Source organism: Stenotrophomonas sp. YJH_SMC_37 (assembly GCF_059370035.1).
In genome coordinates this window covers 443,706-499,348 of record NZ_JCAFTG010000001.1, presented here as the reverse complement: position 1 = coordinate 499,348, position 55,643 = coordinate 443,706, and the positions used below count along the sequence as shown (strand labels likewise).

Annotated in this window: 52 protein-coding genes and 1 pseudogene (2 of these 53 cut by a window edge); 22 read left to right on the top strand and 31 right to left on the bottom strand. The window is 67.4% G+C overall.

Features of this window, described 5'->3' with window-relative positions; translation table 11 throughout:
- The 6 genes from rimM to AC5P8J_RS02395 form a co-directional block, all read left to right on the top strand.
- Window positions 1–225: the 3' portion of a ribosome maturation factor RimM gene (rimM, locus tag AC5P8J_RS02420; protein WP_019659264.1), read on the top strand. 288 nt of this gene lie to the left of the window's left edge; the window shows 225 of its 513 coding nt (coding positions 289–513); its start codon lies off the left edge, out of view; it ends in the stop codon at window positions 223–225.
- Window positions 226–233: 8 nt separating this feature from the next.
- Window positions 234–992, top strand: coding sequence for a tRNA (guanosine(37)-N1)-methyltransferase TrmD (trmD, locus tag AC5P8J_RS02415; protein WP_021202471.1), 759 nt, complete (start codon window positions 234–236; stop codon window positions 990–992).
- A gap of 154 nt (window positions 993–1,146) precedes the next feature.
- Window positions 1,147–1,548, top strand: a complete 402-nt coding sequence (gene rplS, locus AC5P8J_RS02410; protein WP_005408597.1) for a 50S ribosomal protein L19 — start codon at window positions 1,147–1,149, stop codon at window positions 1,546–1,548.
- Between the two features lie 82 nt (window positions 1,549–1,630).
- Window positions 1,631–2,011, top strand: coding sequence for a DUF6404 family protein (locus AC5P8J_RS02405; protein WP_111102355.1), 381 nt, complete (start codon window positions 1,631–1,633; stop codon window positions 2,009–2,011).
- Window positions 2,012–2,089: 78 nt separating this feature from the next.
- Window positions 2,090–2,524, top strand: coding sequence for a DUF1801 domain-containing protein (locus tag AC5P8J_RS02400; protein ID WP_478436257.1), 435 nt, complete (start codon window positions 2,090–2,092; stop codon window positions 2,522–2,524).
- Between the two features lie 38 nt (window positions 2,525–2,562).
- A complete protein-coding gene (locus AC5P8J_RS02395; protein ID WP_019659260.1) occupies window positions 2,563–2,973 on the top strand; it encodes a DUF1801 domain-containing protein in 411 nt (136 codons plus the stop codon).
- Window positions 2,974–3,064: 91 nt separating this feature from the next.
- On the opposite strand, the pseudogene AC5P8J_RS02390 reads toward AC5P8J_RS02395, so the two are convergent.
- Window positions 3,065–4,513 (bottom strand): annotated as a pseudogene (locus AC5P8J_RS02390) (MATE family efflux transporter); the annotation flags it as partial.
- A 62-nt stretch (window positions 4,514–4,575) separates the two neighbouring features.
- Here AC5P8J_RS02390 and AC5P8J_RS02385 point away from each other — a divergent pair.
- Together AC5P8J_RS02385 and AC5P8J_RS02380 are read left to right on the top strand one after the other, a co-directional pair.
- The gene (locus AC5P8J_RS02385; RefSeq protein ID WP_111099003.1) at window positions 4,576–4,815 is read left to right on the top strand and encodes a hypothetical protein; all 240 of its coding nucleotides are present in this window, start codon (window positions 4,576–4,578) and stop codon (window positions 4,813–4,815) included.
- Window positions 4,816–4,824: 9 nt separating this feature from the next.
- Entirely contained in the window at window positions 4,825–5,232 is a 408-nt protein-coding gene (locus AC5P8J_RS02380) for an RNA-binding S4 domain-containing protein (RefSeq protein ID WP_021202477.1), read from the top strand.
- A gap of 35 nt (window positions 5,233–5,267) precedes the next feature.
- Here AC5P8J_RS02380 and AC5P8J_RS02375 read toward each other — a convergent pair whose 3' ends face one another.
- From AC5P8J_RS02375 to AC5P8J_RS02360, 4 genes are all read right to left on the bottom strand, one after another.
- On the bottom strand, window positions 5,268–5,870 hold the full coding sequence (locus tag AC5P8J_RS02375; protein ID WP_058983293.1) for a DUF937 domain-containing protein: 603 nt from the start codon (window positions 5,868–5,870) through the stop codon (window positions 5,268–5,270).
- 108 nt (window positions 5,871–5,978) lie between these two features.
- A complete protein-coding gene (locus AC5P8J_RS02370) occupies window positions 5,979–7,622 on the bottom strand; it encodes a catalase (RefSeq protein ID WP_021202479.1) in 1,644 nt (547 codons plus the stop codon).
- Between the two features lie 191 nt (window positions 7,623–7,813).
- On the bottom strand, window positions 7,814–10,405 hold the full coding sequence (gene mutS, locus AC5P8J_RS02365; protein WP_021202480.1) for a DNA mismatch repair protein MutS: 2,592 nt from the start codon (window positions 10,403–10,405) through the stop codon (window positions 7,814–7,816).
- 134 nt (window positions 10,406–10,539) lie between these two features.
- Window positions 10,540–10,932, bottom strand: coding sequence for a barstar family protein (locus AC5P8J_RS02360; protein WP_111099002.1), 393 nt, complete (start codon window positions 10,930–10,932; stop codon window positions 10,540–10,542).
- A gap of 627 nt (window positions 10,933–11,559) precedes the next feature.
- Here AC5P8J_RS02360 and AC5P8J_RS02355 point away from each other — a divergent pair.
- The 3 genes from AC5P8J_RS02355 to AC5P8J_RS02345 all read left to right on the top strand — a co-directional run bounded on the left by AC5P8J_RS02355 (window position 11,560) and on the right by AC5P8J_RS02345 (window position 15,835).
- A complete protein-coding gene (locus tag AC5P8J_RS02355) occupies window positions 11,560–13,782 on the top strand; it encodes a methyl-accepting chemotaxis protein (protein WP_478436548.1) in 2,223 nt (740 codons plus the stop codon).
- A gap of 166 nt (window positions 13,783–13,948) precedes the next feature.
- The gene (locus tag AC5P8J_RS02350) at window positions 13,949–14,317 is read left to right on the top strand and encodes a glycine zipper 2TM domain-containing protein (protein WP_014646414.1); all 369 of its coding nucleotides are present in this window, start codon (window positions 13,949–13,951) and stop codon (window positions 14,315–14,317) included.
- A 225-nt stretch (window positions 14,318–14,542) separates the two neighbouring features.
- Window positions 14,543–15,835: a hypothetical protein gene (locus AC5P8J_RS02345; RefSeq protein ID WP_026346934.1), complete on the top strand. Its 1,293-nt coding sequence runs from the start codon at window positions 14,543–14,545 to the stop codon at window positions 15,833–15,835.
- Window positions 15,836–15,886: 51 nt separating this feature from the next.
- Here AC5P8J_RS02345 and AC5P8J_RS02340 read toward each other — a convergent pair whose 3' ends face one another.
- From AC5P8J_RS02340 to AC5P8J_RS02320, 5 genes are all read right to left on the bottom strand, one after another.
- Window positions 15,887–17,008 (bottom strand): ABC transporter permease, encoded by a 1,122-nt coding sequence (locus AC5P8J_RS02340; RefSeq protein WP_495216590.1) that lies wholly within the window; start codon window positions 17,006–17,008, stop codon window positions 15,887–15,889.
- Entirely contained in the window at window positions 17,005–18,192 is a 1,188-nt protein-coding gene (locus tag AC5P8J_RS02335) for an ABC transporter permease (RefSeq protein WP_021202483.1), read from the bottom strand. The genes AC5P8J_RS02340 and AC5P8J_RS02335 overlap by 4 nt, the downstream gene beginning before the upstream one ends.
- Window positions 18,177–19,190 (bottom strand): HlyD family secretion protein, encoded by a 1,014-nt coding sequence (locus AC5P8J_RS02330; RefSeq protein WP_019659205.1) that lies wholly within the window; start codon window positions 19,188–19,190, stop codon window positions 18,177–18,179. The genes AC5P8J_RS02335 and AC5P8J_RS02330 overlap by 16 nt, the downstream gene beginning before the upstream one ends.
- On the bottom strand, window positions 19,183–20,589 hold the full coding sequence (locus AC5P8J_RS02325; RefSeq protein ID WP_457894540.1) for a TolC family protein: 1,407 nt from the start codon (window positions 20,587–20,589) through the stop codon (window positions 19,183–19,185). The genes AC5P8J_RS02330 and AC5P8J_RS02325 overlap by 8 nt, the downstream gene beginning before the upstream one ends.
- A gap of 78 nt (window positions 20,590–20,667) precedes the next feature.
- On the bottom strand, window positions 20,668–21,561 hold the full coding sequence (locus AC5P8J_RS02320; protein ID WP_021202486.1) for a LysR family transcriptional regulator ArgP: 894 nt from the start codon (window positions 21,559–21,561) through the stop codon (window positions 20,668–20,670).
- Between the two features lie 106 nt (window positions 21,562–21,667).
- Here AC5P8J_RS02320 and AC5P8J_RS02315 point away from each other — a divergent pair, with 106 nt between their 5' ends.
- Window positions 21,668–22,282: a LysE/ArgO family amino acid transporter gene (locus AC5P8J_RS02315; protein ID WP_111098998.1), complete on the top strand. Its 615-nt coding sequence runs from the start codon at window positions 21,668–21,670 to the stop codon at window positions 22,280–22,282.
- Here AC5P8J_RS02315 and map read toward each other — a convergent pair.
- The 15 genes from map to AC5P8J_RS02240 all read right to left on the bottom strand — a co-directional run bounded on the left by map (window position 22,279) and on the right by AC5P8J_RS02240 (window position 34,903).
- Complete coding sequence (gene map / locus AC5P8J_RS02310; RefSeq protein WP_031269556.1) at window positions 22,279–23,061, bottom strand: type I methionyl aminopeptidase; 783 nt, start codon at window positions 23,059–23,061, stop codon at window positions 22,279–22,281. The two genes, AC5P8J_RS02315 and map, sit on opposite strands and share 4 nt — an antisense overlap.
- Window positions 23,062–23,071: 10 nt before the next feature.
- The gene (locus tag AC5P8J_RS02305) at window positions 23,072–23,284 is read right to left on the bottom strand and encodes a ParD-like family protein (protein ID WP_019659200.1); all 213 of its coding nucleotides are present in this window, start codon (window positions 23,282–23,284) and stop codon (window positions 23,072–23,074) included.
- A gap of 68 nt (window positions 23,285–23,352) precedes the next feature.
- A complete protein-coding gene (locus AC5P8J_RS02300) occupies window positions 23,353–23,712 on the bottom strand; it encodes a bleomycin resistance protein (RefSeq protein ID WP_021202489.1) in 360 nt (119 codons plus the stop codon).
- Between the two features lie 141 nt (window positions 23,713–23,853).
- On the bottom strand, window positions 23,854–24,738 hold the full coding sequence (locus AC5P8J_RS02295; protein ID WP_021202490.1) for an arginase family protein: 885 nt from the start codon (window positions 24,736–24,738) through the stop codon (window positions 23,854–23,856).
- A 3-nt stretch (window positions 24,739–24,741) separates the two neighbouring features.
- Complete coding sequence (locus AC5P8J_RS02290; RefSeq protein WP_111102347.1) at window positions 24,742–25,806, bottom strand: GNAT family N-acetyltransferase; 1,065 nt, start codon at window positions 25,804–25,806, stop codon at window positions 24,742–24,744.
- A gap of 29 nt (window positions 25,807–25,835) precedes the next feature.
- Window positions 25,836–27,236: an aspartate aminotransferase family protein gene (locus AC5P8J_RS02285; RefSeq protein ID WP_021202492.1), complete on the bottom strand. Its 1,401-nt coding sequence runs from the start codon at window positions 27,234–27,236 to the stop codon at window positions 25,836–25,838.
- Between the two features lie 48 nt (window positions 27,237–27,284).
- Entirely contained in the window at window positions 27,285–28,001 is a 717-nt protein-coding gene (locus tag AC5P8J_RS02280) for an MtnX-like HAD-IB family phosphatase (protein ID WP_021202493.1), read from the bottom strand.
- 174 nt (window positions 28,002–28,175) lie between these two features.
- Window positions 28,176–29,378 (bottom strand): DegT/DnrJ/EryC1/StrS family aminotransferase, encoded by a 1,203-nt coding sequence (locus AC5P8J_RS02275; RefSeq protein WP_111098993.1) that lies wholly within the window; start codon window positions 29,376–29,378, stop codon window positions 28,176–28,178.
- A 10-nt stretch (window positions 29,379–29,388) separates the two neighbouring features.
- Window positions 29,389–29,787 carry a DMT family transporter gene (locus tag AC5P8J_RS02270; RefSeq protein ID WP_019659193.1) on the bottom strand — a complete coding sequence of 133 codons (399 nt, stop codon included), beginning with the start codon at window positions 29,785–29,787 and terminating at the stop codon, window positions 29,389–29,391.
- Entirely contained in the window at window positions 29,784–30,143 is a 360-nt protein-coding gene (locus AC5P8J_RS02265) for an EamA family transporter (RefSeq protein ID WP_033834507.1), read from the bottom strand. The genes AC5P8J_RS02270 and AC5P8J_RS02265 overlap by 4 nt, the downstream gene beginning before the upstream one ends.
- A 1-nt stretch (window position 30,144) precedes the next feature.
- Window positions 30,145–30,981 (bottom strand): alpha/beta hydrolase, encoded by an 837-nt coding sequence (locus AC5P8J_RS02260; RefSeq protein WP_478436288.1) that lies wholly within the window; start codon window positions 30,979–30,981, stop codon window positions 30,145–30,147.
- Window positions 30,982–31,060: 79 nt separating this feature from the next.
- The gene (locus AC5P8J_RS02255; protein ID WP_227851941.1) at window positions 31,061–32,440 is read right to left on the bottom strand and encodes a sensor histidine kinase; all 1,380 of its coding nucleotides are present in this window, start codon (window positions 32,438–32,440) and stop codon (window positions 31,061–31,063) included.
- Window positions 32,437–33,120 carry a response regulator gene (locus AC5P8J_RS02250; RefSeq protein WP_019659189.1) on the bottom strand — a complete coding sequence of 228 codons (684 nt, stop codon included), beginning with the start codon at window positions 33,118–33,120 and terminating at the stop codon, window positions 32,437–32,439. The genes AC5P8J_RS02255 and AC5P8J_RS02250 overlap by 4 nt, the downstream gene beginning before the upstream one ends.
- 132 nt (window positions 33,121–33,252) lie before the next feature.
- Window positions 33,253–34,380, bottom strand: a complete 1,128-nt coding sequence (locus AC5P8J_RS02245) for a metallophosphoesterase (protein ID WP_494540047.1) — start codon at window positions 34,378–34,380, stop codon at window positions 33,253–33,255.
- 73 nt (window positions 34,381–34,453) lie between these two features.
- Window positions 34,454–34,903 carry a winged helix-turn-helix transcriptional regulator gene (locus AC5P8J_RS02240; RefSeq protein WP_495216589.1) on the bottom strand — a complete coding sequence of 150 codons (450 nt, stop codon included), beginning with the start codon at window positions 34,901–34,903 and terminating at the stop codon, window positions 34,454–34,456.
- An 89-nt stretch (window positions 34,904–34,992) separates the two neighbouring features.
- Between AC5P8J_RS02240 and AC5P8J_RS02235 the strand changes: the two genes are divergently transcribed.
- Window positions 34,993–36,174, top strand: coding sequence for an MFS transporter (locus AC5P8J_RS02235; RefSeq protein WP_495216588.1), 1,182 nt, complete (start codon window positions 34,993–34,995; stop codon window positions 36,172–36,174).
- 111 nt (window positions 36,175–36,285) lie between these two features.
- Here the strand turns inward: AC5P8J_RS02235 and AC5P8J_RS02230 are convergent, their stop codons facing one another.
- Window positions 36,286–37,701: a GGDEF domain-containing protein gene (locus AC5P8J_RS02230; RefSeq protein WP_021202500.1), complete on the bottom strand. Its 1,416-nt coding sequence runs from the start codon at window positions 37,699–37,701 to the stop codon at window positions 36,286–36,288.
- Window positions 37,702–37,986: 285 nt separating this feature from the next.
- Here AC5P8J_RS02230 and AC5P8J_RS02225 point away from each other — a divergent pair, with 285 nt between their 5' ends.
- Both AC5P8J_RS02225 and AC5P8J_RS02220 read left to right on the top strand, forming a co-directional pair.
- Window positions 37,987–40,236, top strand: coding sequence for a TonB-dependent siderophore receptor (locus AC5P8J_RS02225; protein WP_495216587.1), 2,250 nt, complete (start codon window positions 37,987–37,989; stop codon window positions 40,234–40,236).
- 140 nt (window positions 40,237–40,376) lie between these two features.
- Entirely contained in the window at window positions 40,377–41,357 is a 981-nt protein-coding gene (locus AC5P8J_RS02220; protein ID WP_494540051.1) for a cation diffusion facilitator family transporter, read from the top strand.
- 38 nt (window positions 41,358–41,395) lie between these two features.
- On the opposite strand, the gene nfi is transcribed toward AC5P8J_RS02220, so the two are convergent.
- On the bottom strand, window positions 41,396–42,070 hold the full coding sequence (gene nfi / locus AC5P8J_RS02215) for a deoxyribonuclease V (RefSeq protein ID WP_494540052.1): 675 nt from the start codon (window positions 42,068–42,070) through the stop codon (window positions 41,396–41,398).
- A 94-nt stretch (window positions 42,071–42,164) separates the two neighbouring features.
- Here nfi and gpmA point away from each other — a divergent pair, with 94 nt between their 5' ends.
- Together gpmA and AC5P8J_RS02205 are read left to right on the top strand one after the other, a co-directional pair.
- The gene (gpmA, locus tag AC5P8J_RS02210) at window positions 42,165–42,914 is read left to right on the top strand and encodes a 2,3-diphosphoglycerate-dependent phosphoglycerate mutase (RefSeq protein ID WP_494540053.1); all 750 of its coding nucleotides are present in this window, start codon (window positions 42,165–42,167) and stop codon (window positions 42,912–42,914) included.
- Between the two features lie 209 nt (window positions 42,915–43,123).
- Entirely contained in the window at window positions 43,124–45,217 is a 2,094-nt protein-coding gene (locus AC5P8J_RS02205) for a M13 family metallopeptidase (RefSeq protein ID WP_206621997.1), read from the top strand.
- Window positions 45,218–45,416: 199 nt separating this feature from the next.
- Here the strand turns inward: AC5P8J_RS02205 and AC5P8J_RS02200 are convergent, their stop codons facing one another.
- From AC5P8J_RS02200 to AC5P8J_RS02185, 4 genes are all read right to left on the bottom strand, one after another.
- Window positions 45,417–46,034 (bottom strand): HD-GYP domain-containing protein, encoded by a 618-nt coding sequence (locus tag AC5P8J_RS02200; protein WP_495216586.1) that lies wholly within the window; start codon window positions 46,032–46,034, stop codon window positions 45,417–45,419.
- 46 nt (window positions 46,035–46,080) lie between these two features.
- Window positions 46,081–49,545, bottom strand: a complete 3,465-nt coding sequence (mfd, locus tag AC5P8J_RS02195) for a transcription-repair coupling factor (RefSeq protein WP_021202506.1) — start codon at window positions 49,543–49,545, stop codon at window positions 46,081–46,083.
- 127 nt (window positions 49,546–49,672) lie between these two features.
- Window positions 49,673–50,218: a GNAT family N-acetyltransferase gene (locus tag AC5P8J_RS02190; RefSeq protein WP_019659177.1), complete on the bottom strand. Its 546-nt coding sequence runs from the start codon at window positions 50,216–50,218 to the stop codon at window positions 49,673–49,675.
- A 95-nt stretch (window positions 50,219–50,313) separates the two neighbouring features.
- A complete protein-coding gene (locus AC5P8J_RS02185; protein ID WP_021202507.1) occupies window positions 50,314–51,171 on the bottom strand; it encodes a 23S rRNA (adenine(2030)-N(6))-methyltransferase RlmJ in 858 nt (285 codons plus the stop codon).
- A 35-nt stretch (window positions 51,172–51,206) separates the two neighbouring features.
- On the opposite strand from AC5P8J_RS02185, the gene creB reads away from it, so the two are divergent.
- The 5 genes from creB to AC5P8J_RS02160 all read left to right on the top strand — a co-directional run.
- Window positions 51,207–51,932, top strand: a complete 726-nt coding sequence (gene creB / locus AC5P8J_RS02180; RefSeq protein WP_019659175.1) for a two-component system response regulator CreB — start codon at window positions 51,207–51,209, stop codon at window positions 51,930–51,932.
- Between the two features lie 3 nt (window positions 51,933–51,935).
- Window positions 51,936–53,396, top strand: a complete 1,461-nt coding sequence (gene creC, locus AC5P8J_RS02175; RefSeq protein WP_494540055.1) for a two-component system sensor histidine kinase CreC — start codon at window positions 51,936–51,938, stop codon at window positions 53,394–53,396.
- 81 nt (window positions 53,397–53,477) lie between these two features.
- A complete protein-coding gene (gene creD / locus AC5P8J_RS02170) occupies window positions 53,478–54,797 on the top strand; it encodes a cell envelope integrity protein CreD (RefSeq protein WP_019659173.1) in 1,320 nt (439 codons plus the stop codon).
- 10 nt (window positions 54,798–54,807) lie between these two features.
- A complete protein-coding gene (locus AC5P8J_RS02165) occupies window positions 54,808–55,218 on the top strand; it encodes a hypothetical protein (protein ID WP_111101987.1) in 411 nt (136 codons plus the stop codon).
- Window positions 55,219–55,342: 124 nt separating this feature from the next.
- Window positions 55,343–55,643: the beginning of a M28 family metallopeptidase gene (locus AC5P8J_RS02160; RefSeq protein ID WP_188250087.1), read on the top strand. Its footprint extends 1,292 nt past the window's final position; 301 of the gene's 1,593 nt are visible here — the first part of the coding sequence; the start codon lies at window positions 55,343–55,345; its stop codon lies off the right edge, out of view.

The window sequence follows — 55,643 nt, the reverse complement described above, 5'->3', positions numbered from 1 at the left end:
AAGCCCGATGAGTACTACTGGGTGGACCTGGAAGGCCTGGACGTGACGACCACCGAGGGCGTCGCCCTGGGCCAGGTCTCGCACCTGTTCAGCACCGGCGCCAATGATGTGGTGGTGGTCCGTGGTGACCGCGAGCGGATGATCCCGTTCGTGCTGCCGGACTTCGTCAAATCGGTCGATTTCGAGGCCAATCTGGTCGTGGTCGACTGGGATCCCGAGTTCTGAGCAGACGCATGCGTTTCGACGTCATCACCCTGTTCCCCGAGTTCCTCGCCCAGTCCGCTGGATTGGGCGTGGTCGGGCGCGCGCGGGAGAAGGGGCTGTTCAGCCTGCATGGCTGGAACCCCCGTGATTACGCCGAAGGCAACTATCGCCGGGTGGACGACCGTCCGTTCGGCGGTGGCCCGGGCATGGTGATGCTGATCGAGCCGCTGCAGGCCTGCCTGCAGGCGATCCGCGATGCCGATCCAACCCCGGCGCGGGTGATCTACCTCAGCCCGCAGGGCGCGCGGTTGACCCAGGCCAAGGTGCGGGAGCTGGCGGCGCTGCCGCGCATGGTCCTGCTCTGTGGCCGCTACGAGGGCATTGACGAGCGTTTCCTGGAGGCCAATGTCGACGAGGAAATCTCCCTCGGCGACTACGTGCTGTCCGGGGGCGAGCTGGGCGCGGCGGTGATCATCGACGCCGTGGCCCGCCTGCAGGAGGGGGCCCTCAACGATGCGGAGTCGGCGGCGCAGGACAGCTTCGAGGGCGACCTCGGCCTGCTCGACTGCCCGCATTACAGCCAGCCGGCCCAGCACCCGCTGGGAGACGTGCCGGAGGTGCTGCGCTCGGGCAACCACGCAGCCATCGCCGCCTGGCGCCGCCAGCAGTCGCTGCTCCGGACTGCCCAGCGACGCCCGGACCTGCTGGATGAACAGGCGCTGGGCAAGGCCGACCGCAAACTGCTGGACCAGGCCCGCCAGGCCCGGAAACCCAAGGCCAGCCCCTAGCGCAGGGCTGGCTTTATCGGCTATCATGGCCAATTCCCGCCAGCCCCGGTTGGCGCGCGCAGTACCCAAAACAAACGTGCAGCACAGTCCGGTGACTGCATGAGCCCACGTTGTCGATACGACACGCCCACCCGAACAAGAATCGGTGTAACCCATGAGCAAGCTGAACAAGTCCATCGTCGCGGAATTCGAATCCGCCCAGATCACCCGTGAACTGCCGAAGTTCAGCCAGGGCGACACCGTTGTCGTCAACGTGAAGGTGAAGGAAGGCAGCCGCGAGCGCGTGCAGGCCTACGAAGGCGTCGTCATCGCCACCAAGAACGCCGGCCTGAACTCCTCGTTCACCGTGCGCAAGATCTCGCACGGCTACGGCGTCGAGCGCGTTTTCCAGACCCACAGCGCCATCATCGACTCGGTCGAAGTGAAGCGTCGTGGTAAGGTCCGCGCCGGCAAGCTGTACTACCTGCGTGGCCTGGAAGGCAAGGCTGCCCGCATCAAGGAAGACCTGGCTGCCGCTGCTGCCGCCAAGGCTGCCCGTCTGGCCGAGAAGGCCTGATAAACAACTTCGGTTGTTGCCGCGACGGCCACCTTCGGGTGGCCGTTTGCGTTTCCGGCATTGCATCGGCCACGATCGGGTGATGAATGACGTCAATCCGCACTATCCCGTCGTGATCCAATCGGCGCTGCGCTTTCTTGATGACAAGGGGCTGGCACGCGCGCAGTCGGCGCCGCTGTTGCATCGGCTGCTGTGGCGCGCAGGCATCGCACTGCCGCCCCCGATCCTGGCTGGTTTCGGTACCAATGCGCTGGTGCAGGGCCTGCTGTTCGGGCTGTTCTGGACCGCGCTGATGTGGCTGATGCTCTGGCAGGGCAGCGAGCGCCCGCTGGTGCTGTTGCTGGTGGCAGGCCTGTCGGCCGGAGCGCTGTTCGGCCTTGTGATGGCGGTGCTGATGCGCTCGCTGCGCCGCCGCCGCCAGCTGCCGGAGTGGCGCCGGTTCCGCGCGCGGCAGGCGGACTGAGCCGATGGCGCACTGCGCCGTGACGCCCGGCACAGGCCGCGCTAGGCTGCAGCGTCATTCCGATGGTCGTACCGTGCGATGCCTGCCAAGCGAACCGCACCCACCGCTGTGCCCGCGCTGCTCACCGGTGGCAACCCGCAGATCGCCAAGGGCGAGGGCGATGCTCCGGTGCAGGCGTACATCGCCGCAATGCCGGATTGGAAACGTCCGATCGGCGCACGGCTGGATGCCCTGATCGAACGGGCCGTACCCGGGGTGCGCAAGGCGGTGAAGTGGAACTCGCCGATGTATGCGGTGGCTGCGGGCGCAGGCTGGTTTCTCAGCTTCCATTGCTTCACGCGCTACATCAAGGTGGCCTTTTTCCGCGGCGCGGCCTTGACGCCGGTGCCACCGGAGCCCTCCAGGAGCGCCGACACGCGCTACCTGCACATCCACGAATCCGGCCTGTTGGATGAAGCGCAGTTCCTGGACTGGGTGCGCCAGGCCGCTGCGCTGCCCGGCGAGCGCATGTAAGCCCGGCATTCCGTTTCCCTTCCCGACGAGAGTCCCTGATGGCCACGCATGCTCCCAACCCTGACGATGCCGGAACACCGGCGGCCGAACTGATCGATGCACGCATCGCCGCGCTGGGGGACTGGCGCGGCGAAACGCTGGCACGCGTGCGTGCATTGATCCATGAAGCGCTGCCGGACGTGCAGGAAGCCTGGAAGTGGCGCGGTACACCGGTGTGGGAGCACAACGGCATCCTGTGCACCGGCGAAACCTACAAGCAGGCAGTGAAACTGACCTTCGCCAACGGTGCCGCGCTGGCGGACCCGAAGGGCCTGTTCAACGCCAGCCTGGAGGGCAACACGCGGCGTGCGATCGACATCCATGAAGGTGCGATGCCCGATTCCGCGGCGTTGAAGGCACTGCTGCGCGCGGCGGCGGCGTTCAATGCGGCGAAGAAGAAGAAGCGCTGACCGTCTTCTGTAGCGCCGAGCCCATGCTCGGCTGACAGGCCTGTGCGGACCAACGGTCCGCACCCACCTCACCGTGGCGGGCTGACTCCAGCGCGGCATCCGGGTCGGCCACCGGCGACGGCGGACAGGCCGGAATCTCCGACGGCGTGGCCAGTTCCTCAGCGTGCGAAGGCTTGCCGATCATCTTCGCCTTGCGCCAGCCGCCCCAGCGGTAATACGCCAGCGACAGCAGCATGGACACGAACGAGCTGACCGGGAAGCTCCACCAGATCGCGTCGGCGCCCCAGTACGGTTGCAGCAGTTCGGCAAACGGCACGCGCACGCCCCACAGCGAGCCGGCCAGGATCAGCAGCGGCGGAATCACCGCGCCGGTGGAGCGCACTACGCCGGAGATCACGAAGCTGACGCCGAAGAACAGGAACGAGCCGATCACTACGTGGTTGAGGTGGCGCGCGATGTCCAGTGCCTGGCTGGCCGGTGGCAGGAACAGCGCCAGCAGCTGGCGATCGAACACCACCAGCGGCAGGATCAGCGCGCCGGTCAGCAGGAAATTGAACAGCACGCCCTGGCGTGCGGTGCCGCGTACGCGGTCCCAGCGCTGCGCACCGACGTTCTGCGCCGCCATCGAAGAGCACGCCGCGCCGATCGCCATCGCCGGCATCTGCAGGTAGTTCCACAGCTGCAGGGACGCGCCGTAGCCCGCGGCGGTGTCGGTGCCGTACTGGTTGACCATGGTCATCAGCAGGATCACCGACAGCGAGATCAGCACCATCTGCAGGCCCATCGGTACGCCCTTGATCACCAGCGCCTTGAGGATGGTCAGGTCGAGCCTGAACAGGCGCATGTCGGCGCGGCCCAGCCACAGGGTGTGGCGCTTGTGCCGCATGTACAACAGCAGGCCGGCCAGCGACAGCGTCTGCGCGATCAGCGTGGCCCACGCCGAGCCGGCGATGCCGAGCGCGGGGAGCGGCCCCATGCCGAAGATCAGCACCGGGTTCAGCACGATGTCCAAGGCCACCGACACCAACAGGAAACGGAACGGCGTACGCGAATCACCGGCGCCGCGCAGCGCCGCGGTAAGGAAGGCGAACGCGTACAGCGTCGGCATCGCCAGGAAGATGATCTGCAGGTAGGCCTCGGCCAACGGCAGCGAGGCGGCCGGCGTGCCCATCGCCGCCAGCAGCGGGTGGGCCATGAACCAGCCGGCGATGGCGATGATCACCGACAGGCCGATGAAGAAGGTGGCACTGGTGCCGACCACGCGCCGCGCCTGCATGATGTCGCGCGCGCCGATCGCCTGTCCGATCAGGATGGTCGAGGCCATGCCGAAGCCGAACACCGAGCCGATCAGGAAAAACATGATGTTGTTGGCGTTCGCGGTGGCGGTCAACGCCGCCTCGCCGAGGAATCGCCCGACCCAGACCGCGTTCACCGACCCGTTCAGCGACTGCGCGATGTTGCCGGCCAGGATCGGCAGCGAAAACAACAGGAGATTGCGCCCGATCGGGCCGGAGGTCAGGTCAAGGGGCGCTTTGGCCATGGAGTGGTGATCGAATCCCGGGAGGCGCACACTAGCACCAAGCCGGTTTGCGGGATGTGGCAATGCATCAACGACTGCAGGTGAAGCGGAGCGTGGCGCTGGCCTTGATCGGCGCCGCCCTGGCCGCATGTTCGACGGGTGACCGGCTGGGCGATACCCAGGTGCGGCCGACCGACCGCCCCGAGTGCCTGGTCGGCAGCCAGCGCCAGGATCTGTCTGCTGGCGTACCCACGTTGATCGGCGGCAGCGGCTGCCGCTCCGACCCCGACAACCCGCGTCCCCTGAACAAGCGAACGGAGTAGTCCCTGCCGATGACCGAGCTTTCCCCGCTGTCGCCCAGTGTCCGCCTGGACATCTGGCTGTGGGCGGCCCGTTTCTTCAAGACCCGCAGCCTGGCCAAGCAGGCGATCGAAACCGGCAAGGTCAGCGTGGCCGGGCAGCGCCCGAAATCCTCACGCGCGGTGCGCGTCGGCGAGCACTTGCAGGTCAACCGTGGTGAGGAGCATTTCGAGATCCAGGTGCTGGGCCTGAGCGACCAGCGCGGGCCGGCGCCGGCGGCGCAGCAGCTGTATGCCGAGAGCGAGGCCTCCAAGGCGCGCCGTGCCGAACAGCGTGCGCTGCGCATCGCCGCACGCGATGGTTTCCAGCCGCCGGAGCACAAGCCGGACAAGCGCGCACGCCGGTTGATCCGCGCGCTGGGTGATATCGACGCGTTGTAGGCGTGCGCCGGGTCATTGCCCGGCGCACACAAGCCTCAGCGTTTGCCGCCCAGCAGGCTGCCGCCGATCTTCAGCAGGTCGCCGACACCGAGCTGGCCGTCACCGTCCTGGTCCAGCACGCTGCCGAGCAGGCCGCCGGCGATGCCACCCTGCTGCTGCACCTGCTGTTTTTCCTGGCCGAGGGCCTGGCTGAGCGCGCCTGCATCGGCTTGTCCGCCGCCGAGGCGCTGGGCGAGGAAGGCCATCACGATCGGTGCCAGGATCTGCAGCAGCTGGCTGGTGCGGCCGCTGTCGAGCTGGGTGGCCTGGGCCAGGCCGGTTTCCACCTTCTGCTGGCTGCCGCCGAAGATGTGGCCGAGGATGCCGGCGCCGTCGCTGGCGGCACCACCGCCACCTCCGCCCAGCACTGAACCGAGCACACTGCCCAGGTCCAGCCCACTGTGGTTGTTCTGCAGTGCGCCGAGCAGCGCCTGCGCGCCCTGCGGCTGCGAGGCGTTGTTGCCCAGGGCGCCCATCAGCACCGGCAGTGCGGCACTGATCGCACCGGAGGCCTGGGTGTCGCTGATGCCGAGCTGCTGCGACACCTGCTGCAGCGGGGCGCCCTGCAGTTTGGCGAGAAGTTCATCGGTCAGGCTCATCTGCGGAATCCTTGATTGGGGTTGGGCGTGCAGAAGGTACGACGCGGACCGTTAAAACGGCGACGCCGCCCCACACGGAGGCGGCGTGCCGTACACGGGGCAGGGCGATCAGAGCTCGATGTCTTCGGCGCCCGGGGTGGCAGTGGGGAAGTCCGCTTCCGGCTGCGCCGGCTTGAACGGATCCGACGGCTGGCTGGCCAGCGCCTTCAGCGCCGCAGCGACGCCGGCACCGTAGGCCGGGTCGGCCTTGCTGCAGTTGTCGATGTGGCGCTGCTTGATGAAGTCCGGCGCATCGCCCAGGGCGCGGGCGGTGTTGGCGAACAGGCGGTCCTTCTGTGCCTGGTTGTAGCTGCGGAACAGCGCACCGGGCTGGCTGAAGTAGTCGGCGTCGTCCTCACGGAAGTTCCAGAAGTCGGCGTCGCCCCGGATCTTCATCGGCGGTTCGCGATACTGCGGCTGCTCCTGCCACTGGCCGTAGCTGTTGGGCTCGTAGTGCGGCAGGCCGCCGTAGTTGCCGTCCACGCGCATCGCACCGTCGCGGTGGTTGCTGTGCACCGGACAGCGCGCGGCGTTGACCGGAATCTGGTGATGGTTCACGCCCAGCCGGTAGCGCTGCGCATCGGAGTAGGCGAACAGGCGCGCCTGCAGCATCTTGTCCGGCGACGGGCCGATGCCCGGCACCAGGTTGCTCGGCGCAAACGCCGACTGCTCCACGTCCTGGTACCAGTTGACCGGGTTGCGGTTCAGTTCGAACTGGCCCACTTCGATCAGCGGGTAATCGCTCTTCGGCCACACCTTGGTCAGGTCGAACGGATGGATGCGGTAGGTTTCCGCTTCCAGCTCCGGCATGACCTGGATGAACAGCTTCCACTTCGGGAAGTCGCCCTTCTCGATCGCGGCGAACAGGTCGCGGCCGTGGCTTTCGCGGTCATGGCCGACCAGGATCTGCGCCTGTGCGTCGGTCAGCGATTCGATGCCCTGCTGGCTGACGAAGTGGAACTTGACCCAGAAGCGTTCGCTGTCGGCGTTGGTGAAGCTGTAGGTATGCGAGCCGAAACCGTGCATGTGGCGGAAGCTGCGCGGGATGCCGCGGTCGCTCATCACCACGGTCACCTGCAGCAGGGCCTCGGGCAGCAGCGTCCAGAAATCCCAGTTGTTGCGCGCGCTGCGCAGGTTGGTATGCGGGTCGCGCTTCACGGCCTTGTTGAGGTCGGCGAACTTGCGCGGGTCGCGCAGGAAGAACACCGGCGTGTTGTTGCCGACCAGGTCCCAGTTGCCTTCTTCGGTGTAGAACTTCAGTGCGAAGCCGCGGATGTCACGCTCGGCGTCGGCGGCACCACGCTCGCCGGCCACCGTGGTGAAGCGCGCGAACATCTCGGTCTGCTTGCCCACCTTCTCGAACAGCTTGGCGCGCGTGTACCGGGTGATGTCGTGGGTGACGGTGAAGGTACCGAACGCGCCCGAGCCCTTGGCGTGCATGCGGCGCTCGGGAATGATCTCGCGGTTGAGGTTGGCCAGCTTTTCCAGCAGCCACACGTCTTCCATCAGCAGCGGGCCGCGCGGGCCAGCGGTCCTGCTGTTCTGGTTGTCCACCACCGGTGCGCCGAAGGCCGTGGTCATCGGCGTGACCGGATCGTCGCCGTGCTTCTGCTTCGGCGTGGTGCTCAGTTCACGCTGCTGCTGGGCGCCTTCTGCCGGCGACGGAGCGGTGTGATACGGGCACTTGGGACTGGTGTTATCGGACTGGCTCATGGCTGGCTCCTGCGGGTGAAGACGGGGGTGGAACATCTTCACTCGACTTTAGCTAGGGCCAGATGAAATGAATAATCGAATGATCCGTTCAGGCCGATAGTTTCTGTCAATTAAAACGTGAAGTAGGATTTGCAGAGCCTTTCGGACGGCCGCCCGCGCCGTGGCGGGAGCCGGAGCCGGGCGCGGCAGTCCTAGAGCAGCGCCTTCAGGCGGTACAACGCCTCCAGTGCCTGCTTCGGGGTCAGCTCATCGGGGTCGATGGCCGCCAGCGCTTCCTGTGCCTTGTTCGATGGCGCGGCGAACAGCCCGAACTGCTGCGGGGCATCCAGCGCCTGCGGCGCCAGTTCGGCGGCATGGCTCTCCCCGCCGCGCTGCTCCAGTTCGGCCAGGCGACGCCGTGCCTGGGCCACGGTGGCGCGCGGCAGGCCGGCCAGTGCCGCCACCTGCAGGCCGAAACTGCGGTTGGCCGGGCCATCCTTGACCGCGTGCATGAACACCAGCGCCTCGCCGTGCTCGACCGCATCCAGGTGCACGTTGGCGATGCCGCTGCGGCCGCCTTCGTACTGTTCGTCGGCCAGCGCGGTCAGCTCGAAATAGTGGGTGGCGAACAGCGTGTAGCAGCGGTTCTGATAGGCCAGGTGACGGGCCACCGCATCGGCCAGCGCCAGGCCGTCGTAGGTGGACGTGCCGCGGCCGATCTCGTCCATCAGCACCAGCGAATGGGCGGTGGCGTGATGCAGGATGTAGCTGGTCTCGGCCATCTCGACCATGAAGGTCGACTGTCCGCGGGCGAGGTCGTCACCGGCGCCGATGCGGGTCAGGATGCGGTCGATCGGGCCGATCACCGCACGGCTGGCCGGCACGAAGCTGCCGATGTGGGCCAGCAGCACGATCAGCGCGTTCTGCCGCATGTAGGTCGATTTACCGCCCATGTTCGGGCCGGTGATGACCAGCATGCGACGGTCCGGATGCAGGTCCAGGTCGTTCGGTTCGAACGGCTGCTCGCGCACCGCTTCGACCACCGGGTGGCGGCCACGCTCGATCTTCAGGCACGGTGCCGTTTCCAGTTCCGGCCGCGACCAGTCCAGTGCCTGCGCGCGCTCGGCGAAGGCGGCCAGCACGTCCAGTTCGCTCAGCGCAGCGGCACACTGCTTCAACGGTTCCAGCTGTTCGCCGAGGGTATCCAGCAGCTGCTCGTACAGGTACTTCTCGCGAGACAGCGAACGGTCGCGCGCGGACAGCACCTTGTCTTCGAACGCCTTCAGCTCTTCGGTGATGTAGCGCTCGGCATTGGTCAGTGTCTGGCGGCGGGTGTAGTGCACCGGCGCGCGGTCGGACTGGCCCTTGCTGATCTCGATGTAGTAGCCGTGCACGCGGTTGTAGCCCACCTTCAGGGTGGGAATGCCGCTGCTTTCGCGTTCGCGCTGTTCCAGGTCCACCAGGAACTGGTCGGCGTGGGTGGACAGGCGGCGCAGCTCGTCCAGCTCCTCATCGAAGCCGTCAGCCAGCACGCCGCCGTCGCTCAGTTTCAGCGGCGGCATTTCGGCGATGGCACTGGCCAGCAGCTGCGCGCACGCATCGTGTTCACCAAGTGCGGCATGCAGGGCCTGCAGGCGCGGTGAGTCCAGCGGTGCCAGCACCTCGCGCACGGCCGGCAGCAGCCCCAGGCCGTCGCGCAGCGTGGAGAAGTCGCGCGGGCGCGCCGAGCGCAGCGCAACGCGGGTGAGGATGCGTTCCAGGTCGCCCAGGCGGCGGAACTGCTCGCGGATGTCGGCGTCCGCGCCGCGATCGATCAGGGTTTCCACCGCATGGTGGCGCTGCACCAGCACCTCGCGCAGGCGCAGCGGACGATGCAGCCAGCGGCGCAGCAGGCGCCCGCCCATCGGCGTGACCGTACTGTCGAGCACGCCCAGCAGGGTGCTGCGGGTATCCCCGTCCACGCGCGTATCCAGCTCCAGGTGGCGGCGGGTGGCGGCGTTCATCGCGATCGCCTCGCCGGCGGTTTCCATCGCGATCGAGGTCAGGTGCGGCAGGCGCTGCTTCTGGGTCTCCTCGACATAGCCGAGCAGGGCGCCCGCGGCTGCGGTCGCGCGCGGCTTGTCATCGATGCCGAAGCCGCTCAGGTCATGCAGCTTGAAAAACGCCAGCAGCTGGCGGCGGCCGCTGTCGGCGTCGAACAGCCACGGTGCGCGGCGGCGCACCCCGGTGCGCTGGCGCAGGAACTCCGGCCAGTTCTCCTCGTCCGGCACCAGCAGCTCGGCCGGTTCCAGACGGGCCAGTTCGGCTTCCAGAGCGTCGTCGGTTTCCACTTCGTTGACCAGGAAGCGGCCGCCGGCCAGGTCGGCCCAGGCCAGGCCATAGCCCTGCTTGCTGCGCGACAGGGCCATCAGCAGGGTGTCGCGGCGCTCATCCAGCAGCGCCTCGTCGGTGACCGTGCCGGGGGTGACGATACGCACCACCTTGCGCTCGACCAAGCCCTTGGCCAGCGCGGGATCGCCGATCTGCTCGCAGATCGCCACCGACTCGCCCAGCGCCACCAGCCGTGCCAGGTAGCCTTCGTACGCGTGCACCGGCACGCCGGCCATCGGGATCGGTGCGCCACCGGAACTGCCACGCTGGGTCAGGGTGATGTCGAGCAGGCGCGCGGCCTTGCGCGCGTCGTCGTAGAACAGCTCGTAGAAATCGCCCATGCGGAAGAACAGCAGCAGGTCCGGATACTCGGACTTGGCTGCGAAGAACTGCTTCATCAACGGGGTATGTTCGGCGGACTTGTCTTTGGACATGGGACTCGTGAATCGGGGCGTCCGGCCGCGCCGGAGGGCGGCGGCAGCGGAGCCGGTACAGGGCCGTCCATGGTAACTGCTGGGGCGCAGGGCTGCCGCCACTGGTGGCGGGCCGGTGCGGCACGAAAAAGGGTTCAGGCCGGGACCAGGGTGATCTGCCGATGGCTGTCGAAGATCTGCATGACGATCTCGAAGTAGGTCGGGCCCTCGCCCTGTCGCACCGCCTGCAGCCGGCGGGCGATCGCCCGCGCGTTGAAGCTGCCTGGTGCGTCCAGCTTGGCCTGCAGCCACTGGCAGGTCGCCTCCACGCCCAGCGCCGCACGGCTGTGGGCGATATCGCGCCAGATCAGCGTGGCCTGCGCGTGGCCAGCCAGTGCGCCATAGCCGCCATGCAGCAGGTCGTCCAGTGCGTCCAGGCTCGGCCCGAGCTGCCATGCCTCGCCGGCCATGAACACGCGGTTGATCTCCGTGTAAAGGCTGGCGATGTCATCGATGGCGGCGCCTTCAATCTGCAGGACGAGGGTCATGCGCCGACTGTAGCGTGGTCCGCGCTGTTGTTGATGGCCCAGCACGAGAGAGCTTTGCGCGGTCGCTCCGGGCTGAATGCCATATGGCATCGCGGTGCGCCTTTGCCACAGGTCACGACGGGCGTCGAAGGATGCGTAGAGGGCCAGCGACGATGCGAATCATTGCACTGGCAACGTGGTGGCTTGCTCTGCAGTGGGCGGACGCCACGCCGCCATGCATCTTCTGCATCGGTCATGGATGCCAGGGACTACTCCGGAGAAACACCGATACTGAGCGCGAGTTCATGAGGCTCTCCCGAGAAAGTATCGAACGTTCTTTCCCAGGCCAGAGGCGGAAGGAAGCGTGGCACATGCCTCTGGTGGCTTCTTCGCAGCCCAAGTTAATGCTGGCTACTCGTTCTCCATGCGCCGTCACCGGCTCGCAAAATGAATAACCCGCATTCAGGTCGAATATTGGGTGGTCCGATGCACGTTTGCAATGCGCGGCTGCAGGAATTTGCCGGTGCGCGGTTTTCACAACAGCCCGCACATTTCAGGATATCTGGATCGATACAATAATATCGGCCCATAAAGTTTCCCCTGCCTGCGCCGCCATCGACCGTACGGCCATTGATCAAGGGAATTGAGATGCTCGCCTTACGCAACCTCCGAGTGGGATCCCGGCTGGGCGCCGGGTTTGGTTTGCTGCTGCTGTTCATCGTCGCCATCGTCGGCCTGGCGTTGTACGGAAATCACCTGAAGTCCACCCAGTTCGAGAAAGTGGTGGACGTCAACATGGTGAAAATGCGGTTGTTGAACGAGATGCTGGATACCAACAATGCGGTGCTGATGCAGCGCCGGCTGATGGTGATCAAGCGCGGTGAGGATTTCGACAGGGATTATCGGAAGGCGCAGGAGCTGTCGCAGGCTTACGACGCCATATGGGCCAAGTACATCAAGATTCCGCGTGATGCCACCGGCGATACGCTGGTCGCGCGGATCGACGCGGCACGCAAGGCCACCGACGCGTCCACCCGGCAACTGCATGAGCGCATGAAGGCCGGCGATTTCGACGGTGCAGCCAAGGAGCTGCTTGCCGAGCAGGGCCTGGCGACGGCCTGGAACGAGGCGATCTCCACCCTGCTGCGGCACCAGGAGGTGCTGACGGCGCGCAGCCGCGAGGACTACCGCGCGACCGAGGCGTGGACCGGCACCTTGTCGATCGTGTTCGGCGTGCTGAGCCTGATACTCGGCTCGCTGGCCGCATGGGCCATCACCCGCAGCCTGACCCGGCCGCTGGAGGGAGCCGTGAAGCTCGCCGATGGCATCGCCAACGGGCGGCTGGACAGCAGCATCGACGCCTCCGGCAACGATGAGGTGACGCAGCTGCTCAGGTCGATGCAGCGCATGCAGGCGCAATTGCAGTCTGTGATGGCGGCGCAGGGGGAACTGGCTCGCCAGCACGATGCGGGCAGCCTCAGCTATCGCATGGATGAGAGCGCCTTCCCCGGTGACTACGGGCGCATGGTGCACGAGACCAATGCGCTCGTCGGCTCGCATGTGCAGGTGCAGAACCGGTTGATCGAAGTAATGAAGCACTACGCCAGGGGCGATCTGTCGGTAGACATGGATCCTCTGCCGGGCGAGAAGGCCGCGATCACCCAGGCGATGGACGAGACCAAGGCCAGCCTGTCAGCGATCAACGGTGAGATCCGCAGGCTGGCGACGGCAGCAGCGGCGGGGGACTTCAGCCTGCGCGGTGACGAGCAGCGCTTCGCTCACGATTTCCACGACATGGTGGCCGGGCTCAACCGGCTGATGCAGACCACCGACGGGAACCTGGTGCAGGTATCGCGCCTGTTGCAGTCCATCTCGCGCGGTGACCTGACCGTGCGCATGCAGGGGGACTTCCACGGGGTGTTCGCCCGGATGCGCGATGACTGCAACGCCACCGTCGACCAGCTCACGCAGATCGTCGGCCGCATCCAGGCCAGCGCGTCCAGCATCAACCTGGCGGCAGGCGAGATCGCCGCGGGCAACACCGACCTGTCGCGGCGCACCGAGCAGCAGGCGGCGAACCTGGAAGAGACTGCGGCGTCGATGGAGGAACTGACCTCCACCGTGAAGCAGAATGCCGAGCACGCACGCCAGGCCAATCAACTCGCGATCGGCGCGCACGGTGTCGCTTCGCAGGGCGGCGAGGTGGTCGGCCAGGTAGTCACCACGATGTCGGCGATCGAGGCCTCGTCGAAGAAGATCGCCGAGATCATCTCGGTCATCGATGGCATTGCTTTCCAGACCAACATCCTGGCGTTGAACGCGGCGGTGGAAGCCGCGCGAGCCGGTGAACAGGGCAGGGGCTTTGCGGTGGTGGCCAGTGAGGTGCGCACACTGGCACAGCGCTCGGCGGGTGCGGCCAAGGAAATCAAGGGCCTGATCGAGGATTCGGTTGGCAAGGTCGCCGACGGCTCGGCGCTGGTCCGCCAGGCTGGCACCACCATGGGCGAGGTGGTGGCCTCGGTGCAGCGGGTGACCGACATCATGGCCGAGATATCTGCCGCATCGCAGGAGCAGAGCTCGGGCATTGAACAGGTCAACCAGGCGGTGGTGCAGATGGACGAGACCACGCAGCAGAACGCGGCGCTGGTGGAAGAGGCCAGCGCCGCGGCTCGTTCCATGGAGGAGCAGGCCAATCTGCTGGCCGAAGCGGTTTCGGTGTTCCGCATCAGTGCGGCAACCACGGCCGCAGCCGTGCGCCCGGTCCTGGCCGCGGTCGCGGCGAAAGTGACTCCGGTACGCCGGCCGGGGGTACTGGTACCACGCATCGAGCCGACGCTGGCTGCGAACGCGGGCGGCTGGGAAGAGTTCTAGCAACAGCGCATGCCGGCAGGGAGACGGCGCCCATCACGATCGTTGACCGTGATGGGCGCGGATTTTTTCCCTGAACGCGCGATGGCCGGCGAGAATGGGGACACGCCCATTTCACTTCCGGTTGCCAACCGCTGGGGGACACTGGCCCCGTACCGGAACTCAGGAGATGGCCATGAAGACCTCGACCCGATTGCTTGTGCTGGGTACCCTGCTGGCGGCCTCGTCGGTGGCCGGCGCGCAGACTTACGGCCCGCGTGATGAGGGGCGCAGGTTCAACGACGGTAGCCGCGTGGTCTGCAAGAACGTGGAAGTGCAGCGCAACTCGCGCGATCCGAACCGCATTGCCGGTACGGCAACCGGCGCGGTAATCGGCGGCCTGCTGGGCAACCAGGTGGGCGGCGGCAACGGCAAGAAGCTCGCTACCGTGGCGGGCGCCGTGGCCGGTGGTGCGGCTGGTCGCCAGATCCAGGGCAACAGCCAGCAGAAGAACGGCGACCGCGTCGTCGAGCGCCGCTGCGAACGCGTCTATCGTTGATCGGTCGCTGCCACACCTGTTCGGCCCTTCCACATCGCAGTATTCGAACGCCGGCCCCGCGCCGGCGTTCGTCGTTCCGGACCCGTATCGCTGAATCTGGCGTCATGCCTATACTGCGCCGACTCAACGGATGAACGCCCAGTGAACGAATCGGCTCCAGCTCCCCAACCGGCACCGCTCGCCGGGCATGACCCGATAGCGGAAGCGACCGCCCATCCCCAACGGGTGCGTGATCGCACCGATGAACTCGAGCTGTTCATTTCGGGCCTGCTGGCGTTCGCGCTGCTGGCCGTGCCGGGCTATCTGTTCGACGCCTGGGCGCGCAGCAGCCTGCACACCGAAGGCATGTACTTCCAGATGCTCTGGTTCGGTTTCAGCATCAGTGTCGGCATGTGCTATGTGCTGGCAGTCGCCTTGATCATCCACCTCACGGTGCGCGGCTACTGGATCGGGCTGATCGGCCTCCGGTCGCATTTCCCCGATGGCATTGACTGGGCGCGCCTGCCAAGAATGGGGGCGGTCACGCGCGCTTTCCTGCAGGCCCGGGACGGAGGCCTCGATGGCAGCATCGAACGGGCCGACCGGCTGGCGACGATGCTGTTCTCGACCACCCTGCTTGCCGTACAGACATTGGCGGGCACGCTGGTGTTGGCCGTCCTGACGCTCGGTGTGTCGATGGTGATCGGCGCGCTGTCAGGTGGCGCCGATCATGTCGCCATGCTCGCCCTGTGCAGCGTGCTGGCCGCACTGTTGACGCTGGCTGTTACCCCCGGGATCCTGGAAAAGATCGTGGCGCGGCGGCAGGCGCGCGGGCAGCCCCATGAGCGACCGCAGCGACTCCTGCAGGGCATGCTGGCGGCCCTGCAACGGGTTCCGCTGTTGCGCCTGATGCAGACCATGCAGCTGACCATGCAGAGCAACCTGCGCTCGCGCTCGTTCATGGCGGCCTACCTGTTCGCGGTGCTGGTAGCGATGCTGCTGGCCGCCGTGCAGGTGATGGCGTCGTTGAAGTTCTCGCTGTTCAACCGGTACCAGATCGTCACGGAAGCGGCGGTTGAGCACGGCATGCTGAGTGCGCATTACGAATCGATGCGTTCGGCGCATGACCAGCTGCTGCCGTACCCGATGATCCCGTCGGACACGATCAGCGGTGGGCAGCTTCGCGTGTTCATTCCGCATCGCCCGCAACGCGACAATCCGCTGGCGCGCCAGCATTGCACCGCACTTCCGGACGCGCACAATGAAGCCTCCGGGCAACAGGCCGCCAACGCCGCAGTGGAGTGCCTTTCCCGGCTCTGGCAGGTCAAGCTGGACGGCACCCCGGTCGACCTGCATGGCTTCGTGCCCATGGAGCGGCGCGACCTGGATATGCGCGGCCTGGTGGGGTACCTGCCTACCCGCGGCCTCGCGCCCGGACGCCATGACCTGGAACTGGTGTGGAATGCCACAGGCGGCGAGCGCGGGGGCGGACGGCGTCGCGCGTTCCGCATCCCGTTCTGGTACGCCCCGGATCCCTGAGCGTCGGCTCGAAGCGGCCATGCCGCGGCCCTTGAACAGGTTGCCTGCGACTTAATCCCCTCCGTCCCCGTTTCGGGCCAGGAGGCGCCAGGCGGCGAGGCTGCCGTAAAGCAGCAGCAGAAGGGTGAGGGTGATCAGTTCGTGGCTGACGTCGGTCAGGCGGGCGTCCATCTGGTTCAGGCGCACCATCATGTTGATGCCCGAGGTGGTGGGCAGCAGCTGTGCCAGCCAGACCAGCGGTTGCGGCGTCATCACCGCCGGCCACGACAGGTTGGCCAGGAAAAACAGCGGGATCGAGGTGGCGACGATGTACTGGAAGGCGCGCTCGCGGGTGCGGAAGAAGCTGCCGACCAACAGGCCGAAGGCCACGGTGACGGCGACGAACAAGGTGCCGCCCAGCAGCTGGCCTATCGGGTTGCCGCCGCGCGGGTAGTCCTGCGCCCAGGCAGTGAAACCGGCGTACCAGAACAGGCCGAACAGTCCGATCAGGCCGAAGCCCAACGCCATGCCGGCCAGCGTCGGCAGGTCGAAGCGCAGGCGCCGGCCCAGTGCGAGGCGGCGGCCGCCGAGCAGAACGCCGATGCCCATCAACAGCGTCTGGTGCACGATCAGCTCGGCCACCCCGGGCACGATCGCGCTGCCATAGCCTTCCTGGGTGTTGTACAGCGGACGCTGCACAAGCGTGACCGGCGGGGCCTGCGGTGCACCCATGAAGGCGGCCTGGCCGACCACGGCATCACGCCCGAACGCACCCAGCGCGTCAGCTACGCTGCCCAGCACCCAGCTGGCGCGGCCCAGGTAGGCGCCGTTGCCAAGCAGTACCAGCTTGGCTGGATGGCCGCGCAGGATGTCGCGCTCCAGGTTGGCCGGGATCACGACGATGCCTTCGGCGTGGCCGGCTTCGAGCTGCTGGCGTGCGCTGTCGACGTCCGCCGGTTGCCCGACCACGCGCGCAACGCGCAGTGCGTCGAGCTTGCGCAGCAGCTCGCGGCTGGTCGCGCTGTGGTCTTCGTCCACCACCAGCACCGGCAGGTTGCCGGCCACCTGGTGCCGGTAGGCGGCTGGATAGAAGAACGAATACAGGATCACCGCACCGACCATCACCACGATCGCGTAGCGGTCGCACAGGACCGCCATCAGGGTCTGCCGGAGGCTGCGCCAGAGTACGCTCATGCGTCGCCCCCCGCCGGCTGTGCGGCTTCTGGGGTACGCGCAAAGGCGATCAGGCGCAGCCCGCCGATGCCCCCGGCCACCACCGTCATCAATAGCAGCGTAGCCAGCGGCCATGCCGAAACCTGCAGCGGCGAGCCGATGAACTGCTGTTGGGTCTGCAGCTTGATGTAGGCGCTCAATGGCAGCAGCTGATGCCAGATGCGGGTGAACAACGGCCCGTCCAGCACCGGGAACGTGGCGCTGGAGAACGCCAGTGCGGTGCCGATGCTGAGGCCCACCGCGGACAGTGCGGTGCCCATGTCGCGGGTGACGCCGACGAAGAACAGCGCGTAGGCGGCGGTGGCCAGGTAGAACAACGGCTGGGCGAGCAGCAGCAGGAGCACGCTGCCGGCCACACCATCGCCGCGCAGCCAGGCCAGGTAGCTGATGCCGAGCGCGCCATACAGCGAGAACAGCAGGAGGTACGGCGCGACCTTGCCGGCGATCGCCGACCACGGCGTGCGAGCCAGCCAGGCGGGCAGGGTGCCATCGCGGATCTCGCGGCCGAGGCTGCCGGCCACCGCAAGTGCCAGTACCAGTGACAGCACCGCCGGGAAGATCAGTGGCAGCAGGAACAATTCGTAGCTGCGCGCCGGGTTGTAGAGGATGTCCGACTGCACCGCGATGGGCGCCGCGCGCAGCTTGCCCGGGCCGACCTGCAGGCCGATGCGCTCGCGCAGCAGGCGTGCGTTCCATGCGGAAACCGCCTCGCCGATGTCGCGCGACGCCGATTGGCCGGTGGTCATGTAGGTGGCGTTGTAATAGGCGAACACCGTGCCCTGGCGCCCACGCAGCGCCTGCCGGGTGACATCGCGCGGCACCAGCACGATGGCGAACACGTCCAGGCGGCGCAGCTGCGAACGTGCCTCCTCCAGGTCCGCTGGCTGGCTGGCGACGCGTACGCCGGGACTTGCGTCGAGCATGCGCAGCAGCAGGCGGCTGTCACTGCTGTGGTCAAGGTCGACCACAGCAATCGGGATATCGCGCATCACCGACGGCGTGAACATCCATGCCATCACTACCAGCATCAGTAGTGGCAGCAAGGTGACCAGCAGCAGGTCGGCACGGTTGCTGCGCAGCGACTGCAGCTCGCGCCGCCACGAAGCGGCGAAGCCGTTGCGGTCCGGGCTCAGTGCTGGGGCCATGCGAACAGCACGCTCATGCCGGGGCGGAAGCCCTCGATGCGGCGTACCGGGCGCACCCGCACCTCGAAGCTGCGGACGTCATAGCCGGACGACTGGCGGGTGGTACGCCAGGTTGCATAGTCACCGGCCGGATTGATGAAGTAGACCTCGAATTCGCCGTCCAGGCCGAGCGCCGGCACGCTGCCCTGCAGCTTGCTGCCGACCTTCAGGCCCTGCATCTGCGATTCGCGCAGGTTCATGGCGACCCACATGCGGTCGATGTCGACCAGGGTGAACACCGGATAGCCGGCCGGCACCAGCTCGCCCGGGTCGGCCATGCGCTTGTTGATCTCGCCCGCCACCGGCGCGCGTCCCTCCACTTCGGCACGCGCCGCGTTGACTTCGGCCACCGCGCCCTGCGCCTGCTGCACCTGGCCCTGCGCGGCGCGCTTGTCCTGCTCCCGGGCGCCGGCCAGGGCCATGTCGTACTGCGCGCGGGCGGCGCGGGCCAGTTCCCGCGAACTGGTGGCCTGGGCATGCGCTTCATCGCGCTTCTGCCGGGTCATCACCCCTTCGTTGAACAGGTTCTGCACGCGCCGGTAGGTGGCTTCGGCCAGTGCCGCGCCGGCTTCGGCGCGCTTCCAGTTCGCTTCGGCGGCGCGGATGTCTTCGCTGCGCGCGCCTTCGTCGGCCTTGTCGGCCACCGCCTGCGCAGCCGCCAATGCGCCGTGCGCCTGCTGTTCCTTGGCGGCCACTTCGGGGCTGTCGAGCAGGAACAGCACCTGCCCGGGCTGCACGCGATCGCCCTCGCGCACCTTCAGCTCGGCCACGCGCGCGGTGATCTTGGCGGCCACGTTGATCGTATCCGCATCGGCCATGCCCTGGATCTGGTCGGCCGGGCTGCGCCAGGCCAGCCACAGGCCCAGCACCACCGCGACCAGCAGGACCACCAGCAGGATCGGTCCCAGCCGTCGCTTGCCGGGGGGCGTCGTCGCATCGTCGTGCAGCACATCACTCATGGTCGATCACCTCGTCCGCACGCCGCCGGAATTCTTCGAAACGGTCCATCTGTCCACTGATCTCCAGCAACTGTGCCAGCGCAATGTCGTATTGGTAGGCGGCCTGTGCGCGCTCGACACGGGCGCCGCCCAGGCCGAGCCGCGCATCGATCACATCCAGCGAGGTGGCCTGGCCTTCGCGGAATGCCAGCTCCTGCAGGCGCAGGTTTTCCTGTGCCTGGGCGATGCTGCTGTCGAGCAGCACGAACTGCTGGCGCGCGGTCTCAAGTTCGTTCCAGGCCTTGCGCACACCCAGTGCGACCTGGTTCTCGGCCTCGCGCAGGCCGGCTTCGGCCTGGTCCTGTTGTGCACGCGCGGCGCTGATCTGCGCCGGCCGCGAGTTCGGTGACAGGAAGGTGTACTTCAGCCCGATGCCGAACGCCCAGTCCGGGTCGGTCAGCATCTCGTCGCGGCGACGGAAGTCGTATTGGCCGAAGGCGAAGATCTGCGGCTTCAGCTTGGCCTGCTGCACGCGCACGCCCTGTTCGGCCTGCGCCACCATCGCCCGCAAGCGCGCGATCTGCGGCTGGCGCGCCTGCGCCGTGCGCTCGAAACTGGCCACCGGTTCCATCGGCACGCGCTGCACGAACAGCGGCGACACCGGCTGCACCTCGCCACCACTGCGCAGCAGCGTGGCCAGCGCGGCCTTCAGCGTAGCCAGATCGTTCACCGTCTTCTGGTATTCGCGCTCGGCCTTGTCGCGGGCCACGGTGGCCTGCAGGCGCTGGGCGCGGGTGGCGAAGCCCTCGCGCTCCAGCTTTTCTGCATCGGACAGGTGGCGGTTGAGGCCGTCGCGTACGTCGCGGCGCACTTCCACCGCCTGCTCGGCCAGGCGCTGGCCGAAGTAGGCCTGGGCCAGCTGCACGGTCAATGATTGGCGCTGTGCCTCGCGCTCGGCGTTGGCCTGCTCATGGGCGGCGCTGGCCGCACGTTGCGCGGCCGGGATCACGCCGCCGGTGTACAGCGGCAGCACCGCGGTCACTACCGGGCGTGTACGCCAGTCGCGCTCGGTGAACGACAGTGGCGAATCGATACCGAAGGCTTCAGCCACCGGCGCCAGCGAACCCAGTGGCAGGGTCAGGGTCTTCTGGAACTGCAGCCGGCGCACTTCGCCGGTGATCTCCGGCAGGCGCAGCAGGCGCGTGGCGTCCTGCAGGTCCTGCTTGTTGCGTACCGCTGCATCAGCGGCCGCCAGCGCATCGGAGACCTGCTCCAGGCGTTGCCGTGCCTGTTCCCAGTCCAATGCGGGGGCGTCGCTGGTGGGCTGCGCGGGGGCAGCGGTTGGCAGGCAGGTCGCCAGCACCAGCGCCAGTGCGGCCTTCGCGCGGTGCATCCTTGTACGTCGGCCGATCACGCCCATGCCGTCCCAGTGGTAAAGAAGTGCGCAAACGGTAGTGCGCGCGGCGTGAAGCCCGGGTCTGCGATCATCGTTTCGTCCTCAACGAAGGGTGCCGCTGGCCGCAGTGCGCAGCGCCTGGGTGATGTGCTGCAGCGTGCTTGAGCGCACGGCGGCATGCTGCCAGTACAGCGGCACATCGAGCCAGCGGCGGGGTTCCAGGACCACCACGCGGCCAGCGCACACGGCGGGCGCGACCAGGGTTTCCGGGGCCATGCCCCAGCCGAGTCCGCACGCGGCGGCTTCGACGAAACCGGTGGAGGAGGGCAGGTAGTGTAGCGGCGGCTGCAGGCGCGCGCGGGTCAGGCGCCGCACGAAGCGCCATTGCAGTTCATCTTTGCGGTTGAACACCAGCATCGGTGCGCGCGCCAGTGCCGCAGCCTGCATGCCGTCGCTGAAGTACTGGCGGGCGAAGCTGGGCGAAGCAATCGCTTGGTACCGCATGGCGCCGAGCGGGTATACGTTGCAGCCCTTCACCGGCTGGCTTTCGGCGGTGACCGCGCCGAGCACGCTGCCATCGCGCAGCAGTTGCAGGGTGTGGTCCTGGTCGTCCATGCGCAGGTCGAACAGGTAGCCATGGCGCTGGTGCAGGTCGGCGATGGCCGGCACGAACCAGGTGTCAAGCGAGTCGTCGTTGACCGCCAGGGGGATGGGCGTACGCGCAGCGTCGTTGCCACGCTCGGGCAGCAGCTCGGCCAGCGCCTCGGCTTCCAGTGCCTGCATCGGCCGTACCCGGCGCAGCAGTGCTTCCCCCGCGGCGGTCGGTCGGCAGGGTGCCTGGCGCACCACCAGTACCTGGCCGAGGCGGTCTTCCAGCGCCTTGACCCGCTGCGACAGTGCCGACGGGCTGATCGACAGGCGGCGTGCCGCGGCCTCGAAGCTGCCTTCTTCCAGCACCGCAGCGAATGCGGCCAGCTGCGGATGTACCAGGTCCATGCCGTCGCCTCTTCAGTTTTCCTGCACAGGATAAAGAAAAATCAGATTGTCTAAACAGGGCAATTGGCCGCACCCTGCGCGTCCCCTCGCTGCCTGGGCCTTCCTGATGTGGATCGCCGCCATTGCCGCCGGCCTGTTCGCGGGTGCCGGCCTGATCATCGCCATCGGCGCACAGAATGCCTTCGTGCTGCGACAAGGATTGCAGCGTCGGCATGTCGGAACGGTGGTGGCTGCCTGTGCCGGCGCGGACATCGCGCTGATACTGGCCGGCGTCGGCGGCATGGGCGCGCTGGTGCTGCAGTGGCCGCTGCTGCTGCAGGTGCTGCGCTTCGGTGGCGCCGCGTTCCTGCTGTGGTATGGCCTGCGGGCAGGGCTGCGCGCGTGGCGCGGAGGCAGTGCACTGGCCGCGGCCGAGGCGCAGGGCGGCAGCGCGCGCCAGGTGCTGCTGACCTGCCTGGCCTTCACCCTGCTCAATCCGCACGTCTACCTGGATACCGTGGTGCTGCTGGGCAGTCTGTCCACGCGCTACCCGGGTGACCTGCGCTGGGCCTTCGCCGCCGGGGCGTGCCTGGCCAGCGTGGCCTGGTTCTGTTCTCTGGGCTATGGCGCGCGCCTGTTGCAGCCGGTGTTCCGCAGGCCAGGTGCCTGGCGGGTGCTGGATGCCGCCGTGGCGGTCTTCATGTTCTGCCTGGCGACACTGTTGCTGTTGCGTCCGCTCTAGGCCGCGTCCACCGCGCACAGTGGCGCTTCGCCGGGGCGCAGGGTCAGTACGCACACACCGGTGCGGGTTACCGCCACCGTGTGCTCGAACTGCGCCGACAGTTTGCCGTCGCGGGTGTAGACCGGCCATTCGTCCGGCTGTTGGCGGATGGCCGGCTTGCCCTGGTTGAGCATCGGCTCGATGGTGAACACCATGCCTTCTTCCAGCACCCTGCCGGTGTTGGGATGGCCGTAGTGCAGGATCTGCGGTTCCTCGTGCATTTCCTGGCCGATGCCGTGGCCGCAGTATTCCTTCACCACGCTGTAGCCGTGGCTGCGCGCGTGGCGGGCGATGGCGTGGCCGATATCGCCCAGGTGCGCGCCGGGGCGCACCGCAGCGATGCCTTTCCACATCGCCTGGTAGGCGGTCTGCACCAGCCGGCGCGCGGCGTAGTCGACCTCACCGACCAGGTAGGTGGTGCTGGAGTCGGCGATGTAGCCGTTCTTCTCCAGGGTGATGTCGAGGTTGACGATCTGGCCGCTGCGCAGCACGTCGGTGGTGCTGGGCACGCCGTGGCAGATGACGTTGTCGATCGAGGTATTGAGCACGTACGGGAAGCCGTACTGGCCCTTGCTGGCCGGCCGCGCCTGCAGCTCGTCGACGATCATGCGTTCTACGAAATCGTTGATCTCCATCGTGCTGCGGCCCTGCAGCGGCAGCTGGTCGAGTGCGGCGAACACCTGGGCCAGCAGGCGACCCGATTCGGCCATCAGCGCGATCTCGTCGGGGCGCTTGATGATGCCCATGGACTCAGGCCTGACCTGGCGCCAGCAGCGGCGGCTGCACCCCGGCCGCGCGCAGTTCACTGGCGACGATGTCCTGGAAACTCAGCGTCGGGTTCATTTCGCACAGCATGCCGACCCGGATCCAGAAGTTGGCCTGGGCGTTGATCGAGCGGCTGGAAACGGTGCAGGCACGGCGCAGCTGGTCGTGCAGGGTGTCATCGATGTTGACGATGCCCATGGGCGGTCCTGGAGGGGTGAATATACGAATCGTATGTGTTTCGTATATCCAGCTCAAGGCCGCATCGTTCAGTCCACGTCGGTGGCAAAGCGCAGGCGGTTGCCGTCGGGGTCACGCAGCCGCATCTCGCGGCTGCCCCATTCGGTGTCATGCGGCGGCTGTTCGATGGGGACACCCGCGGCGCTGAAGGCGCGGTGCAGCGCGTCTACGTCCTCGACGATGAAGTACACCGCGCCGCCGGCCTCACAGTCGCCGCTGTGCTCGGTGAGGAAGATCGTCTGGCCGTCGCGGGTGAGCTGGGCGAACAGTGGGAAGCCTGGTTCGAAGCGGTGTTCCCAGTCGACTACGAAACCCAGTCCCTGCACGTAGAACGGCAGGGTGGTATCGGCGTGGTGCATGCGCAGTTGCGGGATGACGGTCTGGGGCATCGCGGCGGCTCCGGGGCGGAAGTCCAGTGTAGTGCCGGCCGCTGGCCGGCATCCGCATGCGCCCGGGAACAACGAGGTTGCCGGCCAGCGGCCGGCACTACCGGAGCTACGCCGGCCAGCGGCCGGCACGACCGGACGCGGTCAGCAGGCGGTTGGCACCGAAGCCATAGCCGCCAGCAGCTCGCGGTTCACCTGCTGGTGCCGCGCCTGCCACGAGGGCAGGTCATCGACACGGATGTCGGGCTGGCCATCCAGCGAGGACAGCCAGCGCTTGAAGCGGCTGCGGTAGTGGGCCAGCGACACTTCGCCGGTGATGTCACTGCCGACCAGGCCACCGGCGCGCAGTGCTTCGATCACCACCAGCGCGTGTTCCAGCTGGAAGCGGCCCTGGTCCCAGTTGCTGCGGGCAACGTCCTCGGCGAACACATCCTTGTCGATCGACAGATAGGTCGGCTGCGGTGACGTGGCCTGCTCGGCGGCGAACGCGGCGACCAGGGCCTCGGGATGCTCGAAACGGCGGAAGGCGTGGCCCATGCCGAGGCGATGGCCCCAGCCCACGTCCACATCCATGCACCAGTAGGTCAGGCGACCGCACATCAGCGGTCGCCAGTGGTTCTCCCAGGCATGACCGAGGCCGATGTCCCTGGAGGTGACGCCGAGCACATGGATGTGCGAGATCTGCGGCAGCTTGCTGGCGGCGTTTACCCACGAGCCGCAGTGCATGCCGAACGGGAAACGCATGTTGTCCGGATGGTTGTCCAGCACGACCAGCTGGAATGGCGCCTGCCCATGCATGCGGCGCAGCAGCGGCAGGCTGAGATGGTGGAAGTCACCACTGCCGAGCATGACCGTGCCGAGCTGCGCGGGCAGCGGTGCCAGCACTTCGGCGGCGAAACGGTCCAGGGTGGCATTGCTGCAGGCAAAGCGCAGCGGGTCGTGCCACTGCGGCAGGGCCAGGATCTGCGCCCGGGGCAGCGGCAGCACGCCACCGTCCAGGTCCAGGATCAGCGGCGAACGCACCGGCATCGTTCAACCGCCTCCATCAGGTTCGCCCTGCAGGTACGGGGCCAGCCTGCGAAGGGCGGCACGCAGCAGCGGGGAACGGGCATGGATCGCATGCCGGGTGGAGGTGAAGCGCGCACCCAGTTCGGCCTTGATGCGCGAGTCGGTCCAGCCGGCCACGTAGTGGCTCAGGCCGTGCTGCAGGGCGTACTCGATGTTGTGCATCCAGCTGACCGCGTACAGGTTGTGCTCGCGTGATTGCGGGTAGGCCAGGCCAATATACTTGTCCACCAGCTTTCCGGCGTGGATGTAGCACAGGTTCCAGCCGATCAGCAGACCCTGGTGGCGGTACAGGAACATGCGGCCCTGGCCCTGGCTGTCGGCCAGCAGGTATTGGAAGTAGGGCAGGTCGAGCTGGTCGAAATGCACCGCGCTCTGCGCATACACGCCCAGGTACAGCGCGTACAGTTCGCCCTGCAGTTGCGGGTCGGCCAGGGCCGGATCACCGGTGGCGATGCAGTCGATCTGCAGCTCACCGCGCGAGCGCAGCTTGCGCCGGATGTTCTTGCGGCGCGAGGACGACAGGCGGCCGAGATAGCCATCGATCGAATCGAAATCGATCGCCACCCAGGCCAGTGGCATGCCTTCCAGTTCAACGAAGCCGCGTGCCAGCAAGGCCTGCAGGAAGGCGCCGCTGTGCGCGTTGGCGGCATCATCCAGCAGCGGTGAATCCATGGCCAGGTCCTTGACCACCAGCAGCCGGGTATCGCCGATCGCGTGACGCGTCACGTCCTCGGCCAGCGCCTCCGGCGCCACGTGCGCCGGCAGCGGGGTGTACTCGGTGCTGGTGGCACCGACGAAACGGGTCTTCCAGGTGATCCATGGCCGCCACAGGCGCGACAGCGGCAGGCCGAGCAGCCTGCCGCGCAGTTCGTCGTCCATCGTGGTGGTCAGGTCCAGCGGCGCACGGAAGGTCGGCAGGCCACTGGGAAGGCGGCCCGCCTCGAACCCGAGCGGCGGGTGGGCCAGGAAACCCTCCAGCAGCGCGGCCGGTTCCAGCGCGGTGCTGGATGCGCGTGACGTCATCTCCATCGGCACGGGAACCGGCAGCGCAGCCAGCCTCAGCCCTTGGCCTTGGTCAGCGCCTGGTCGAGCAGGGTGATCGCCAGGTCGATCTCTTCGTAGCTGATATCCAGCGACGGCGCGAAGGTGATCACGTTCTTGTACCAGCCACCCACGTCGAGCACGAGGCCCATGCGCTTGCCGTCGTGCAGCAGGTCACCGGCCAGGCCGATGTCGACCATGCGGTCCAGCAGCTCCTTGTTCGGGGTGTAGCCGTCGGCCTGGCAGATTTCCGCACGCAGCGCCAGGCCCAGGCCGTCGACGTCGCCGATCTCCGGGTGACGCTTCTGCAGGCCACGCAGGCCGTCGAGGAAGTACGCGCCCTTCTCCGGCACAGTGCGCTCGTAGTCCATTTCCTTGCCCAGCTTCAGCACTTCCAGGCCCAGGCGGGTGCCCAGCGGGTTGGAGTTGAAGGTGGAATGGGTGGAGCCCGGCGGGAACACGGTCGGGTTGATCAGCTCTTCGCGAGCCCACAGGCCCGACAGCGGGTTCAGGCCGTTGGTCAGCGCCTTGCCGAACACCAGCACGTCCGGGGTGACACCGAAGTGCTCGATCGACCACAGCTTGCCGGTGCGCCAGAAGCCCATCTGGATTTCATCGACGACCATCAGGATGCCGTACTTGTCCAGCACGCGCTTGAGGCCGGTGAAGAAGTTGCGCGGCGGAATGACGTAGCCGCCGGTGCCCTGGATCGGCTCAACGTAGAACGCGGCGTACTCGGCCTGGCCGACCTTGGGATCCCACACGCCGTTGTACTCGCTTTCGAACAGCCGCTCGAACTGCCACACGCAGTGGTCGGAATACTCGTCCGGGGTCATGCCCTTCGGGCGACGGAAGGGGTACGGGAACGGGATGAACATCGCACGCTCGCCGAAGTGGCCGTAGCGGCGGCGGTAGCGGTAGCTGGAGGTGATCGACGACGCACCCAGGGTGCGGCCGTGGTAGCCGCCTTCGAAGGCGAACATCAGGCTCTTGCCGCCGCGCGCGTTGCGCACGATCTTCAGCGAGTCTTCAATGGCCTGCGCGCCGCCGACGTTGAAGTGCACGCGGCCGTCGAGGCCGAACTTCTCGTGCATGTCCACGGCAATGGTCTTGGCCAGCTGCACGCGGGTCGGGTGCAGGTACTGGCTGGCGACCTGCGGCAGGGTGTCGATCTGGTCCTTCAGCGCGTCGTTCAGGCGCTTGTTGCTGTAGCCGAAGTTGCAGGCCGAGTACCACATCTGCAGGTCGAGGTAGGGCACGCCCGCACCGTCGAACATGTAGCTGCCTTCGCCGCGCTGGAAGATCTTCGGCGGGTCGACGTAGTGGACGGTATCGCCGAAGGAGCTGTAGCGGGCTTCGTCGGCCAGCAGCCGCGCATCGGAGGCAGCCGCGTCGGCGTTCTTGTCAAAAATGTTCATGCAGTTCGGTTCCGTGAAGGACGTTCGAAAGAGGTGGCGGGGGCGTGCTCAGGCGGTGGCCAGCAGCAGGGGCAGTGCGGTGGGCTGCGGGCTGGCGTCGATGCGGCGTGGCTGCAGCAGGCTGCCATCGAGCAGGCGCGGCAACAGCGCGATTGCATCGTGGAAGGTAGCGATGGCGGCATGCCCGATGCCGGCATTGGCGCAATGGGTGATCAGGCGGCGCTTGGCGAACACGAAGTCGGCATCTTCGGATACGCAGAAATCCGAGCTGCCGTCACCGATCATCAGCACGCGCGGTGCTTCGTTGGCGCGCGCCTGCGCGGCGCAGGTGCATTTGCAGGTGCCACTGCGGCAGCCTTCGGCCTGGTAGGGCGATTCCAGTTCCCAGTGGTCCCCGCACCAGCGCAGGTGGTTGGCCACCACCGGCAGTCGCGACAGGCCATGGTTGGCGAGGATGCGGTGGATCGCATAATCCAGGCCGTCGCTGACGATGCGCAGTGGCACGCCCAGCTGCTCGGCGCGGGCGACGAAGGCGACGAAGCCCGGATCGATCTGCACCTGGTCCAGGTGCGCATCGAGCGTGGCCGGGTCCAGCTTCAGCAGCCGCACCTGGCCCTGCATGCATTCGCGCGAGCCGATCTTTCCAGCCTTCCATTGGTCTTCCAGTTCCTGCCAGCCCGGCTGGCCGTACTTTTCCAGCAGCGCGTCGATGACATCTTCGAGGCTGATGGTGCCATCGAAGTCACACAGGATGCTCCAGTGCATGGGCAGGTCCGTCGATGAAAGAAACGCCCGGCCCGATGCCGGGGCAAGCTCAATGTAGGCAGGCCGCCTTTCTCGTTCCTTTCCTGTTGAAAGGCTTCATTGACGGGCTGGGAAAGCGTTCAGGAAGGTGCATGGATGAATGCGTGAGGTGCGGTCTATTCGTGCGTCTTGAAGTCACGCGCGGGCCAGCACCTGCAGTATTTCGGCCGTCTCTTCACGGGTCTGCCAGGCGCTGTTGCCAAGCGTCAGCATGCGTGCGGCGAAGTCGCGTGCGTTGGGCATGTCGTCCTGCGGCACGATGCCGCGCAGGTACGCGTAGTCGGGCAGGGCATGGATGAACATGCGGCTGGCGCCGAGCCCGCGTGGCCACAGGTCTTTCAGTACAGCATCGCGGGCGCGCTGGCTGGGCAGCAGCAGCATCAGCATCGGCCAGGTGCCGCCGGTGCCGGCCAGGCCATCGACGACCTCCACCGCCGGCAGCTGTGCCAGCTGCACACGCAGCTGCAGTGCGCGCAGGCGCCCGGCCTGCAGGAACGCAGGCAGCCGCCGTGCGGCGTGGGCGCCCACGTTCTGCCGCCACTGGCTGACCCGGTGCTGCGGGATGTCCAGCGGGAAAATGTCTCCGACCGCGTCTTCCAGATCGCCGCGTTGCAGGGCGCTGCGCAGAGGATTGCCGTACACCAGCGACAGCAGCGAGGGGCGGTAACAGGCGGCAAGGCCCAGCAGCTGCACGCTGCGAAGCAGCTCCCAGCGCAGGCTGAAACGTACCTGTTCGGCGGCATGTTCGGCCAGCCCAGCACGCAGTTCGTCGTCACGGCTGACCAGCAGGCCGCCTTCATGCAGGCTCAGGCCCTTGCCGGCAGCCAGGCTGAAGAATCCGATATCGCCACGCAGGCCGACACTGCTGTTGCCGACCCGTGCGCCGAGTGCCTGTGCGGCGTCCTCGATCACCCAGGCGCCGGCGTTGCGGGCGACTTCGCAGGCCAGTTCGACATCGGCGATGCGCCCGCCCAGGTGGGTCGGCAGGATCGCCAGCGTGCGCGCATCGGCCAGACGCCTGAGCTGGCCGGGATCAAAGTCGAAATGGCCGTGGCGGGTATCGCACAGCTGCACGCGCAGGCCCAGGCTGTGCACCGCGATCGGCACCAGCGGGCAGGTATAGGCCGGCAGGATCACGGTGTCGCGCTTGGGCGCACGCTTGCGCAGCGTACGCAGCGCGATCAGCAGCGCGTGCGTGCCGGAACAGGTCAGCTGCAGTGGCGGTGTGCCGAGCTGGCTGGCCAGGATCGCGCGCAGGTCGCCTCCACCGGGAAGGAAGTCGCTGGCCTGCATCGGCAGGCCAGCCGTCGGCGGCAGTTCGCGCGCGAACAGGCTCATCGCCGCGCGCTCATGGCGTGCTTGCGGCGGGGCTGTGTGGATCGTCTGCTTCGGCGCGACCGAGGCAGGCGATGCCGGCCACGATCAGGACCGCACCGACCAGGTGGTGCAGGGTCAGTGGTTCGTTCAACAGCCACGCCGACAGCAGCAGCACGCTGATCACTTCCAGGTGCGAAGCCGCGAACGCCGGACCGATCGGCGCATGCCGCAGCAGGCTCATCCAGGTGAAGAACGCCCCCACGTAGCCGAGGATGGCGCCGTACACCCACGGCTGCGACAGCACGCGCAGCAGCCACGCCGTGTTGGCCTCGACCGGCAGCGCGGCGTCGCCGGCGTATTTGAAGCACAGCTGGGCCAGTGTGTCGAAGGCCATCAGCAGCGGGAAGCCGATGACATACAGGCGCCTCATGAGCCGGCCCCCACCACCGCCACGCCCGCCGTGACCAGCAACATGCCGGTCACCCGCAGCGGCGTGAGTTTCTCGCGGAACAGGAAACGGCCGGCGATCATCAGCGCGACGATGTTGATCGAGCCCAACAGCACGCCCTTGGACAACGGTACCAACGACAGGAACGCGATCCAGGCGACGAACTCAAGCACGTAGCAGGCGATGCCGATCCACAGCCAGGGGCGGCTGAGCATGTGTTTCCAGCGTTGCAGTCCTTCGCCTTCCTGCGGATCGCTGGCGGCGGCCTTGAAGGCGAGCTGGCCACCGGTATCGAGTACCACATTGGCCAGCCACAGCAGCGTGGCAAGTACCCCCATTTCAGGCCACCGCCTTGAGCACGCCGCTGCGTTCACCGATCTCGGTGAAAAAACGCGCGCTGCGGCGGATCACCTCGCGGCGTTCGCGGTCGATGGTGATCATGTGGTAACTGTCCTCCAGCACCACCAGTTCCTTTGGGCCGCTGACCCGCGACATCACCAGTTCGGCATTTCCCATGCTGGCCACGTCGTCCTCGCGGGCGTGCATCACCAGGCATGGTGCGGTGACCTGGTGCAGGTGGCGGCGGGTCCAGTTGCTCAGCGCACGCATCTCGGCCAGCGCGTGCCAGGGATTGCCCGGCAGGCCGGCGGCGGCGCTGTCGCCGGACAGCATGGCGGCGCTGACCTGCGCACGGAGGCGCTCGTCGCGAAGGCCGTACGGCGGTTCTTCCATGAACATGCGGTCGCGGCCGATGTTGAAGCGTTTGAACCACGGCAGCAGGAACGAGAGGCGGGCGACAGCGGGTATGTTCCAGCCGTCGTAGCGGAACGTGGCGCCATACACGCCGACGCCGGACACCCAGTCCGGTCGTCGAGCAGCAAGTGCCAGCGACAGCACCGCGCCCATCGACAGGCCACCGACGAACAGCTGGTCGACCTTGCCGCGCAGGGTGGCCGCCGCATCCTCCACGCCCTGGTACCACTGTTCCCAGGTGGTCGCCAGCAGGTCATCCACGCTCCCGCAATGGCCGGGCAGCTGCACGCCGTGTACGGTGAAGCCGGCGTTGTTCAGGCCCTTGCCCAGCATGCGCATTTCCGCCGGGGTACCGGTCAGGCCATGGACCAGCAGCACGCCCTGGCGGCCACCGGGGAGGAAGAAGTCGTGCGATTCGGTCACCTGGCGGCTCCGGGACGGCAGTGGGGAGGGTCAGGATCGCAAGCGCGATTTTCGCCAGCCTTTCAGCGTCCCGGCCGGGTCAGGATGCCTTCAGCAGCGGCAGCGAGATGGCGACCTTCAGTCCACCACCGGGCCGGTTCAGGAAACTCAGGCGGCCGCCGAAGTGTTCCACCGCTTCGTGGGCGATGGCCAGGCCCAGGCCGGTCCCGCTGGCAGTGGTGCCGGGGGCCCGGAAAAAGCGCTCGCCCAGCCGTGGCATCACGTCGTCCGGCACGCCGGGACCGTTGTCTTCCACATACAGTTCGACATCATTGTCGTCCAGCGCATGCACGCCGACGGTGACGGTCGCACCGCGGCCGGCATAGCGCAGCGCATTGTCGATCAGGTTGTCCAGTGCCTCCTGCAGCTGGGCACCGTTGCCGAGCACGCGCAGAGGGTGGGGACTGCCGAGGTAGCCCAGGTCGATGCCGTCGCGGATCGCTTCGGGCACGCGCATGCCGACCCACTGTGGCACCCGTTCGCACAGGTCCAGTGCCTCCACGGTATCGGGCACGGTCTGCGCCCGGCTCAGCGCCAGCAGCTGGGTGCTGACCCGCGCGGTGCGCTGGTTGAGCCGGCGGATGTGCTGCAGTGCCTCGCGCACCGTGTCCGGGTCGCCATGCGCCAGTGCCTGGTCCACGTGCAGGGCCATGCCGGCCAACGGCGAGCGCAGCTGGTGCGCGGCGTCGGCGATGAAACGGTTCTGCAGGGTGATCATTTCCGCCTGGCGGGCAAACAGATCGTCGATGGTGCTGATCAGCGGCTGGATCTCCTCCGGCACGTCGGCGTCGGAGATCGGCGCCAGTTCGCCGCGGCGCTGTGCCAGGCGGGTCCTCAGCGGGGTCAGGATGCGCAGGCCATGGGTCACCCCGAACCAGACCAGCGCGGCGGTGCCCAGCGCCAGCATGGTCATCAGCGGGATGATGATCATCAGGATCTCTCGCGCGCGCTGGCGTCGTTCGGCCATGCTTTCGGCCACCGTCACCGCCAGCTGGTCCTGCGGATCGTTCATCGCACGCGTGCAGACGGTGGCCATGCGCACCGGCTGGCCGTTGAGAATGCCGTCGTACAGGGTGGGGTCCACGCCGGTGCATTCCTGCGAAGGCGCGTAGGCACTGAAATCCGCATTGCCGCTGAGTGTCCCCTGGCGGCTGCTGTCGACGTTGAAATAGCGATGGCCGTCGGGCTCGTACTCGATCAGGAAGCGCGCCTGAGGTGACAGCTCGCTGGTCACCGGCATGCCGCTCAGCATCTGCGCGAAGGAGTGCGTGTCGTCGATGAGGTTGCGGTCGTGGATGCGGTTGGAGTAGTCCAGCGCAACGTAGTAGGCCAGGATCGTATTGAAAGTGAGCAGGGCCAGCATCGGCAGCGCCAGGAAGGCAAGCAGGCGCCGGCGCAGGCTGGGCGGTCCACTGATCACGGGGCGCTGTCGTCCTGCGCGTCTTCCAGCATGTAGCCCAGCCCGCGCACGGTGCGGATGCCCATGCCGCCGGGCTGCAGCTTGCGGCGCAGGCGGTGCAGGGCGATGTCCAGGCCGTTGTCGGTCAGGTCCTGGCCCCAGTCGCACAGCGCTTCCACCAGCTGCGCGCGCGATACGATGCGCTCGGCGCGAACGGCCAGCGCCGACAGCAGGCCGAACTCGCGTGCGGTCAGTTCAAGTGATTGGTCGTCGATCCAGACGCGGTGCCCGGCCAAGTCCAGGCGCAAGCGGCCGACGCGCAGGTCCGGATTACCATTGCTGGTGACCCGCCGCAGCTGTGCTCGCACGCGGGCTTCGAATTCGTCCAGTGCGAACGGCTTGACCAGGTAGTCATCGGCGCCGAGGTCGAGCACGCGTACCCGCTCGGCCAGGCCGTCACGTGCGGTCACCACCAGCACCGCCAGGCCATCGCCGCGCTGGCGCAGGCGTTGCAGCACGTCGCGGCCATCCAGTTGCGGCAGGCCCAGGTCCAGCACCAGCAGCGCGTACTGCGTCGAGCCCAGTGCAGCATCGGCGTGCGCACCGTTGTCGACGTGGTCGACCACGTGCCCCTGCCGGCGCAGCGAGGCGCACAGGCCGGAGGCGATATCCGGGTCGTCTTCAGCAATCAGAACGCGCATGCGCGGGGCTCCTGTAACGGTCAGGCCCACCGGATGGACGGGTTGGGCCTCTCGGCTGCCGAAGGGTAGCCGCAAACCGGGTGAAGGTGGAGCGCGCCGGCACCTCCCGGCACCGTCGCGCTGTCCCTCCATTCAGTCCTGCAGGCCCGGCTCACCCAGCGCCAGCGGCACCCGCGAACCATCCAGCAGGCCACGGCTGAGCTTGCCATCCTCGATGAACAGCAGTTCGCCGTTCTCGCCGTTCTTGATGCTGCTGTCGATCGCGGTTACGCGGTCGCCATGGAAGCTGCTGACGTGCGGCATCGAAGTGTGGCCGACCACGATGCGGGTGAGCTGCAGGCGGTCGAGCACGGCCTGCACACCCGCGGTGTCGAGGCGGCCATCGAAATAGCCGCGGTACCAGATCGGGCTGGTCTTGCCGTCATACAGCGGTGCCGTGGCCGGGTCGGCCTTCACTTCGGCTTTGGGCAGGCCCAGCGAGGCCTGATAGGCCGCGTTGGTGCGTGCCGGGTCCAGCGCCAGCTGTACCGCCTCGGGCGAGATGCCGCCGTGCAGGAACAGGGTATCGCCGATCTTCAGCAGCACCGGACGGGTGCGCAGCCACTGCCCGATCACCGAATCGGCACCATACAGCTGCGGGTAGCTGCGGCCCAGCAGCTGGGCGCTGCGCAGGTACTTCGGGTTGACGTAGCGCAGGTCGTCGTACAGCACCATGGTTTCGTGGTTGCCGAGCACGAAGTGCACGGCGCCACCGGCGGCGGCCGCCTGCTGCTGCAGGCCGTAGAGCAGCCAGAACGCCTCGGTCACCTGCGGGCCGCGGTCGAACACATCGCCGGCGATGACCAGGGTGTCGGTGCCCAGCGCCCAGCGGTCCTGCGCATCGATCACCTTGTTGGCGCGCAGCAGGCGCACCAGCAGCCCGTACTGGCCATGGATGTCCGACAGCGCGACGATGCGCGGTGCAGCCGGCAGCACGGAAATCGAAGGTGCGTTCGGCGCGGCCACATGTACGGTGTGCTCGTAGCCACAGCGCGGCGCGATATCGGTGCCCGTCGTGTTGATGGCCAGCGTGCGCGACTCGACCTTGTCGTCGCAGATCCACTTGGCCTGCAGCTGGTCGCCCTGGCGGAACACATAGGGGCCATCGGCCTGCACGTGGTCGGCGGGCGCGGCAACCTCGCGGGCCTGCGTGGTTGCTGTGGCGCAGGCCAGCAGCGGCAACAGCAGGGCGGTCAGCAGGGAAGGGCGACAGCGCGACATCGGCGGCATCCAGCGGCGGAAAGATCCGATGCTAACCGGCGCGGGCGTCCGTCGGTGTGCGCGAGTGGGCGGATCAGGCGCCGCGCCGGTCGTCCTTGAGCTTGCGCACGCGGGTGGCGGCGGCCTGCAGCGGCTGACCGTCGCGCCCGTGTGGCTGCATGTAGGGCAGTGGTCGCCGCGTGCTGGATTCGATCAACTGCGAATGGGTTTCACCGGCGCTGAAGCGATGGCGTTCTCCCCACTGGCGCAGCGCGACCAGCAGCGGGAACAGTTCCTGGCCGGGGTGGGTGAGCACGTATTCCTGGTAGGCCGAGCCATCGGAGGCCGGTTGCAGTTGCAGGATGCCGGCCTCGACCAGCCTGCGCAGGCGATCGCTGAGGATGTTGCGCGCCGCGCCGAGGCTGCGCTGGAAGTCGCCGAAGCGGCTGACGCCGTCGAAGGCATCGCGGATCACCAGCAGTGCCCAGCGATCACCGAGCAGGTCGGCGCTGCGGGCAACGGGGCAGGGACTGTTGGCGTGCATGCTGGGGCCTCCGAATGTGGTTGCAGTTTAAAACCAATGGCGATAGCCTGCATCAAGTTTCAAATTGCAACTACATCATGAGCGCATCGATGTCCCGCCCATTGCTGACCCTGCTCGCGGTCGCGGCCGGCGCCAGCGTGGCCAACGTCTATTACGCGCAACCGCTGCTGGATCGGCTGGCACAGGCCTTCGCACTGGACCGTGCCGTGGCGGGCGCAGTGTTGGCGGCAACCCAGGCCGGCAGCGTGCTTGCATTGCTCGGCCTGCTGCCGCTGGCCGATCGCGGTGACCGGCGGCGCCTGCTGCGGCTGCAGCTGGCGGCACTGGTGGCGGCCCTGCTGTGGCTGGCAGCGGCACGCACGACCGGTTGGCTGCTGTCGGCCATGCTGCTGGCCGGACTGCTGGGCACCGCGCTCACGGCAGCGATGGCTCCGGCCGCGCAGCGCGGGCGCGTGGTGGGGGTGGTGCAGGGGGGGGTGTTCATCGGGCTGCTGCTGGCGCGTGTGCTGTCCGGCACGGTGGCGGCCATTGCCGGCTGGCAAGCGGTCTATCTGCTTTCGGCAGCGCTGATGGCGGCCTTGGCCGTACTGCTGTGGCGGCGCCTGCCGGCCGTGCCGATACCCGCAGTGCCGCCGCGCTGGCGCGACCTGATCGGCTCGATGCTGGGCATGCTGCGCCGCGATCGAACGCTGCGCGAGCGCGGGCCGCTGGTATTGCTGCTGTTTGCCGGCCTCAATGTGTTCTGGGCGGCGGCACCCTTGCCGCTGTCGGCACCGCCGCTGCACTGGTCAACCGCAGCCATCGGCGCGCTCGGCCTGGCCGGCGTGGTCGGTGCGCTGATGGCGGCGCGGGTCGGACACTGGATGGACCGTGGTTTCGCGCATCGGGTCAGCCTCGGCGCGCTGTTGTTGATGCTGGTCGCGTGGTGGCCGCTGCTGGGCCTGCCGCGTTCGCTGTCCTTGCTTTTGCTGGGTGTGGTCGTGCTCGACCTCGGCGGCCAGGCACTCCATGTCTCGAACCAGGGATTGTTGCTGCGTGCACCGGCAGAACAGCATGGGCGCCTGGTGGCGTTGTACATGTTGTTCTATGCAGTTGGCAGTGGGGCGGGTGCGGCTGCGGGGCCTTGGGTGCAGGCCCGGCATGGCTGGCCAGCAGTGTGCCTGTTGGGCGCCGGCATCGCGCTGCTGGCGCTGCTGTGGTGGGCAGCATGGCGGATGGTGGCGTTCAACGCATCGGCTGGCGCGCGAACCGGTAGAGTCGACTGTCGGTAGAGTCGACTGTCGGTAGAGTCGACTGTCAGTCGACTGCTCTTCGCCCCGCGTGCGAAAAATCCCGCGCTGCGCGCGATAGTCGACCAGCGGTCGACTCTACCTGTCCTGTCGTCATCGCTGCAGTGCACGCCGCCCCGGGGCTTCCTGCAGGTCCGCGCTGGCCACCACCACGCGGTTGCGGCCGCTGCGCTTGGCCTCGTACATCGCCGCGTCTGCGCGTGCCATCAACCGCTCGTAGTCCGGATGACCATCGTGACCGGCCACGCCGATGCTGGCGGTCAGCTCCAGCACCTGGCCATTGGCTAGTGCTACCGGTGATTGTGCGATCTGCCGGCGCAGGCTCTCGGCGATCACGGTCGCCTGCGACTCGCTGGCCGCCACCAGCACCACCACGAATTCTTCGCCGCCATAGCGGAACAGGTAGTCGCTGCCCCGCGTGAGTTGGCCGAGCAGGCCGGCCACGTGCTGCAACGCGCGGTCGCCGGCATCGTGGCCGTGGCCGTCGTTGATCGCCTTGAAGTGATCCAGGTCGAGCAGCAGCAGCGAGAACGGCGTGCCGTTGCGCGTGGCCAGCTCGATTTCCCGCCGCAGCACGGTTGGCAGGAAGCGGCGGTTGAGCAGGTTGGTCAGCGCATCGCTGCCGGCATCCAGTTCGCCGATGCGCTCGAACAGCAGGGTCATCAGGGTGCGGATGGCGGCCAGATCCTCGCGGATGGCCGGCAGCACCGCCAGCCGCTGCGCCGGGGCATCGTTGCTTGCCTGTTGCAGGTTCCCGTCGATGCGGGCCATCAGCTGGCCGACCTGCTGGGTTTCGCTGCTCTCGCCGAAGCTGGGGATGCCCTTGTGGGTGAACCACAGGCCGAATTCCGACGTCGCCAGGCTGGCGCTTTCGCCGGCCTGCACGTGGCCGGCCAGTGCGTACAGCAGTGCGTTTTCCCAGTCCAGCAGCAGGGCGCGCTGGCGCTCGCGCTCGGTGCTGACGTTCTGCACCAGCGAGAACAACCGGTAGGCCGCATCGGCACGGGTGGATCGTTCGCGCGCATGGGTGTAGGCCAGGGTCATGCCTTCCATGGCGATGTCCATGATCGCGCTGAGGCAGTCGATGGCGGCGAACGCGGTGGCACTGTCGGGTGCGTCGTCGCGCAGGCGCACGAACAGCTCGTGCTTGAGCACGCGCGCGCCGCGGGTGACCAGGTCGACCGGAATGCCGACCCGGGCATGCACATCGCCGATCACCCGTTGCGAGGCCACGGCACTGGCGATCCTGTCGCGATCAGTGGTCAGCAGTTGCACCAGCCAGCGCTGCATGGCCGGCTGCAGGCGCTGCTTGACCTGGTCGTGGGACAGGAAGCGGCGTGCACGCCCGTCCTGCAGCAGCACTTCGTAAAAGCGCTGTGCCAGCACGGCTGGGGCATCGGTGGCTGCGGCCTTGAGCAGCGCGGTGGCGGCAGGGCCAGCCTGTTGCAGGCAGTGCTGCCAGGCTTCGGCCAGCGGCTGGCTGGCATCGTCCAGTTGCGGTGTTTCCACGTCGATCTCTGACTGCGTACGACAAACCACGGGTATCGGCCGTGGCGGCGTGCGGTTGATGGCGGGTTAGCCGGCCAGTTTACGCGCGGTGCAGCGTTGCACGGTGCGCAAAGCACATCCGTGCCCTGCGGCAATGAGTGAACGCATTTGAGAATCACTCTCATTGATGGGAGAATGTACGCACGGATCGGGCTGCAGGCGACTGCAGCGACGCTCCGCCTCCCCCTCGTCGTTGCCTCAAGCCCTTTGCCAGAGGCCCCGTTGCCCTGCCAGAAGGTCCAGATCATGTCTCCTGCCGTTGTCCTCTCGCCGCGCCCGCTGGCGCTCGCCGTTGCCGCCCTGCTGGCGGGCAGTGCGCTGACCGCCCAGGCTGAAACCGACGCCACCGATATCGACACGGTGCACGTCACCGCCTCGCAGATTGCCCGCCAGGCGTTGGGTACCTCGACCATCACCGCCGAGGACATCGCCAGGCGCCCACCGGCCAACGACATCGCCGAACTGTTGCGCACCATGCCGGGCGTCAACCTCACCGGCAACAGCGCCTCGGGCCAGTACGGCAACAACCGCCAGATCGACCTGCGCGGCATGGGCCCGGAAAACACCCTGATCCTGGTCGACGGCAAGCGCATCGGTGCGCGCGATGCCGTGCGCATGGGGCGCAGCGGCGAGCGCAACACACGCGGCGACACCAACTGGGTGCCGGCGGAGATGATCGAGCGCATCGAAGTGCTGCGTGGACCGGCGGCGGCACGCTATGGCTCCGGTGCTTCCGGTGGCGTGGTCAACATCATCACCAAGCGCCCGACCGGCGACCTTGCCGGTGCGGTCGACCTGTACGGGCTGGTGCCTGAACACAGCGCCGAAGGTGGCAGCGAGCGCGTCGGCCTGCAGCTGAGTGGGCCGATGACCGACACGCTGTCGTTCCGCCTGTACGGCAACCTCAACAGGACCGACGCCGACTCACTGGACCTCAACCGCCAGTACGCCACCAACCCGAACGCAGTGCCACCGGCTGGCCGCGAGGGCGTCAAGAACCGTGACGTCAACGCGCTGCTGCGCTGGGACGTGACCGCCAACCAGGTGGTCGAGTTCGAGGCGGGCACCAGCCGCCAGGGCAACATCTACGCCGGCGACCGTGCGGTCAGCACCACCGGCACTTCGACCGGCGTTGATCTGGCGGCGCTGGCCGACGGCAAGGCGGAGACCAACCGCATGTACCGCAACACCGGTGCGGTCACCCACCGCGGCCGTTGGGGTGATGTCACTTCGCGGGTGACGGCCGCAGTCGAGGCGGTCAACAACTCGCGCATCAATGAAGGCCTGGCCGGTGGCCCGGAAGGCAGCTTCAACGGCACCGACTGGTCTACCTCGCGCCTGCGCAACTACCAGCTGGATGGCGAAGTGAGCTTCCCGACCGCGCTGGGCGGCGCAGAGAACATCTGGACGCTCGGCTTTGAATACCTGGACAGCCGCCTGACCGATCCGTATTCGATGAGCCAGTCCAGCAGCAGCGGCGGCGGTATTCCAGGGTTGTCGGCCGACCGTGCGCGGGGCAAGGCCGACGCGCAGACCACGGCGGCGTTCGTGGAAGACAACATCTACCTGGGCGAGCACTGGATCGTTACCCCGGGCCTGCGCTTCGACCACCACAGCCAGTTCGGCAACAACACCAGCCCCAGCCTCAATGCGCAGTTCCGCATCAACAGCGACTGGGTGGTGAAGGGCGGCATTGCCCGCGCGTTCAAGGCGCCGAACCTGTACCAGTCGAATCCGGACTATCTCTACTACACCCGCGGCAACGGCTGCCCCAATGCGCTGCCGAGCCTGGGCGCCGGTTGCTACATGCGCGGCAACGCGGACCTGAAGGCGGAAACCAGCCTGAACAAGGAACTGGGCATCGAGTGGGCACCGCAGAGCGGCTGGCAGGCGTCGTTGACCTACTTCCACAACGATTACAAGGACAAGATCCAGGCCGGATACACCCAGATCGGGCTGACCGCCGACACCAAGGGCCGCATCTTCCGCTGGGAGAACGCGCCGAAGGCGATCGTGCAGGGGCTGGAAGGCAACCTGGTCATTCCGCTGCTGGGCGAGCAGGGCAACCGCCTGAAGTGGAGCAACAACTTCACCTACATGGTGGAAAACGAGAACAAGACCACGCATCAGCCGCTGTCGGTGATTCCGAAGTACACGATCAACACCATGCTGGACTGGCAGGCCACCGACAGGCTGTCCGTGTTGCTGACCGGCACCTTCTACGGCAGGCAGGAACCGGCCACGACCAACATCAACAACGACCCGCGCTGCACTGGCAGCTGCGATGCATCGATCGCGCTGCAGGATCGTGGCGCGTACAACATCTGGGGCGTGAGCGCGCGCTACAAGGTGACCGAGACGGTCAGCTTCGGTTTCGGAGTGAACAATCTGGCCGACAAGCGCTTGTTCCGCGAGGCCAATAGCAGCGATGCCGGGGCGGCGACCTACAACGAGCCGGGCCGCGCATACTGGGCCAGCCTGCGCTTCGGCTTCTGACCGCAGGCGGTCGTCGGTCTGCAACCCTCGCCGGGCCATGCCCGGCGAGGGCTCGTGTGGCCTGCAATGTTATAAACATCGTAATAGTCTCCCCCGCCGGCACCGCGTAGCCTGCACCGCATCGCAAAGGAGCTGTTGCCATGGGCCACGACCACGACCACCTGCCATCCCAGATCCGCCACGAGAAACCCCTGTGGTGGGCACTCGGCCTGACCACCACCTTCCTCGTCGTCGAAGTGGTGGGCGCGTTCTGGACCAACAGCCTGGCGCTGCTGTCCGACGCCGCACACATGGCCACCGATGCGCTGGCGCTGATGATCGCGCTGGTCGCGGTGCGGCTGAGCCGGCGCCCGCCGGATGCGCGCCGCACCTACGGCTATGCACGGCTGGAAGCGTTGGGCGCGATGATCAACGGTGCCATGCTGTTCGTGGTCGCCGCCTACATCCTGTGGGAGGCGGTCGGCCGTTTCCGCCAGCCGCAGGAGATCGCCTCCTCCGGCATGCTGGTGATTGCTGCGGCGGGCCTGGTCATCAACCTGATCTCGATGCGCCTGCTGCAGGCGGGCAGTGGCGAGAGCCTCAACGTGAAGGGCGCCTACCTGGAAGTATGGGCCGACATGCTCGGCTCGGTGGCAGTGATTGCGGGCGCATTGTTGATCAAGTGGACCGGATGGAAACCGATCGACCCGATCCTGGCGGTGCTGATCGGCCTGTGGGTGCTGCCGCGTACCTACGTGCTGATGCGTGAGGCGATCAACGTGCTGCTGGAAGGCGTGCCCAAGGGCATGGATGTGGCCAGGGTGCGCGACAGCCTGGCCGGCCACGCCGCAGTCCTGGACGTGCATGACCTGCACGTGTGGGCGCTGGCTTCAAGCACGCCGGCGCTGACCGCGCACATCGTGATGCGCGACGGCACCGACGCCGATGCATTGCGCCGCGAGCTGGGCGGTCGCCTGCATGATGACTTCGGTATCGAGCACGTGACACTGCAGATTGAAGCGGACCATTGTGGCGAAGCCTGTGGCGGGCCGGCGCCGCCCAAGGGCGGCGGACACGAGGGCCACGAGGCCCACGACCATGGCGAGGACGCGCAGGGCCATCGCGGTCACGTGCATCGCTGATCGAAGATGACGCGCGTGCCGGGAGATGCCTGGCGCAGCTATTCGTCCCGTCGCGAGGCGAGCCGATCCGCCAGCCGGGTCGGCTCCGGCAGCCGGTAACCGCGCAGGGTGCGCTGCACCCAGGCCAGCGCGGTATCGGCACTGACCCGATGGCCGCCGGCCACGAACAGCGGCTTGCAGCGCACCTTGCTGCGCAGCACCCAGCCCAGTTGTTCATCGCCCTCCAGCAGCGGCGTATGTGCACCGGCCTCGGCGCCCGGCTCGACGAACCGGCCCACCAGCTTCGACTTGGCGACACCGATGCTCGGCAGGTCGGTGACCACGCCCAGATGCGCGGCCACGCCCAGCCGGCGCGGATGGCTGATGCCGTGGCCATCGATGAACACCAGATCCGGCGCCTGCGGCAGCAGCGCCAGTGCCGCCAGCAGCGCCGGCAGCTCGCGGAAACTGAGCAGGCCGGGGATGTAGGGCATCACCGTAGGAATCCGCGCGATCTCCTGCGCCACGGGCTGCAGCGTCTTCGCATCCAGCAGCACCGCCGCGGCGCGGGTGATGGCGCCGTTGTCTTCAAAGCCGACATCCAGCCCGGCCAGCCAGCGCGTGTCGCGGGGCAAGCGGTCCTGGCGCTCCACGCGGCTGGCAAGCTGGATCTGCTGCGCGCGGGCAGCGGCGACGCTGCCTTCCCAGCGTCCGGGGTCGATCACCGTATTCATTGGCCGCAGCATCGCATGCGCGGCGCCACGGCCCGGTGAGTGGCGCCCGGGGCTACAATGGCAGCCTGCCTTTCCTCGCGTTGGAGACCCTGCAGTGACCCGTAAACTCGTACTGTTGCGCCATGGCCAGAGCCAGTGGAACCTGGACAACCGCTTCACCGGCTGGGTCGATGTTGACCTGACCGAGCAGGGGCGTCGCGAAGCGGCCGCCGCCGGTCGCCTGATGCGCGAGGAAGGCCTGCAGTTCGACGTCGCCCACACTTCCGTGCTCAAGCGCGCCATCCACACCCTGCAGGGTGCGCTGGCCGAGCTGGAGCAGGACTGGCTGCCGGTGAACAAGTCCTGGCGGCTCAATGAGCGCCACTACGGCGGCCTGCAGGGCCTGGACAAGGCCGAGACCGCGGCCAAGCACGGCGAAGACCAGGTCAAGGCGTGGCGTCGTTCGTACGACATCCCGCCGCCGGCCATGGACCTGGAAGATCCGGGCCACCCGATCCACGACCGCCGCTACGCCGGCCTGGACCGCAACGCGCTGCCGGGCACCGAATCGCTGGCCACGACCCTGGACCGCGTGCTGCCGTACTGGCACGACGCCATCGCCCCGCAGCTGAAGGACGGCAAGACCGTGCTGGTCACCGCCCACGGCAACTCGCTGCGCGCGCTGTACAAGTACCTCAACAATGTCTCGCGCGAGGAAATCCTCGAGCTGAACATCCCGACCGGCATCCCGCTGCTGTTCGAACTGAACGATGACCTGACCGTGCAGTCGTTCCGCTACCTGGGCGACCCGGAAGCGGCGCGCAAGGCCGCCGAAGCCGTGGCCAACCAGGGCAAGGCGAAATAAGAAGCAGAAGGCCGGCGCAAGCCGGCCTTCGCTTCTGTAGAGCCGAGCCCACGCTCGGCTGCTTTGGGCTTTTGCCGCACGAAGCATGAACCCGGAACGGAGAGCAGTCGAGCATGGCTCGACTCTACAGAAGGACGCTCTGTGACCTTTGGCCGGTCCCCAACCTCACGCCCCCGGCTACCCTGTGAAATTACCCGCAGGAGAGCCTCATGAACGTCCGCAACCTGGTCCCGCTGGGCCTGACCATCGCCATCGCTGCTTCGCTGGCGGCCTGTGGCAAGAATGACGCCGCACCGGCGGCCAGCGCCGACGCCAAGCCAGCCTTCGACCTGTCGCAGATCAAGACGCCGCTGATTTCGCTCAACAGCGCTGATCTCGATCCGTCCATCTCCGCCTGTACCGACCTCAATGGCTTCGTCAACAGCAAGTGGCTGAAGGCCAATCCGGTGCCGGGCGACCAGACCACCTGGGGCAGCTTCGAGATCCTGCGCGAGCGCTCGCTGGAAGTGCAGCACGCGCTGGTGCAGCAGGCCGCCGCCAGCCAGGCCAAGGCCGGTTCGGTGGAAGCCAAGATCGGTGACATCTGGAAGACCGGCAACGACGAAGCGAAGATCGAAGCTGCCGGCCTGGCGCCGCTGCAGCCGCAGCTGGACAAGATCACCGCGCTTAACGACACCGCCGCCATCACCCGGTACCTGCGCGACAGCCAGGCCGAAGGCAAGGGCGTGCTGTTCTCGCTGTTCGCCAATGCCGACTACAAGGATTCGGCCAACGTCATCGCCTACGTCGGCCAGGGTGGCCTGGGCCTGCCGGAGAAGGGCTACTACTTCGACGATGCGCAGGCCAAGATCCGCGACGCCTACGTGGCCTACATCGCACAGGTGCTGACCCTGTCCGGCGTGGACGCGGCGCAGGCCGCCGAGCAGGCCAAGGCCGTGATGGCCTTCGAAACCCGCCTGGCCAAGGCCTCGATGTCGCGCATCGAAATGCGTGACCCGGCCAAGCGCTACAACCCGCTCAGCGCCGCAGACGCCGACAAGCTGACCCCGAACTTCAGCTGGACCGCGCTGTTCGACACCCTGAAGGTGCCGGCCGCACAGAAGTTCTCGCTGGCGCAGCCGGGCTTCTTCGGTGAAATGGACAAGATGCTCGCCGATGTGCCGGCCAGTACCTGGCAGGCCTACCTGCGCTTCCACACCATCGACGATGCCTCGCCGTACCTGAGCAGCCAGTTCGAGAAGGCCAACTTCGAGTTCTATGGCAAGACCCTGCGTGGCCAGAAGGAAATGCAGCCGCGCTGGAAGCGCGTGCTGGAGTCGGTCAACGGTGGCATGGGCGAAGCCCTGGGCCAGCTGTACGTCGACGCCGTGTTCCCGGCCGAGTCGAAGGTGGCCATGCAGCACCTGGTGGAGAACCTGTCGCAGGCATTGAAGGCGCGGCTGGAGCAGCTGCCGTGGATGGGCGAGGAAACGAAGAAGAAGGCACTGGAAAAGTGGGCCAGCTTCACCCCGAAGATCGGCTACCCGGACAAGTGGCGTGACTGGTCGGGCCTGCAGACCAACGGCGACAGCTACCTGGGCAACATGCAGGCGGCGCGTGCGTTCAACTACCGCTACATGCTGGACAAGATCGGCAAGCCGGTGGACAAGACCGAATGGGGCATGACCCCGCAGACCGTCAACGCGTACTACAACGCCACCAAGAACGAGATCGTGTTCCCGGCAGCGATCCTGCAGGCGCCGTTCTTCGACGCCAAGGCCGATCCGGCGCTGAACTACGGCGGCATCGGTGCAGTCATCGGCCATGAGATGATGCACGGCTACGACGACTCGGGCAGCCAGTTCGCCGCCAACGGCAACTTCGACAACTGGTGGACGGACGCCGACCGCAAGGCCTTCACCGAGCGTACCGATCAGCTGGTCGCCCAGTTCGACGGCTACGAGTCGGTGCCGGGCGTGTTCGTGAAGGGCAAGCTGACCCTGGGCGAGAACATCGGCGACCTGGGCGGCCTGACCGTGGCCTACGACGCGCTGCAGATGGCGCTGAAGGAAGACCCGAAGGCGAATGTCGAGGTTGACGGCCACAGCCAGGACCAGCGCTTCTTCATGAACTGGGCCACGGTGTGGCGCCGCAACTTCACCGATGGTGAGCTGCGCGTCCGCCTCAACACCGATCCGCACGCGCCGGCCAATTTCCGTGCCAACGGTGCGCCGTCGAACATGCCCTCGTTCGCTGCTGCATTCCAGTGCAAGGCGGGTGATGCGATGGTGCGCGCCGACGACAAGCGCGTGGTGATCTGGTAATCGATCACCCGTGATGCGTGGAGCGAAAGGCCCGGCGAACGCCGGGCCTTTTGTCTTCCAGGCCGGCAGCGCAGCGCCGGCTGGTAGAGTCGACTGTTAGTCGACTATCGCGCGCAGCGGGGGATTTTCGCGATCTGGACGAAGAGCAGTCGACTAACATTCGACTCTACCGTCGGGTCGTTTCACCGTCGGGAAGATCTCAGGCCAGCGCAGGTTCCCGCGCCAGCATGCGATGGAAGCGCTGCAGCACGTAGGGGTCCACCAGCCCGCCGGACTGCGCTTCGATGATCCGCAAGGCGGTTTCGTGCTCCATTGCGTCGCGATACGGGCGTACGCTGGTCATCGCATCGTAGGCATCGACAATGGTGACGATGCGCGCGCCCAGGGGGATGGATTCGCCGCGCAGCCCATCGGGGTAGCCGCTCCCATCGAACGCCTCGTGATGGGCACGGATCAGCTGCGCGACCGGCGCGGCGTCACTGCGACCGGTCGCCAGGAAGATGTGTTCGCCGCGCACCGGATGCTCACGCATGATCGCGCGTTCCTCGTCGGTATGGCGGCGCGGGGCCAGCAGCACCTCGTCGGGAATGCCGATTTTGCCGATGTCATGGAAGCGCGCGGCCAGGCCGATCTGTGCACAGGCCTCCTGACCCAGGTCGCAGTGCGCGGCCAGGCACTGCGCGAGCAGGCCGACGCGGTCGCAGTGGTGGCGGGTGTAGGCGTCGCGCATCTGCAGCGACATCGAGAGCGCATCGATCAGGCAGGACTGCGCGTGCAGCAGGTCGGGGGCGGGTACGGCGTCAGGGAGCATGGTCATCCGCCCGCACCGGGTGGGGACCGGTGCGGGGTGTTCGGGGGGGCGATCAACCCGGGGCGAGGGTGGTCAGAAGGGCGCGGGCCGCATTGAAGCGGTCTTCCGGCAACGGCAGCGGGTGCTTGATGCGCAGCTTGTCGGGCCCTTCCATGGCGTAGAGGTTCGGTTGTTTCTGGATCAGCTGGATCACCGCCATCGGGTCGATGTTCGGCTTGGACTCGAACACGATGCGGCCACCGTTCTCGCCCAGGTCCAGCTTGCGGATGCCCAGCGTGTTGGCCTTGAGCTTCAGCTCGGCGATGGCGAACAGGTGCTTGGCCGCATCCGGCAGCAGGCCGAAGCGGTCGATCATCTCCACCTGCAGCTCGCGCAGCGCATCGGTGTCGCGCGCGCTGGAAATACGCTTGTACAGGGTCAGGCGCGTGTGCACGTCCGGCAGGTAGTCTTCCGGGATCAGCGCCGGCACATGCAGCTCGACCTCGGCACCGCGCACTTCCTCACCGGCATCCAGGTCGGGCAATTTGCCCTGCTTGATGCTGCGTACCGCGCGTTCCAGCAGCTCGGTATACAGGCTGAAGCCGACCTCGGCCATCTGCCCGCTCTGGTCCTCGCCAAGCAGTTCACCGGCGCCGCGGATCTCCAGATCGTGGGTGGCCAGGGTGAAGCCGGCGCCCAGCTCGTCCATCGAGGCGATCGCTTCCAGGCGCTTCTCGGCGTCGGGTGTGATCGCGCGACGGTCGGGGGTGATCAGGTAGGCGTAGGCACGGTGGTGCGAACGACCGACGCGGCCGCGCAGCTGGTGCAGCTGGGCCAGGCCGAAACGGTCGGCACGGTTGATGATGATGGTGTTGGCGTTGGGGATGTCGATGCCCGATTCGATGATCGTGGTCGACAGCAGCACGTTGAAACGCTGCTTCTGGAAATCCAGCATCACCTTTTCCAGTTCGCGCTCGGGCATCTGCCCGTGGGCGATGCCGATGCGTGCCTCCGGCACCAGCTCGGACAGCTCGCGCTGCATGCGGCCGATGCTCTCCACGTCGTTGTGCAGGAAGTACAGCTGGCCACCGCGCGCGAGCTCGCGCTGGAAGGCTTCGCGCAGCAGCGCGTTGTCCCACTGGGTGATGAAGGTCTGCACCGCCAGCCGGTTCGGCGGCGGCGTGGCGATGATCGACAGGTCGCGCAGGCCGGCCATGGCCATGTTGAGCGTGCGCGGGATCGGCGTGGCGGTCAGCGTCAGCAGGTGCACGTTGGCGCGCAGCGCCTTCAGCGCCTCCTTCTGGCGCACGCCGAATCGCTGCTCCTCGTCGACGATGACCATGCCCAGGTCCTTGAACTTCACGTCCGGCTGCAGCAGGCGATGGGTGCCGACGATGACGTCGATGGTGCCGGCAGCGACCTTTTCCAGTTCGGCCTTGATTTCCTTGCTGGTCTTGAAGCGCGACAGCACCTCGACCTTCAGCGGGTAATCGGCGAAGCGGTCGCGGAAGTTGCGGTAGTGCTGTTCGGCCAGCAGCGTGGTCGGCACCAGCACGGCCACCTGCTTGCCGGCACTGGCGGCGGCGAACGCGGCGCGCACCGCCACCTCGGTCTTGCCGAAGCCGACGTCGCCGCAGACCACGCGGTCCATCGGCTGGCTGCTGGCCAGGTCGCGCAGGGTCGCATCGATCGCGGCCAGCTGGTCCGGGGTCTCCTCGAACGGGAAACCGGCCGCGAACGGCTCGTACATCGCGCGGTCGACCTGCAGTGCCAGGCCGGCACGCGCCTGGCGGCGGGCCTGGATCTCCAGCAGCTCGGCAGCAACGTCGCGTACTTTCTCGGCGGCCTTGCGCTTGGCCTTGCTCCACTGCTCGCCACCGAGCGAATGCAGCGGCGCGGTTTCCGCCGACGCACCGGAATAGCGGCTGATCAGGTGCAGCTGGGCGACCGGCACATACAGGCGGTCGCCCTTGGCATATTCGATTTCGAGGAACTCGCCGGGCATGCCGCCGACGTCCATCGCGATCAGGCCACGATAGCGGCCGACGCCATGATCCTCGTGCACGATCGGCGCGCCCTCGGTCAGTTCACCGAGGTCGCGGATGATCGCTTCCGGCTCGCGGCCGGCGCGGCGCGTGCGCCGGGTGCTGCCGGCGCGCTCGGGGAACAGCTGGCGCTCGGTCAGCACCGCGATGCGCGGATCGTCCAGCGCGAAGCCATCCTCCAGCGGTGCCACCGCGATCGCGAAGCGCGCGTCGTCGGCGAGGAAGCTGGGCAGGTCGGCCACCACCGGCGGCTTCAGCTCGGCGGCCTGCAGCACCTCCAGCAGCGCCTCGCGGCGGCCGGGTGAATCGGCGGCGATAAGTACCCGGCCCGGATAATGGCCGAGGAAGGATTTCAGCGCATCGCCGGCGGGGGCTTCGCGCGCGGCCACCGGCAGCGGTGGCAGCGGCTGGTCGCCCAGCGCGTGCGCGTCGGCGATGCGCGCATGGTCAGCCGCCCACACCTCGATGCGCGGGGCATCGTTCAGGCGCTCGCGCAGCAGCTCCGGCGACAGGTACAACGCCGAAGGCGGCAGCAGCGGGCGCTCCACATCATGGCGGCGCTGCTCATAGCGGTCCGCGGTCTGCGCCCAGAACGCGACGGACGCCTCATACGCACCGGCGCAGACCACCGGCAGGCTGCCGTCGGGCAGGTAGTCGAACAGGGTCGCGGTGCGTTCGAAAAACAGCGGCAGGTAGTACTCGACGCCGGCCGGGGCCAGCCCGGACTTCAGATCCTGGTACAGCGAACTGCGCCGGGTATCCACATCGAAACGCTCGCGCAGCGTGGCCAGCACGCGTGCGATGCTGGCCTCGTCCATCGGCACTTCGCGGCCGGGCAGCATGTGCACCGCCTCGACCTTGTCCAGCGAACGCTGGCTTTCCGGGTCGAAGGCACGGATCGAGTCGATGTCCTCGTCCAGTAGTTCTACCCGCAGCGGCTCGTCGGCGCCCATCGGGAACACGTCCAGCAGGCCGCCGCGCACGGCGAAGTCGCCCGGGTCCATCACCTGCGGCACGTTGCGGTAGCCGGCGCTTTCCAGGCGGCGCTTCTCGGCCTCCAGGTCCAGGCGCTGGCCGACCTTCAGGTCGAAGCTGCCACCGATCACATAGCTGCGCGGGGCCAGCTGCTGCAGCAGGGTCTGCACCGGCACGATCACCAGGCCACGCTTCAGCGTGGGCAGGCGGTGCAGGGCAGCCAAGCGCTGCGAGATGATGTCCGGATGCGGGCTGAAGCGGTCGTAGGGCAGGGTTTCCCAGTCAGGGAAGGCGACCACCGGCAGGGCCGGGTCGCCGCCAAGCAGGGTCTGCAGGTCGGCTTCAAGCTGGTTGGCACCGTGGTTGTCACGGGCGATCACCAGCAGCGGGGCGTCGTGCGCGCGCGCGGCCTGGGCCAGGTACCAGGCCAGGGCGGTCGGCGAGGCGGGGGCGCGCCACCAGGCGCGGAGCTGGCCGGCACGCGGCAGCGGCGGGGCGGGGTATGAGGTACGCGACATGGACTCCGGATTTTAGCAGAAGCCCCTGCCGGGCCCATGATCGTGACGTGAGCGGGTGTAGCGCCGGGCCAAGCCCGGCGAGCGCGGCGGTTGAATCAACGTCGCCGGGCAGGGCCCGACGCATCCGTCAGTTGTCCAGCTCCAGCACCATCCGCACCAGGCCTTCGGCCCCGTTCGGATGCGGCACCGGCTTGAAGCCCAGCGAGGCGGCCAGCTGCTTCATTGGCTCGTTCTCGGCGGCAACGTCGCCGTACAGGCGGTCCAGGTACTTGCCGCGGCCCCACTTCACCAGCTTGCGCATCAGCTGCCGGCCCAGGCCCTGGCCGATCAGGAAGCGGCTGATCAGGATCGCGTACTCGGCTTCACGGGTGCCGGGGATGATCGAGGCCCGGGCAACCGCGCCGACCACCGCTTCGCCAGCGGGCAGGGACTCGGCTGCGACCAGGGTGATCTCGGTCTTGGGGTTCGGGTGGGTCAGGCGCTGGGTAGTCTCCGGCGACAGTTCGGTCACCGCCTGCAGGAAACGATCACGGATTTCTTCCGGCCCGAACAGGCTGAATGCCGCTTGCAGCGGTGCGCCATCTTCCGGGCGGATGGGGCGGATCAGCAGCTCGTGGCCGCTGGGAGCCTTGAAGATCTCATGCCAGGGCGGCATGCGGTTGCGAGTGGCCATACCGGGTGATTCCTTGGTGGTCCATCGATTGTGGCATCACCGGGGCTGCATTCCGTGAACGGAAGGCTCACGGCGGTACAGCCTCGTGAAGGCCGTTATTCGGGGGCTTTGAGCCAATCCAGGCGGGTGCTGGCACCGGGTTCGCCCAGGTGCTGGCGCAGCGCCGGCAGGGCCGGGCCGACCACCCGGTCGAACTGCCAGGGCGGGTTGAGCAGCAGCATGCCGCTGCCGTTGAGCCGCAGCGGCGAGTCGTCAGGGCGCACCAGGAACTCGATCGTCATCGCCGACTTGACCGGCAGGGCAGTGGCCTTGCGCAGGAAGTGCAGGATGGTGCGCCGCTGCTTGATCGGGAACCAGACCGCACAGGTGGCCTGCGGCCAGCGTGCCAGGGTCTCGGCCAGGGCGGCCAGGACGTTCTGGTATTCCGCGTCCTGGGCCTCGTACGGCGGGTCGATCAGGACCAGGCCACGGCCGATCTTGCTGCCGTTGAACTTCGGCGGCAGCAGCGAGCGCAGCAGGGCATAGCCATCGCCGGCGCGCACGTCGACGCGGCTGTCATGGGCGAACAGGGCCTTCAGCGTGGCCGTTTCGGCCTCCTGAAGTTCACAGACCGCCATGCGGTCCTGCGCGCGCATGGCCTGTGCGCTCAACAGCGGCGAGCCCGGGTAGTTGGTCAGCGCGCCCACCGGATTGTCGGCCTGCACCGCCTTCAGGTAGCGCTCGACCACCTCGGGCAGCTTGGGCTGGGCCATCAGCCGCATGATTCCGGACTCGGCCTCCAGCGTCTTGCGGCTCTCTTCGCTGGCCAGCAGGTAGCGGCCGGCACCGCCGTGGGTATCGAGCACGAAGAACGGGCTGTCCTTGCGCTTGAAGCTGTCGATCAGGGCCAGCTGCACGATGTGCTTGAGCACATCGGCGTGGTTGCCGGCATGGAAGGCGTGGCGGTAGTTCATGGGCGGCAGTGTACGGGGCGGCGGCCGCAGCGGCTATGCTGCGCGCCATGACAGCTCCCGTTGCCCATGTCCTGGTGGTCGAGGACGAAGCCGCCATCGCCGAAACCGTGCTCTATGCGCTGCGCAGCGAAGGCTATGCCGCCAGCCACTGCCTGCTCGGCGGCGAGGCCCTGCAACGGCTGCAGGCCGGCGATATCGACGTGGTGGTGCTGGACGTGGGCCTGCCCGACCTGGGCGGTTTCGAGGTGTGCCGGCGGCTGCGCGCGCAGCCCGGGCCGGCGGCCCAGCTGCCGGTGATCTTCCTGACCGCCCGCAACGATGAAGTGGACCGCGTGCTGGGCCTGGAACTGGGCGCCGACGATTACATGACCAAGCCGTTCTCGCCGCGAGAACTGGTGGCGCGGGTGCGTGCGCGCCTGCGCCGCGCCGCACCGGTCAACGCAGGACCCAGCGCCGATGCGGGCTGGCAGGAACATGGCGCCTTTGCCATCGACCGCGAAGGTCGGCGTATCCGCTTCCGCGGCCAGGCACTGGACCTGACCCGCTACGAGTACGCGCTGCTGGAAGCGCTGCTGCAGCGCCCGGGCGCCATCCTCAGCCGTGCCCAGCTGATGGACCGTGGCTGGGACAGCAGTGCCGACAGCGCCGACCGCACCGTTGATACGCATGTAAAGACGCTGCGCGCCAAGCTGCGCGCGGCCGGTGCCAGCGAAGACCCCATCCGCACCCACCGTGGCCTTGGCTACGCGCTGGAGGTCTAGCCGATGCGCCTGGTATTGAAGCTGTTCCTCGGCTTCTTCCTGATAACCGGCATCGCCGCGTTCTTCGTGATGCGCGTGTTCGTCAACGAAGTGAAGCCCGGCGTGCGCCAGGCGATGGAATCGACCCTGGTCGATGCCGCCAACGTGCTGGCCGAGATGGCCGCCGCCGACGTCAAGGCCGGCACCATCCGCAGCGGCAGCTTCACCCGCAACCTCGCCAAGGCGCGGCAGCGTGACCTGAAGGCGATGGTCTGGCGCTTTCCCAAGCGCTCACTGGACTACCGGGTGACCATCACCGATGCCAAGGGCATCGTCATCTACGACTCGCTGGGCCGCGACCTGGGGCGCGACAACTCGCGCTGGAATGATGTCTATCGCACCCTGCGTGGCGAGTACGGTGCCCGCTCCAGCCCGGAAACGCCGGGGGAGGAAGGCAATACGGTGATGCATGTGGCGGCGCCGGTATACGACCCGGACGATGGGCGCACGCTGATCGGCGTGCTCAGCCTGGCCCAGCCCAACCGCAGCATCGATCCGTTCATCGCTGCAAGCCAACGCGCCATCATCGAGCGCGGCGCCTGGCTGATCGGATTGTCGGCGCTGGTCGGCGTGCTGGTGACGATGTGGCTCACCACGGGCCTTGGCCAGCTCAGCCGCTACGCGCGTGCGGTCAGCGCCGGCGAACCGGTGCCACCCCCGCGGCGGCGCCGCGACGAGATCGGCGACCTGGGCCAGGCACTGGAAACGATGCGCCGCAAGCTGGAGGGCAAGGCCTACGTCGAGCAGTACGTGCAGTCGCTGACGCATGAAATGAAGAGTCCGCTGGCGGCGATCCGCGGTGCCGCCGAGCTGCTGCAGGAGCCGCTGCCGGAGGCCGACCGCGTGCATTTTGCACGCAGCATCGTCGATCAGCAGGAGCGGCTGACCGAGACGATCGACAAGCTGCTGGCGCTGGCCGAAGTGGAACAGCACGGCTGGCTGCAGACCCGCGATCCGATCGCGCTGCCAACCCTGCTGGCCGATGCGGCGGCGGCCGCGCAGGTGCGTGCGCAGGCGGCCGGCGTGCAGGTGCGCATCGGCAGCGTACCCGACATGCGCGTGCAGGGTGATGCCTATCTGCTGCGGCAGGCGTTGCACAACCTGATCGACAACGCGATCGCCTTCTCACCGCCCGGCGCGGACATCGCGCTGCTGGCCGAGGTGGACGGGCAGGGCGTACGCCTGCAGGTAGCGGATCGCGGTGCCGGCATTCCCGACTATGCGCGCGAACGCGTGTTCGAGCGCTTCTATTCGCTGGCGCGACCGGGCAGCGGCCGGCGCAGTTCCGGCCTGGGCCTGCCGTTCGTGCAGGAGGTCGCGCGCCTGCATGATGGGCGCGCCAGTGTCGATGCCCGCGACGGCGGCGGTATCGTGGCCAGCCTGTGGTTGCCGCTGGGTACACCAGGCCAGCGCCCCCGCCGCTGACTTCACATTCGCTTCAAATTCGCCACAAACCCCGCTCACCGTGGCGGTCCATCCTGCAGTCCTCTCCAACGAGGATGGACCATGAAATCCCTGAAGATGCTGCTGCGCTTCGCCATTGTCGGCGGCCTGATCCTGCTGCTGCTGGTTCCGCTGACGATGATCCGCAGTGTCATCAACGAACGCAGTGCGTACCGCGACGAGGCTTTCTCGCGGGTGGCCGACAGCCGCGCCGGCGCACAGCAGCTGGTGGGCCCGGTGCGGGTGGTGCCATGGGTGGAACGCAAGCAGGTTGAACTGGTCGACCCGCTGGGCGTCAAGAAGACCGAAGTGCAGGTCACCGAGGGGCACTGGCTGCAGATGCCGGCATCGCTGGAGGTGGGCGGCGAAATGCTGCCGAGCCAGCGTGAGGTGGGGCTGTTCAAGGTGCCGGTCTACAGCTGGAACGGCCAGATGAAGGCGACCTTCGCCGCAGACGATTACCCGGTGAAGGCGGGCCGCAGTTACGGCCAGCCGTATGTGGCGGTGGGGGTTTCCGATGTCCGTGGCCTGGTCGGCACGCCGAACCTGCGCGTGGATGGCAAGCAGCTGCGTTTGCTGCCGGGTGTTGGTGCGGCCGGCGAGATCGGGCGGGGCCTGCATGCACCGGTGGCCGGTTTCGATGCGGATCAGGGCGGCACGCTGGCCGCCAGCACCGTTGAACTGGAGCTGCGCCTGGATGGCAGCCGCATGCTGTCGGTGGTGCCGGTGGGCGATGACACCCACATCGCGCTGCGTTCGAGCTGGCCGCATCCGTCGTTCAGCGGTGCGTTCCTGCCCAACGAGCGCCGCGTTGATGCACAGGGATTCGACGCGCGCTGGGCGGTGTCCTCGCTGGCCTCCGACGCACAGCGGCAGCTGCGCAATGACGGTTCGGTGGACTCGCAGGCGGTGACGGTGTCGCTGGTCGATCCGGTCGATACCTACACCCAGGCCGACCGTGCCTCGAAGTACGGCGTGCTGTTCGTGCTGCTGACCTTCCTCGGCTTCATCCTGTTCGAGCTGATCAAGTCGCTGCGCATCCACCCGCTGCAGTACCTGATGGTCGGCCTGGCGCTGGCGATCTTCTTCCTGCTGCTGATCAGCCTGTCCGAGCACATCGCGTTCTGGAAGGCCTACCTGGTTTCGGCGGTGGCCTGCATCGGCCTGCAGGCGGTGTACCTGGCCAATGTGCTGGGCCACTGGAAGCGCGGCTTCGGCTTCGCGGCGCTGCTGACCGTGCTGTACGGCGCGCTGTATGGCCTGCTGGTGTCGGAGAACAATGCGCTGCTGATGGGTTCGCTGCTGCTGTTCGTGATCCTGGCGCTGGCGATGTGGGTGACCCGTCGGGTGGACTGGTACGCGCTCGGCGCGGACCTGAAGTAAGGAGCAGGCCATGAGTTGGCGCCAGGGATTGCGGCAACGGGCACGGCAGGGTATTCCGGCCCTGTTGGAAGTGGATGCACTGCTGCAGGCACATGGCGTGCTGGCGGCCCTGCCGGGGGCACGGATCGCCCCCGGCCTGGTCCGCTTCCAGCTGGCGGCGGCGACCTGCCAAGGACTGCGGGGCAAGGGCCTGGGCTGGTTGCAGGGTGCGCGGCAGGGACGTGGCGCAGTGGCCGGACGGGTGCCGCGCTACCGGCCCTGGAAGGCCGGGGCGGAAGCGCTGGCCGAAATCGGCATCGACGGCCTGCCCGATGACTGGCCGGCACACGCGGCGGTGTACGGCTGCAGCAGTATCGACCGGCGGCACTGGTTGTTGTTGCTGCCGGAGCGGGCGCAGTTGTGGTTGGGGTGGAGGGGGTGATCGGGTTGTTCATCCGCGCATGGCGTGGATCTACTGCTGTCCATGACCGATGGGACGGTATCGGCGCGCCCCTGCTGGCTAGACTCGATGGGTTGAAGATCGAGCCGAAGGGCAGGGGTGCGATGTGTTGAAGTGGGGCGTGCTGGCTGTAGCGCTGGCGATGGGTGGCAATGCAATGGCGCAGCAGCGCGAACCGGTGGACCTGGACATGGTCAGCCGCATCCGCCAGGAGGCCTTCCACCGTTCGCAGGTGATGGATACCTTCAGCTACCTCACCGAACGCATCGGCGCGCGCCTGACCAATTCGCCGGCGATGGGCCGCGCCAACGCGTGGACCCGCGGCAAGTTCAGCGAATGGAAGCTGGACAACGTGCACGACGAAGCCTTCGATGATTTCGGCCGTGGCTGGGAATTCACCTCGGCGA

Excerpts from the sequence above, each read along its gene's own strand:
- trmD (WP_021202471.1), top strand. The coding sequence starts at position 234 with ATGCGTTTCGACGTCATCACCCTGTTCCCCGAGTTCCTCGCCCAGTCC.
- rplS (WP_005408597.1), top strand. The coding sequence starts at position 1,147 with ATGAGCAAGCTGAACAAGTCCATCGTCGCGGAATTCGAATCCGCCCAG.
- AC5P8J_RS02405 (WP_111102355.1), top strand. The coding sequence starts at position 1,631 with ATGAATGACGTCAATCCGCACTATCCCGTCGTGATCCAATCGGCGCTG.
- AC5P8J_RS02400 (WP_478436257.1), top strand. The coding sequence starts at position 2,090 with ATGCCTGCCAAGCGAACCGCACCCACCGCTGTGCCCGCGCTGCTCACC.
- AC5P8J_RS02395 (WP_019659260.1), top strand. The coding sequence starts at position 2,563 with ATGGCCACGCATGCTCCCAACCCTGACGATGCCGGAACACCGGCGGCC.
- AC5P8J_RS02385 (WP_111099003.1), top strand. The coding sequence starts at position 4,576 with ATGCATCAACGACTGCAGGTGAAGCGGAGCGTGGCGCTGGCCTTGATC.
- AC5P8J_RS02380 (WP_021202477.1), top strand. The coding sequence starts at position 4,825 with ATGACCGAGCTTTCCCCGCTGTCGCCCAGTGTCCGCCTGGACATCTGG.
- AC5P8J_RS02375 (WP_058983293.1), bottom strand. The coding sequence starts at position 5,870 with ATGAGCCTGACCGATGAACTTCTCGCCAAACTGCAGGGCGCCCCGCTG.
- AC5P8J_RS02370 (WP_021202479.1), bottom strand. The coding sequence starts at position 7,622 with ATGAGCCAGTCCGATAACACCAGTCCCAAGTGCCCGTATCACACCGCT.
- mutS (WP_021202480.1), bottom strand. The coding sequence starts at position 10,405 with ATGTCCAAAGACAAGTCCGCCGAACATACCCCGTTGATGAAGCAGTTC.
- AC5P8J_RS02360 (WP_111099002.1), bottom strand. The coding sequence starts at position 10,932 with ATGACCCTCGTCCTGCAGATTGAAGGCGCCGCCATCGATGACATCGCC.
- AC5P8J_RS02355 (WP_478436548.1), top strand. The coding sequence starts at position 11,560 with ATGCTCGCCTTACGCAACCTCCGAGTGGGATCCCGGCTGGGCGCCGGG.
- AC5P8J_RS02350 (WP_014646414.1), top strand. The coding sequence starts at position 13,949 with ATGGCCATGAAGACCTCGACCCGATTGCTTGTGCTGGGTACCCTGCTG.
- AC5P8J_RS02340 (WP_495216590.1), bottom strand. The coding sequence starts at position 17,008 with ATGAGCGTACTCTGGCGCAGCCTCCGGCAGACCCTGATGGCGGTCCTG.
- AC5P8J_RS02335 (WP_021202483.1), bottom strand. The coding sequence starts at position 18,192 with ATGGCCCCAGCACTGAGCCCGGACCGCAACGGCTTCGCCGCTTCGTGG.
- AC5P8J_RS02330 (WP_019659205.1), bottom strand. The coding sequence starts at position 19,190 with ATGAGTGATGTGCTGCACGACGATGCGACGACGCCCCCCGGCAAGCGA.
- AC5P8J_RS02325 (WP_457894540.1), bottom strand. The coding sequence starts at position 20,589 with ATGGGCGTGATCGGCCGACGTACAAGGATGCACCGCGCGAAGGCCGCA.
- AC5P8J_RS02320 (WP_021202486.1), bottom strand. The coding sequence starts at position 21,561 with ATGGACCTGGTACATCCGCAGCTGGCCGCATTCGCTGCGGTGCTGGAA.
- AC5P8J_RS02315 (WP_111098998.1), top strand. The coding sequence starts at position 21,668 with ATGTGGATCGCCGCCATTGCCGCCGGCCTGTTCGCGGGTGCCGGCCTG.
- AC5P8J_RS02305 (WP_019659200.1), bottom strand. The coding sequence starts at position 23,284 with ATGGGCATCGTCAACATCGATGACACCCTGCACGACCAGCTGCGCCGT.
- AC5P8J_RS02300 (WP_021202489.1), bottom strand. The coding sequence starts at position 23,712 with ATGCCCCAGACCGTCATCCCGCAACTGCGCATGCACCACGCCGATACC.
- AC5P8J_RS02295 (WP_021202490.1), bottom strand. The coding sequence starts at position 24,738 with ATGCCGGTGCGTTCGCCGCTGATCCTGGACCTGGACGGTGGCGTGCTG.
- AC5P8J_RS02290 (WP_111102347.1), bottom strand. The coding sequence starts at position 25,806 with ATGGAGATGACGTCACGCGCATCCAGCACCGCGCTGGAACCGGCCGCG.
- AC5P8J_RS02285 (WP_021202492.1), bottom strand. The coding sequence starts at position 27,236 with ATGAACATTTTTGACAAGAACGCCGACGCGGCTGCCTCCGATGCGCGG.
- AC5P8J_RS02280 (WP_021202493.1), bottom strand. The coding sequence starts at position 28,001 with ATGCACTGGAGCATCCTGTGTGACTTCGATGGCACCATCAGCCTCGAA.
- AC5P8J_RS02275 (WP_111098993.1), bottom strand. The coding sequence starts at position 29,378 with ATGAGCCTGTTCGCGCGCGAACTGCCGCCGACGGCTGGCCTGCCGATG.
- AC5P8J_RS02270 (WP_019659193.1), bottom strand. The coding sequence starts at position 29,787 with ATGAGGCGCCTGTATGTCATCGGCTTCCCGCTGCTGATGGCCTTCGAC.
- AC5P8J_RS02265 (WP_033834507.1), bottom strand. The coding sequence starts at position 30,143 with ATGGGGGTACTTGCCACGCTGCTGTGGCTGGCCAATGTGGTACTCGAT.
- AC5P8J_RS02250 (WP_019659189.1), bottom strand. The coding sequence starts at position 33,120 with ATGCGCGTTCTGATTGCTGAAGACGACCCGGATATCGCCTCCGGCCTG.
- AC5P8J_RS02245 (WP_494540047.1), bottom strand. The coding sequence starts at position 34,380 with ATGTCGCGCTGTCGCCCTTCCCTGCTGACCGCCCTGCTGTTGCCGCTG.
- AC5P8J_RS02240 (WP_495216589.1), bottom strand. The coding sequence starts at position 34,903 with ATGCACGCCAACAGTCCCTGCCCCGTTGCCCGCAGCGCCGACCTGCTC.
- AC5P8J_RS02235 (WP_495216588.1), top strand. The coding sequence starts at position 34,993 with ATGTCCCGCCCATTGCTGACCCTGCTCGCGGTCGCGGCCGGCGCCAGC.
- AC5P8J_RS02225 (WP_495216587.1), top strand. The coding sequence starts at position 37,987 with ATGTCTCCTGCCGTTGTCCTCTCGCCGCGCCCGCTGGCGCTCGCCGTT.
- AC5P8J_RS02220 (WP_494540051.1), top strand. The coding sequence starts at position 40,377 with ATGGGCCACGACCACGACCACCTGCCATCCCAGATCCGCCACGAGAAA.
- nfi (WP_494540052.1), bottom strand. The coding sequence starts at position 42,070 with ATGAATACGGTGATCGACCCCGGACGCTGGGAAGGCAGCGTCGCCGCT.
- AC5P8J_RS02205 (WP_206621997.1), top strand. The coding sequence starts at position 43,124 with ATGAACGTCCGCAACCTGGTCCCGCTGGGCCTGACCATCGCCATCGCT.
- AC5P8J_RS02200 (WP_495216586.1), bottom strand. The coding sequence starts at position 46,034 with ATGACCATGCTCCCTGACGCCGTACCCGCCCCCGACCTGCTGCACGCG.
- mfd (WP_021202506.1), bottom strand. The coding sequence starts at position 49,545 with ATGTCGCGTACCTCATACCCCGCCCCGCCGCTGCCGCGTGCCGGCCAG.
- AC5P8J_RS02190 (WP_019659177.1), bottom strand. The coding sequence starts at position 50,218 with ATGGCCACTCGCAACCGCATGCCGCCCTGGCATGAGATCTTCAAGGCT.
- AC5P8J_RS02185 (WP_021202507.1), bottom strand. The coding sequence starts at position 51,171 with ATGAACTACCGCCACGCCTTCCATGCCGGCAACCACGCCGATGTGCTC.
- creB (WP_019659175.1), top strand. The coding sequence starts at position 51,207 with ATGCTGCGCGCCATGACAGCTCCCGTTGCCCATGTCCTGGTGGTCGAG.
- creC (WP_494540055.1), top strand. The coding sequence starts at position 51,936 with ATGCGCCTGGTATTGAAGCTGTTCCTCGGCTTCTTCCTGATAACCGGC.
- creD (WP_019659173.1), top strand. The coding sequence starts at position 53,478 with ATGAAATCCCTGAAGATGCTGCTGCGCTTCGCCATTGTCGGCGGCCTG.
- AC5P8J_RS02165 (WP_111101987.1), top strand. The coding sequence starts at position 54,808 with ATGAGTTGGCGCCAGGGATTGCGGCAACGGGCACGGCAGGGTATTCCG.